51 protein-coding genes are annotated in these 57,671 nt (G+C 64.7%); 40 read left to right on the top strand and 11 right to left on the bottom strand.

Annotated features, from left to right (window positions below; genetic code table 11):
• Positions 1 to 16: 16 nt before the first annotated feature.
• On the top strand, positions 17 to 1,663 hold the full coding sequence (locus EB836_RS08345; RefSeq protein ID WP_135539665.1) for a ribonuclease J: 1,647 nt from the start codon (positions 17 to 19) through the stop codon (positions 1,661 to 1,663).
• 478 nt (positions 1,664 to 2,141) lie between these two features.
• On the opposite strand, the gene EB836_RS08340 is transcribed toward EB836_RS08345, so the two are convergent.
• A complete protein-coding gene (locus EB836_RS08340) occupies positions 2,142 to 4,133 on the bottom strand; it encodes an L-lactate permease (RefSeq protein ID WP_240689736.1) in 1,992 nt (663 codons plus the stop codon).
• Between EB836_RS08340 and EB836_RS08335 the strand changes: the two genes are divergently transcribed.
• The 3 genes from EB836_RS08335 to EB836_RS08325 all read left to right on the top strand — a co-directional run bounded on the left by EB836_RS08335 (position 4,126) and on the right by EB836_RS08325 (position 7,449).
• The gene (locus tag EB836_RS08335; protein WP_135539355.1) at positions 4,126 to 4,332 is read left to right on the top strand and encodes a hypothetical protein; all 207 of its coding nucleotides are present in this window, start codon (positions 4,126 to 4,128) and stop codon (positions 4,330 to 4,332) included. The two genes, EB836_RS08340 and EB836_RS08335, sit on opposite strands and share 8 nt — an antisense overlap.
• Before the next feature lie 163 nt (positions 4,333 to 4,495).
• Positions 4,496 to 6,100, top strand: a complete 1,605-nt coding sequence (gene aceB, locus EB836_RS08330) for a malate synthase A (RefSeq protein WP_135539353.1) — start codon at positions 4,496 to 4,498, stop codon at positions 6,098 to 6,100.
• Between the two features lie 188 nt (positions 6,101 to 6,288).
• The gene (locus EB836_RS08325; protein WP_167854402.1) at positions 6,289 to 7,449 is read left to right on the top strand and encodes an FAD-binding oxidoreductase; all 1,161 of its coding nucleotides are present in this window, start codon (positions 6,289 to 6,291) and stop codon (positions 7,447 to 7,449) included.
• 11 nt (positions 7,450 to 7,460) lie between these two features.
• Here the strand turns inward: EB836_RS08325 and EB836_RS08320 are convergent, their stop codons facing one another.
• Both EB836_RS08320 and EB836_RS08315 read right to left on the bottom strand, forming a co-directional pair.
• Complete coding sequence (locus tag EB836_RS08320) at positions 7,461 to 7,922, bottom strand: universal stress protein (protein WP_135539349.1); 462 nt, start codon at positions 7,920 to 7,922, stop codon at positions 7,461 to 7,463.
• 11 nt (positions 7,923 to 7,933) lie between these two features.
• Positions 7,934 to 9,463, bottom strand: coding sequence for a CitMHS family transporter (locus EB836_RS08315; protein WP_135539348.1), 1,530 nt, complete (start codon positions 9,461 to 9,463; stop codon positions 7,934 to 7,936).
• A 145-nt stretch (positions 9,464 to 9,608) separates the two neighbouring features.
• On the opposite strand from EB836_RS08315, the gene EB836_RS08310 reads away from it, so the two are divergent.
• The 12 genes from EB836_RS08310 to miaA all read left to right on the top strand — a co-directional run bounded on the left by EB836_RS08310 (position 9,609) and on the right by miaA (position 22,947).
• On the top strand, positions 9,609 to 11,387 hold the full coding sequence (locus tag EB836_RS08310; RefSeq protein ID WP_135539346.1) for an ATP-binding protein: 1,779 nt from the start codon (positions 9,609 to 9,611) through the stop codon (positions 11,385 to 11,387).
• Positions 11,384 to 12,043: a response regulator gene (locus tag EB836_RS08305; RefSeq protein ID WP_240689735.1), complete on the top strand. Its 660-nt coding sequence runs from the start codon at positions 11,384 to 11,386 to the stop codon at positions 12,041 to 12,043. The genes EB836_RS08310 and EB836_RS08305 overlap by 4 nt, the downstream gene beginning before the upstream one ends.
• 714 nt (positions 12,044 to 12,757) lie before the next feature.
• Entirely contained in the window at positions 12,758 to 15,514 is a 2,757-nt protein-coding gene (locus EB836_RS08300; RefSeq protein WP_135539344.1) for a DNA translocase FtsK, read from the top strand.
• A 107-nt stretch (positions 15,515 to 15,621) separates the two neighbouring features.
• The gene (gene pgsA, locus EB836_RS08295; RefSeq protein ID WP_135539342.1) at positions 15,622 to 16,287 is read left to right on the top strand and encodes a CDP-diacylglycerol--glycerol-3-phosphate 3-phosphatidyltransferase; all 666 of its coding nucleotides are present in this window, start codon (positions 15,622 to 15,624) and stop codon (positions 16,285 to 16,287) included.
• Positions 16,280 to 16,849, top strand: a complete 570-nt coding sequence (locus EB836_RS08290; protein ID WP_205683339.1) for a CinA family protein — start codon at positions 16,280 to 16,282, stop codon at positions 16,847 to 16,849. The genes pgsA and EB836_RS08290 overlap by 8 nt, the downstream gene beginning before the upstream one ends.
• A gap of 177 nt (positions 16,850 to 17,026) precedes the next feature.
• A complete protein-coding gene (locus EB836_RS08285; RefSeq protein WP_135539340.1) occupies positions 17,027 to 17,356 on the top strand; it encodes a helix-turn-helix transcriptional regulator in 330 nt (109 codons plus the stop codon).
• Entirely contained in the window at positions 17,356 to 17,583 is a 228-nt protein-coding gene (locus EB836_RS08280; RefSeq protein WP_135539338.1) for a DUF3046 domain-containing protein, read from the top strand. The genes EB836_RS08285 and EB836_RS08280 overlap by 1 nt, the downstream gene beginning before the upstream one ends.
• Before the next feature lie 224 nt (positions 17,584 to 17,807).
• Positions 17,808 to 18,899, top strand: a complete 1,092-nt coding sequence (recA, locus tag EB836_RS08275) for a recombinase RecA (protein WP_135539336.1) — start codon at positions 17,808 to 17,810, stop codon at positions 18,897 to 18,899.
• The gene (locus tag EB836_RS08270; protein WP_240689733.1) at positions 18,880 to 19,782 is read left to right on the top strand and encodes a regulatory protein RecX; all 903 of its coding nucleotides are present in this window, start codon (positions 18,880 to 18,882) and stop codon (positions 19,780 to 19,782) included. Before recA ends, EB836_RS08270 begins: the two co-directional genes overlap by 20 nt.
• Positions 19,783 to 19,816: 34 nt before the next feature.
• A complete protein-coding gene (miaB, locus tag EB836_RS08265; protein WP_135539334.1) occupies positions 19,817 to 21,313 on the top strand; it encodes a tRNA (N6-isopentenyl adenosine(37)-C2)-methylthiotransferase MiaB in 1,497 nt (498 codons plus the stop codon).
• Position 21,314: 1 nt separating this feature from the next.
• Entirely contained in the window at positions 21,315 to 22,028 is a 714-nt protein-coding gene (locus EB836_RS08260) for a hypothetical protein (protein WP_135539332.1), read from the top strand.
• Positions 22,015 to 22,947 (top strand): tRNA (adenosine(37)-N6)-dimethylallyltransferase MiaA, encoded by a 933-nt coding sequence (gene miaA, locus EB836_RS08255; protein WP_135539330.1) that lies wholly within the window; start codon positions 22,015 to 22,017, stop codon positions 22,945 to 22,947. The genes EB836_RS08260 and miaA overlap by 14 nt, the downstream gene beginning before the upstream one ends.
• A 123-nt stretch (positions 22,948 to 23,070) precedes the next feature.
• Here the strand turns inward: miaA and EB836_RS08250 are convergent, their stop codons facing one another.
• Positions 23,071 to 24,429 (bottom strand): MFS transporter, encoded by a 1,359-nt coding sequence (locus tag EB836_RS08250; RefSeq protein WP_135539328.1) that lies wholly within the window; start codon positions 24,427 to 24,429, stop codon positions 23,071 to 23,073.
• A 255-nt stretch (positions 24,430 to 24,684) separates the two neighbouring features.
• On the opposite strand from EB836_RS08250, the gene EB836_RS08245 reads away from it, so the two are divergent.
• The 4 genes from EB836_RS08245 (at position 24,685) to dapF (ending at position 28,735) form a co-directional block, all read left to right on the top strand.
• Positions 24,685 to 25,551 (top strand): methylenetetrahydrofolate reductase, encoded by an 867-nt coding sequence (locus EB836_RS08245; protein ID WP_240689731.1) that lies wholly within the window; start codon positions 24,685 to 24,687, stop codon positions 25,549 to 25,551.
• 89 nt (positions 25,552 to 25,640) lie between these two features.
• A complete protein-coding gene (locus EB836_RS08240; RefSeq protein ID WP_135539326.1) occupies positions 25,641 to 27,044 on the top strand; it encodes an aminomethyltransferase family protein in 1,404 nt (467 codons plus the stop codon).
• A 73-nt stretch (positions 27,045 to 27,117) separates the two neighbouring features.
• A complete protein-coding gene (locus EB836_RS08235) occupies positions 27,118 to 27,699 on the top strand; it encodes a PadR family transcriptional regulator (RefSeq protein WP_135539324.1) in 582 nt (193 codons plus the stop codon).
• Positions 27,700 to 27,745: 46 nt separating this feature from the next.
• The gene (gene dapF / locus EB836_RS08230; protein WP_135539322.1) at positions 27,746 to 28,735 is read left to right on the top strand and encodes a diaminopimelate epimerase; all 990 of its coding nucleotides are present in this window, start codon (positions 27,746 to 27,748) and stop codon (positions 28,733 to 28,735) included.
• Between the two features lie 96 nt (positions 28,736 to 28,831).
• Here the strand turns inward: dapF and EB836_RS08225 are convergent, their stop codons facing one another.
• Positions 28,832 to 29,446 (bottom strand): methyltransferase, encoded by a 615-nt coding sequence (locus EB836_RS08225; protein WP_135539320.1) that lies wholly within the window; start codon positions 29,444 to 29,446, stop codon positions 28,832 to 28,834.
• A gap of 129 nt (positions 29,447 to 29,575) precedes the next feature.
• Here EB836_RS08225 and hflX point away from each other — a divergent pair, with 129 nt between their 5' ends.
• Positions 29,576 to 31,048 (top strand): GTPase HflX, encoded by a 1,473-nt coding sequence (hflX, locus tag EB836_RS08220; protein ID WP_135539318.1) that lies wholly within the window; start codon positions 29,576 to 29,578, stop codon positions 31,046 to 31,048.
• Complete coding sequence (locus EB836_RS08215) at positions 31,045 to 33,015, top strand: ATP-dependent DNA helicase (protein ID WP_135539316.1); 1,971 nt, start codon at positions 31,045 to 31,047, stop codon at positions 33,013 to 33,015. The genes hflX and EB836_RS08215 overlap by 4 nt, the downstream gene beginning before the upstream one ends.
• 117 nt (positions 33,016 to 33,132) lie before the next feature.
• Here the strand turns inward: EB836_RS08215 and lexA are convergent, their stop codons facing one another.
• Positions 33,133 to 33,888, bottom strand: coding sequence for a transcriptional repressor LexA (gene lexA / locus EB836_RS08210; RefSeq protein WP_135539314.1), 756 nt, complete (start codon positions 33,886 to 33,888; stop codon positions 33,133 to 33,135).
• Between the two features lie 234 nt (positions 33,889 to 34,122).
• Between lexA and EB836_RS08205 the strand changes: the two genes are divergently transcribed.
• The 9 genes from EB836_RS08205 (at position 34,123) to EB836_RS08165 (ending at position 42,411) form a co-directional block, all read left to right on the top strand.
• Positions 34,123 to 34,461, top strand: coding sequence for a LysM peptidoglycan-binding domain-containing protein (locus EB836_RS08205; protein ID WP_135539312.1), 339 nt, complete (start codon positions 34,123 to 34,125; stop codon positions 34,459 to 34,461).
• A gap of 154 nt (positions 34,462 to 34,615) precedes the next feature.
• Positions 34,616 to 35,848, top strand: coding sequence for a histidinol-phosphate transaminase (locus tag EB836_RS08200; protein WP_135539310.1), 1,233 nt, complete (start codon positions 34,616 to 34,618; stop codon positions 35,846 to 35,848).
• Positions 35,845 to 36,441, top strand: coding sequence for an imidazoleglycerol-phosphate dehydratase HisB (gene hisB, locus EB836_RS08195; protein ID WP_135539308.1), 597 nt, complete (start codon positions 35,845 to 35,847; stop codon positions 36,439 to 36,441). Before EB836_RS08200 ends, hisB begins: the two co-directional genes overlap by 4 nt.
• Complete coding sequence (locus EB836_RS08190) at positions 36,438 to 37,040, top strand: hypothetical protein (RefSeq protein ID WP_135539307.1); 603 nt, start codon at positions 36,438 to 36,440, stop codon at positions 37,038 to 37,040. Before hisB ends, EB836_RS08190 begins: the two co-directional genes overlap by 4 nt.
• Complete coding sequence (gene hisH, locus EB836_RS08185) at positions 37,037 to 37,645, top strand: imidazole glycerol phosphate synthase subunit HisH (protein WP_135539305.1); 609 nt, start codon at positions 37,037 to 37,039, stop codon at positions 37,643 to 37,645. The genes EB836_RS08190 and hisH overlap by 4 nt, the downstream gene beginning before the upstream one ends.
• Positions 37,646 to 37,722: 77 nt before the next feature.
• Positions 37,723 to 38,460 carry a bifunctional 1-(5-phosphoribosyl)-5-((5-phosphoribosylamino)methylideneamino)imidazole-4-carboxamide isomerase/phosphoribosylanthranilate isomerase PriA gene (gene priA / locus EB836_RS08180; RefSeq protein ID WP_135539303.1) on the top strand — a complete coding sequence of 246 codons (738 nt, stop codon included), beginning with the start codon at positions 37,723 to 37,725 and terminating at the stop codon, positions 38,458 to 38,460.
• 4 nt (positions 38,461 to 38,464) lie between these two features.
• Positions 38,465 to 39,247, top strand: a complete 783-nt coding sequence (locus tag EB836_RS08175; RefSeq protein ID WP_135539301.1) for an SseB family protein — start codon at positions 38,465 to 38,467, stop codon at positions 39,245 to 39,247.
• 139 nt (positions 39,248 to 39,386) lie between these two features.
• Positions 39,387 to 40,733 (top strand): M20 family metallopeptidase, encoded by a 1,347-nt coding sequence (locus EB836_RS08170; protein ID WP_135539299.1) that lies wholly within the window; start codon positions 39,387 to 39,389, stop codon positions 40,731 to 40,733.
• Positions 40,734 to 40,773: 40 nt separating this feature from the next.
• Positions 40,774 to 42,411, top strand: coding sequence for an AbgT family transporter (locus EB836_RS08165; protein WP_135539297.1), 1,638 nt, complete (start codon positions 40,774 to 40,776; stop codon positions 42,409 to 42,411).
• A gap of 17 nt (positions 42,412 to 42,428) precedes the next feature.
• Here the strand turns inward: EB836_RS08165 and EB836_RS08160 are convergent, their stop codons facing one another.
• Positions 42,429 to 43,370, bottom strand: coding sequence for an NAD(P)H-binding protein (locus tag EB836_RS08160; RefSeq protein ID WP_135539295.1), 942 nt, complete (start codon positions 43,368 to 43,370; stop codon positions 42,429 to 42,431).
• 137 nt (positions 43,371 to 43,507) lie between these two features.
• On the opposite strand from EB836_RS08160, the gene EB836_RS08155 reads away from it, so the two are divergent.
• Positions 43,508 to 44,200 carry a TetR/AcrR family transcriptional regulator gene (locus EB836_RS08155; RefSeq protein ID WP_135539293.1) on the top strand — a complete coding sequence of 231 codons (693 nt, stop codon included), beginning with the start codon at positions 43,508 to 43,510 and terminating at the stop codon, positions 44,198 to 44,200.
• Positions 44,201 to 44,267: 67 nt separating this feature from the next.
• Here the strand turns inward: EB836_RS08155 and EB836_RS18165 are convergent, their stop codons facing one another.
• A complete protein-coding gene (locus EB836_RS18165; protein ID WP_167854400.1) occupies positions 44,268 to 44,639 on the bottom strand; it encodes a DUF1844 domain-containing protein in 372 nt (123 codons plus the stop codon).
• A 268-nt stretch (positions 44,640 to 44,907) separates the two neighbouring features.
• Here EB836_RS18165 and infC point away from each other — a divergent pair, with 268 nt between their 5' ends.
• The 5 genes from infC (at position 44,908) to EB836_RS08130 (ending at position 48,752) form a co-directional block, all read left to right on the top strand.
• Positions 44,908 to 45,573 carry a translation initiation factor IF-3 gene (gene infC, locus EB836_RS08150; RefSeq protein ID WP_240689728.1) on the top strand — a complete coding sequence of 222 codons (666 nt, stop codon included), beginning with the start codon at positions 44,908 to 44,910 and terminating at the stop codon, positions 45,571 to 45,573.
• A gap of 99 nt (positions 45,574 to 45,672) precedes the next feature.
• Entirely contained in the window at positions 45,673 to 45,879 is a 207-nt protein-coding gene (rpmI, locus tag EB836_RS08145; RefSeq protein ID WP_135539289.1) for a 50S ribosomal protein L35, read from the top strand.
• A gap of 128 nt (positions 45,880 to 46,007) precedes the next feature.
• Positions 46,008 to 46,397, top strand: coding sequence for a 50S ribosomal protein L20 (gene rplT / locus EB836_RS08140; RefSeq protein WP_025779787.1), 390 nt, complete (start codon positions 46,008 to 46,010; stop codon positions 46,395 to 46,397).
• Between the two features lie 226 nt (positions 46,398 to 46,623).
• The gene (locus EB836_RS08135) at positions 46,624 to 47,445 is read left to right on the top strand and encodes an RNA methyltransferase (RefSeq protein ID WP_135539287.1); all 822 of its coding nucleotides are present in this window, start codon (positions 46,624 to 46,626) and stop codon (positions 47,443 to 47,445) included.
• Between the two features lie 665 nt (positions 47,446 to 48,110).
• Positions 48,111 to 48,752: a hypothetical protein gene (locus tag EB836_RS08130; RefSeq protein ID WP_135539285.1), complete on the top strand. Its 642-nt coding sequence runs from the start codon at positions 48,111 to 48,113 to the stop codon at positions 48,750 to 48,752.
• A gap of 130 nt (positions 48,753 to 48,882) precedes the next feature.
• On the opposite strand, the gene EB836_RS08125 is transcribed toward EB836_RS08130, so the two are convergent.
• On the bottom strand, positions 48,883 to 49,236 hold the full coding sequence (locus EB836_RS08125) for an SdpI family protein (RefSeq protein WP_135539283.1): 354 nt from the start codon (positions 49,234 to 49,236) through the stop codon (positions 48,883 to 48,885).
• Positions 49,237 to 49,395: 159 nt separating this feature from the next.
• Here EB836_RS08125 and EB836_RS08120 point away from each other — a divergent pair, with 159 nt between their 5' ends.
• Positions 49,396 to 50,055: a pentapeptide repeat-containing protein gene (locus tag EB836_RS08120; RefSeq protein WP_135539281.1), complete on the top strand. Its 660-nt coding sequence runs from the start codon at positions 49,396 to 49,398 to the stop codon at positions 50,053 to 50,055.
• Between the two features lie 164 nt (positions 50,056 to 50,219).
• Here the strand turns inward: EB836_RS08120 and EB836_RS18650 are convergent, their stop codons facing one another.
• Positions 50,220 to 51,134: a LysR family transcriptional regulator gene (locus EB836_RS18650; RefSeq protein ID WP_135539280.1), complete on the bottom strand. Its 915-nt coding sequence runs from the start codon at positions 51,132 to 51,134 to the stop codon at positions 50,220 to 50,222.
• Positions 51,135 to 51,266: 132 nt separating this feature from the next.
• Here EB836_RS18650 and EB836_RS08110 point away from each other — a divergent pair, with 132 nt between their 5' ends.
• Positions 51,267 to 54,350 carry a cytochrome P450 gene (locus EB836_RS08110; protein WP_135539655.1) on the top strand — a complete coding sequence of 1,028 codons (3,084 nt, stop codon included), beginning with the start codon at positions 51,267 to 51,269 and terminating at the stop codon, positions 54,348 to 54,350.
• A gap of 134 nt (positions 54,351 to 54,484) precedes the next feature.
• Positions 54,485 to 55,855, top strand: coding sequence for an MFS transporter (locus EB836_RS08105; protein WP_135539278.1), 1,371 nt, complete (start codon positions 54,485 to 54,487; stop codon positions 55,853 to 55,855).
• 88 nt (positions 55,856 to 55,943) lie between these two features.
• On the opposite strand, the gene EB836_RS08100 is transcribed toward EB836_RS08105, so the two are convergent.
• The gene (locus EB836_RS08100) at positions 55,944 to 57,575 is read right to left on the bottom strand and encodes an acetolactate synthase large subunit (RefSeq protein WP_135539276.1); all 1,632 of its coding nucleotides are present in this window, start codon (positions 57,573 to 57,575) and stop codon (positions 55,944 to 55,946) included.
• Positions 57,576 to 57,671 lie beyond the last annotated feature (96 nt).

The following is a 57,671-nucleotide window of genomic DNA, read 5'->3' as shown; positions in this document are numbered from 1 at the left end:
GTCCCGTCCGCCGAGGATGGACAAGGAAGCCGTCCGCATCGTCGCACTCGGCGGCCTCGGCGAAGTCGGGCGCAACATGACCGTGTTCGAGTACCACGGCAAACTCCTCATCGTCGACTGCGGCGTGCTCTTCCCCGAAGAGGACCAGCCCGGCGTCGACCTTATCCTCCCCGACTTCTCGTACCTCGATGACCGCCTCGACGACATCGTCGGCCTCGTCCTCACCCACGGCCACGAGGACCACATCGGCGCGGTTCCCTACCTGCTGCGCCGCAAGGGAGACATCCCGATCCTCGGCTCGAAGCTGACGATCGCGCTCATCGAAGCCAAGCTCAAAGAACACCGGATCAAGCCGATCACCCGCGTGGTCAAAGAAGACGATGTCGATCAGCTCGGTCCCTTCGACCTCGAGTTCGTCGCCGTCAACCACTCGATCCCCGATGCCCTGGCCGTGTTCATCCGCACCGGGGCCGGCAACATCCTCCACACCGGTGACTTCAAGATGGACCAGCTGCCGCTCGACGGCAGGATCACCGACCTGCGTGCCTTCGCCCGCCTCGGCGAAGAGGGCGTCGACCTGTTCATGACGGACTCGACGAACGCTGAGGTCCCCGGCTTCACCGCGCTGGAGAAGGACATCGGGCCCGTGCTCGAAAACCTCTTCGGCACCGCCGAGCGCCGGATCATCGTCGCCTCCTTCTCCTCCCACGTCCACCGTGTGCAGCAGGTGCTCAACGCTGCGACCGCCCACGGACGCAAGGTCGCACTGGTCGGCCGGTCGATGGTGCGCAACATGAAGATCGCCGCCGACCTCGGGTACCTCGACGTGCCGGACGGCACGCTCATCGACATCAAGAAGGTCGATGACTACCCGGAGGACCAGATCGTCCTCATGTGCACCGGATCTCAGGGTGAGCCGATGGCGGCACTGTCGCGCATGGCCAACCGCAGCCACCGCGTCGACGTGGGCGACGGCGACACCGTCATCCTCGCCTCCTCGCTCATCCCCGGCAACGAGAACTCCGTGTTCAAGGTCATCAACGGCCTGATGAAGCTCGGTGCTCGCGTGATCTCGAAGGCCGATGCGAAGATCCACGTTTCCGGCCACGCCTCCGGCGGCGAGCTGCTCTACTGCTACAACATCGTCAAGCCCCGCGGCGTCATGCCCGTCCACGGAGAATGGCGCCACCTGCTGGCCAATGCGCGCCACGCCGAGGCGACGGGAGTCGACCCGAACAACATCGTCCTCGCCGACGACGGCTGGGTCGTCGACCTCAAGGACGGCCACGCCGAGGTGGTCGGGGCTGTCGACTGCAACTACGTCTTCGTCGACGGCTCGTCGGTCGGCGAGATCACCGAGGCCGACCTCAAGGATCGTCTCGTCCTGTCCGGTGAGGGCTTCGTGACGATCTTCATGGCCGTGAACTCGCAGACGAAGTCGCTCATCGCCGGCCCCGAGATCCATGCCCGCGGTGTGGCCGAGTCCGACGATGTCTTCGACTCGATCATGCCGAAGGTCCAGAAGGCCGTCGAGGATGCTCTGCGCGACGGCACCACCGACCAGTACCAGCTGCAGCAGGTCGTGCGCCGCACGGTCGGCCGCTGGGTGTCGTCGAAGCTGCGTCGCAAGCCGATGATCGTCCCCATGGTCGTCATCGTCTGAGTCGGCTCTGTCGGCAGGCGCGCTCATGAGGGCCGCCTGCCGTCAGCAGCGCGCATCGCCGAGCAGCAGCGCGCGCATCAGCGCGCAGAGCAGCACCTTTGCCAGACCGCCGAGCAGCACCGTTGCCAGCGCGACGAGCAGCACCTTTGCCAGCGCGCGCATTGCCGAGCAACATTGGCAGCGCGCCTACGAGTTCCTGCGCCCACGGCGTGTGCTTTTCAGCGCGGTCGTCCGGAAACAGCACGGTCTTTGCCCCGAGCTGAAGTCGGACGACCGCGCTGATGCCATTCACAGGCCTGCATGGGCGCTTCCATGCGCCTGCTCGTCTCACTAACCACTTTTCGTACAGTGCATCAGTAAAAAAGCTGATGCACGGTACGAAATGTAGTGCGACCTGCACCAAATGTGGTGATCCGCGTACCAAATGTGGTGTCAGGGCACGCCCACCCTGATGCACGCTCCGGCGCCGAAGCGGGTGTCAGGCGCGGGCGGTGGGCTCCGGCTCGTCGTCATCGGCGGCAGAGCCATCGGCGGCAGAGCCGTTGGTCTCCGCGCCGGTGCTGTGCGAATCGCCGGCGGCAGCGCCTGTGCCATTCGTGCCGCCGTTCGAACCGCCGGCGGCAGAGCCGTTGCCGTCGCCCTGAGTTGCATGGCCTCCGGCACCGACCTCGATGCCCGGCAGGGGTTTGCCCGGTGACCTGCGGGCGAGGACGACGGCCACGGCGAGGCCGACGATGAGTGCCGTGAGCACGACGGTGCCGGCATTGAACCCGAGGCCGTTGAGGCCGATGAACGCCAAGGCGCCCGCAGCCAGCGAATAGATGAGCATCGGGACCGACGTGCGGCGGATGAGCTCGCCCTCGCGGCCCACCAGACCCACCGTCGCCGAGGCGGCCACCACATTGTGCACGGCGACCATGTTGCCCGCGGCACCGCCCACGGCCTGCGCGGCTACGACCGTCTCGGGGCTGGCCGCACCGATGGCGGTGCCGGTCGAGAACTGGAACTGCGAGAACATGATGTTCGAGACCGTGTTCGAACCGGCGATGAACGCGCCGAGAGCACCGACGAACGGGGCAAGCAGCGGCCACGCGTCTCCGACGGTCGAGGCGGCCGCCTCGGCGAGGGTGACCGGCATGGATTCGAGCCCGGCCCCGTTGTAATCGGCACCGGAGTTGATGAAGACACGCACCAGCGGCAGGGAACACAGCAGGGCCACGGCGGCACCGGCGATCTGCGAACCGGCGATCTGCCAAGACCCGGCGATCTGCTTCTTCGTCATCCGATGGATGAAGTAGGTCAGCCCGCAGGCGAGGACGAAGATCGCGCCCGGGGACCACAGCAGATCCATGTTCTGATTGATCGCAGTGCCGAAGATGCCGTCGATCTTGATCACCGCGGGGCCGTTGAGGAACTCCTTGATAGCCGGAACATTGCGGGTGATGAGCAGCAGCGCGACGACGATGAGGTAGGGCGACCAGGCGCGGACCATCGACATCTTCTTCTGCAGCTGAGCCTTCTCCTTGTTCGGGTCGACGGTGCCCATCCAGAACGCCGGCCATTTCTCCCTGGGCGCGAAGTCCCAGGTCTTCTTCGGCATGAGGAAGCCCATCCGCGAAGTCGTCACGACGATCGCCAGACCGATGAGACCACCGAGCAGGGACGGGAACTCGGGTCCGAGCAGATTCGCCACGATGAGATAGGGGACGATCATCGCCAGCGCCGCATAGATCGCGAACGGAGCGACGGCCAGTCCATCGGCGAACCGACGATTGGCGCCGAAGAACCCGGTCATCATGCAGGCCAGAAGAAGCGGGATGAGGATACCGCAGATGGCGTGGATGAGAGCGACCTGTGCGGCGGTATGGGCGACGAACTCGGCCTGATTGAGACCGAGCTGCCCGGCACGTGCGGCGACATCGGCCGACATCGATCCGTCCTCCTGCGCGAGTCCGGTGCCGATGCCCAGCACCATCGGTGTGCCCACGGCGCCGAAGCTCACCGGCGTCGACTGGATGAGGAGACCGGCGAGGACCGCGGCGATCGCCGGGAAGCCGAGGGCGAGCATGAGCGGAGCGACGACGGCCGCCGGGGTGCCGAAGCCGGCAGCGCCCTCGATGAAGGAGCCGAAGAGCCACGCGACGATGATGACCTGCACACGCCTGTCCGGAGAGATCGCGATGAAGCCGGAGCGGATCGTCTCGATCGCTCCCGAGCGGGTGATCGTGGCCAGCAGCAGAAGCGCGCCGAAGACGATCCACAGCAGACCGATCGCCACGAGGAGACCTTGGACGACGGAGGCGCCGATCGTCACCCACTCGATCTTCCACGCGAAGTTCGCCACGAGCGCGGCGGCGATCAGTCCGACGGGCATCGCGTATTTGGCCGGCCAGCGAAAGCCGATGAGAAGGATTCCCGCCAACAGAATGGGGGAGAGGGCCAGTAGAGCTGCAACAGCGAGGTTGTCCACTGCGAGTCCGATCTGCGGCGTCGTTGCCGCGTCGATCCAAGGACGCAGCCTGGGCGACGCTGTCCCTTCTCCGACCGAGAACTTCGGGTGGTCGGTGCTGGTCGGCCGCCTCGGCGAATCCACGAAAGATGGTGCTCTGCACATCGTCTCCGGCCCGCGTCGCGGAGTCAACGAACACACCGTCTCGAATCCGGGATAGGGTTTGACGAGACGTGCATCACCTCATAGTCTTTCGTTGTGTGAACATACATTTTCACGATGTGAAAGTTTCGCAGGCCAAACCCCGTTGACCAGCGAGAACGACGCACCACGCGGTGCGGACAAAGACGCAGCAACTCTGTGCTGACTAAGGAGAACCATCGATGACCGCTCATATCGAAAACCTGGACATCCCCGCCGGGATGGAGATCACCGGTGAGCTGCCGGACGGGGCTGAAAAGGTCCTCACCCCCAAAGCGCTTGAGCTCATCGTCGACCTGCACCGGAAGTTCAACGGCGAGCGCCTGGCCCGTCTCGAAGCTCGCAAGGAACGTCAGGCCGAGATCGCCGCAGGCAAGGACCTCGACTTCCTGCCCGAAACCGCCGAGATCCGCAACGACCCGAGCTGGCAGGTCGCACCGCCGGCACCCGGCCTCGAGGACCGCCGGGTGGAGATGACCGGGCCGACATACAAGAAGATGACGATCAATGCCCTGAACTCGGGTGCGAAGGTGTGGCTGGCCGACCAGGAGGACGCGAACACCCCACAGTGGGATTCGGTCATCCAGGGCCAGATCAACCTGCTCGATTCGCTCAACCGCGAGATCGACTTCACCTCGCCCGAGGGCAAGTCCTACACCCTGGCCCCCGAGGAGGAGCTGCCGACCATCGTCGTCCGCCCCCGTGGCTGGCACATGCCGGAGAAGCACATCCGCATCGACGGTGAGGAGACCTCGGGCTCGCTCGTCGACTTCGCCCTCTACTTCTCCACCGCCGGGCAGATCCAGATCGAGAAGGGCAAGGGTCCCTACTTCTACCTGCCGAAGATGGAATCCCACCTCGAGGCCCGTCTGTGGAACCAGGTCTTCGAGGTCGCCGAGGATGCCTTCGGCCTGGCCCGTGGCACCATCCGCGCGACCGTGCTCATCGAGACCTACCCCGCGGCCTTCGAGATGGAGGAGATCCTCTACGAACTGCGCGAGCACTCCGCCGGTCTCAACGCTGGTCGCTGGGACTACATCTTCTCCGTGATCAAGAACTTCCGTTCGCGCGGCGACGACTACCTGCTGCCGGACCGCTCGGACGTGACGATGACCGTGCCGTTCATGCGCGCCTACACGGAACTGCTCGTGCGCACCTGCCACAAGCGCGGGGCGCACGCCATCGGCGGCATGTCCGCGTTCATCCCGTCGAAGGACGAGGCTGAGAACAAGGCCGCCTTCGACAAGGTCCGCGATGACAAATCCCGTGAGGCCGGCAACGGCTTCGACGGCTCCTGGGTCGCTCACCCCGGCATGGTCGCCCTCTGCAAGGAGGTCTTCACCGAGACCCTCGGCGACAAGCCGAACCAGATCGAGAACAAGCGCGAGGACGTCAATGTCGTCGCCGCTGATCTCCTCGATGTGAAGTCGACCCCGGGGTCGATGACCGAGCAGGGTCTGCGCACCAACGTCTCCGTGGGCATCCAGTACCTGCGCGCCTGGCTCGAGGGCAATGGCGCGGTGGCCATCAACGGTCTCATGGAGGATGCGGCGACAGCGGAGATCTCCCGTTCCCAGGTGTGGCAGTGGCTGGATGCCGGCATCACCCTCGACTCGGGGGAGAAGGTGACGAAGGAGCTCGTCGAGCGCGTCGTCGCCGAGGAGGTCGCGAAGCTGCCCGGTGACGACGCCGGTTGGAAGGACGCCACCGACACCTTCGTCTCGGTCGCGCTGGCTCCCGACTACGTCGACTTCCTCACCCTGCCGGCCTACGCCCGCATGCCGTGATCCGGATTCGGTGCTGACACCGAACGCCCCCGAAATCTGTGCCCAGAGCGCCGATTTCGGGGGCGTTCTTCGCTAAGCTCGACATACATCGGCGCGGCCCGATGACCGCACAGAGGAACGGTCGGAGGAACGACCGCAACGACGAAGAGCGACCAGCAGTGCCACCACCAGCAGGAACCGAGACAGGGATGACCCGGACCACTGACGAACTGCCCCGACTGGCCAGCCCCGGCAGCATCGCCGAGCTCTCCGAACTCCTCTCGCGCGCCCATGCCGAATCCCGCACCGTCGCCGTCTTCGGCGGCGGCACCGCCTTCGACGACCATCCACCCGCGCCCACGCCGGGGCTGCTGCTCGACCTGTCCGGACTCGCCGAGGTGGCCGGACACTCCCGCGACGACAAGACCCTTCGTGCCGGTGCGGGAGCGAAGATCAGCGCACTCAATCGGCAGCTTGAGAACGCAGGGCAGGAGATCCTCGCCGACCTGCCCGCCGATCGCATCGATGCCGGGTCCAGCTTCGGCGGGATGATCGCCACGGCCGCGACCGGCCCGGCCCACCTCAACCGTCCCCGACTGCCCGAGACGGTGCTGGCCGTGACCACGGTCGGCGCCGACGGGACCATCGCCCGCACCACCGAAGGGCTCTCGCCGGAGTTGGCCGGCTGCGAGCTGCCCGGACTCGTCACGGGCTCGTGGGGAAGCAGGGCGATCATCGTCGAGGCCGAAATCCGTGTCAGAGCCCGACCCGAATCCCGCGGATTCGTGTGGATACCCGGCGCCGAGGCGGCCCCCGCCCTCGTGGGCGCTCGCCGTGTGCCGGATGCGGTCGTCCTCGAACGCCCGCCCGGTTCACCGGCGGCGACGGTGGTCCTCTTCGAAGGCCCAGGCGAGCTCGTCGAATCCGAGAGCGACCGCCTCGTCGAGCGAATCCCCGGCGCCACCGCCTGCGCCCGTCCGAGCTGGTGGGGCACACGGGTGCGGACTCCCGTGACGATCAGTGTGTCCGTGGCCCCCGATTTCCTGCCGAGCCTGCTCACGACGATCGACCGGCTCGAAACCGCGATCGGCTATCCGCTGCAGCTGCGGGGGAGTGCGTCGGGACGTGTCGAACTCGGAGTCGGCGCCCCGGAGACCGAACCGGGAGTGGCCACACGCGTCGTGCTCGAACACCTGCGCTCCTTCGGCCTGCACCGCATCAGCGCACGGCTGCTCCATGCTCCGGCGCCGGTCTGGGACGAACTCGACGCGTGGGGGCCGCTGCCGGGCAGTCGCGGGCTGCAGGAGATCAAGGACCTGCTCGACCCGCGCGGAATCCTCGCGCCGGGCCGTGGCCTCGGCGGGATCTGAACCCGACTGCTCTATTTCACCAACAGCACCGGGCAGTCGGCTTCGAGGATCACCTGCTGGGCACTCGACCCGAGCAGCAGCTTGACCACGGGGGAGCGGCGTTTGGCCGCCATGACGATGAGCCGTGCCGCATGCGTGGAGGCCAGGTCGAGGATCTGCTCGGCGAGGTCGGAACCGGCACGGTGGACCTCGAACTCCAGGCCCGCCTCGGCGAGGGCGGTGCCCAAACGGGAGCATTCGGCCAGAGGGGACGTCGACGGGGCGGTGGTCGTGTCCGTGCCGAACACGACCGCCCGCACGCAGGCGTTCTCACGTCGGGCCGCCGCGATCGCCTGCTCGAGCACGGCCTCCGAGGCATCCGTTCGCAGGGCCAGGACGACGGTCGCGGTCGCAGATCCGAGACCGGGTGACGCCGTCACCCGCAGGGTGGGGGCCGGGAAGCGGCGGTGCGGAGTCGAATAGAGATCAGTCATGGTTGCTCCGCTCAGCCGATTCCGATGACGCCGATGGCCACACCCACGGCGAGCATGACGAGGGCGACGATGAGTGCCCGCCACAGCACCTTCTTGTGGTGGTCGCCGAGTTCGACGCCGGACAGGGACACGAGCAGCAGGATCGCCGGCACCAGCGGTGACTGCATGTGCACGGGCTGGCCGGTGATCGAGGCGCGGGCCATGTCGGCCGCGGAGATGCCGAAGTGGGAAGCGGTCTCGGCGAGCACGGGCAGGATGCCGAAGTAGAAGGCATCGTTGCTCATGAAGAACGTCATCGGGATCGACAGCAGACCGGTGATGACGGCCATATAGGGGCCCATCGCGTTCGGGATGACGTCGACGAGCCACGCGGCCATCGCATCGACCATTCCCGTGCCGGACATGATTCCGGTGAGCACGCCCGCGGCCATGACCATGGCGACGACGGAGATGATCGCAGTCGCGTGGCTGGCGAGCTCCTCCTGCTGGTCCTTCATCTTCGGGAAGTTGACCATGAGCGCGATGACGGTGGCGATCATGAACAGGTACGGCAGCGGCAGAATGTCGGCGATGAGCAGAACCATCACGGCCACGGTGAGTGCGAGGTTGAACCAGAACAGCTTCGGCCGCAGTGTCGCGCGATGGGGATCGAGCGCGGTGTTCGCCAGGGCCGAACCCGAACCGGCGGATCCAGTTGCGGGGGCAGGGGAGTCGAGGGTCGCCTCGGTGGCGGTGCCGTCCGATCCCGTCCCCGAGGCGGCCGTGCCGTGCCCGCTCGCAGTCGCTGCCTGCCCGGTGCCTGCCGTCGCTGACTTGCCCGCGGTGGTCGTCGTCGACGATCGGCCCGCCTTGCCTCCGGCTATGGCGCCGACGAGATCCGACCGGGACCGGCCGGATCCGGACTCCTCGACCCAGGCCACACCGTTCTTCGCCAGGCGACGACGCTCGGAGAGGCCGAGCAGATATGCGAAGAGGAAGCACACGAGCAGACCCGCGACCAGCGAGGGCACCATCGGGGCGAAGATCTCGTTGGCGTCGATCTGCAGCGCCGATGACGCACGTGCGGTCGGCCCGCCCCAGGGGACGATGTTGAGCGTGCCGTTGATGAGACCGGCCACACAGGTGAGCACGACCGGGGACATCTCGAGGCGCTGGTAGATCGGCAGCATTGCGGCGGTGACGACGATGAATGTCGTCGATCCGTCGCCGTCGAGGGAGACCGCTCCGGTGAGCAGGGCGGTGCCCATGACGACCTTGACCGGGTCGTGGCCGGCGACCTTGAGGATGAATTCGACGAGCTTGTCGAAGAGGCCGACGTCGATCATGATGCCGAAGTAGATGATGGCGAAGAGCAGCAGCGCTGCCGTCGACGACATCGAGGCGATCGCGTCCATGACCATCTCTCCGATGCCCAGACCGGCTCCGGCGAAGAGGCCGAAGATCGTGGGCACGAGGATGAGTGCGAGGATCGGTGAGAGTCGCTTGGTCATGATCAGCGTCATGAAGACACCGATCATGGCGAAACCGAGGATGACGAGCACGAGAGCTTCTCCTTCGAAGGCGAATGTGAGGCTGAGAACACCGTAGGGTCCAGATCACATGCTTCGCGCGCTTGTGTGCACTGATGGCGTTTAGATCATTGACCACCTTTTGCGCATTGCGCTCAAACCGGTCTACGCTTGCCGCGTGCCAAGGCCCCGCCAATCGTTCTCCCGTCGTGTGCTGATCTCTCAGCTCGCGCTCGTCGTCGTCATCCTGGCGCTGGTGACCGGGGTGTTCGCGTGGATGGGGGCGCGCACCGTCACCGAGGTGACCGAGACCGAAGCGCTGTCCACTGCCCGCACTCTCGCGATCGACCCGGATGTCCGGGCCGCCGCGACACAGGCCTCGGCCGAGCACGCTTCTGCGCCCGATGAGCAGCTTGTGAAGTCGATGCTGAAGATCACCGACGATCTGCGTGACCGTACTGGTATCAGCTTCGCCGTCATCACCGACGACCGCGGCATTCGGCTGACTCACCCGGACCGCACGAAGATCGGGCACAAGGTCTCGACCTCACCGGATGAGGCGCTGGCCGGACGCGAGAACGTCTCCCACGAATCGGGCACGCTCGGTGAGACCGTTCGAGCGAAGGTCCCGATCTATTCGAGTGAGGATTCAAAGACGGTCGTCGGCGAAGTGTCTGTGGGTATCTACGCCTCGGTGCTCGATGCCGATGTGCGCCGGGAGATGCTGCTGCTGGGCACCGTGGCCGTGCTGGCATTGGCGCTCGGAGGTGTCGTGTCGTACCTGCTCGGGCGTCGGCTGCGTCGGGAGACTCTCGGAGTCGGGCCCGAAGAGCTCGCCGAGATGGCGCGAGACCAGGCAGCCGTGTTGCGCGGTCTCGACGACGGAGTGCTCGGCTTCGGCAACGACGGCGCGCTGACCCTGAGTAACTCGAACGCGAAGGAGCTGCTTGGGGCGGCCTCGGGGGAGGACAGGGTCGCCGGTACGGGCAGGGCCGCCTCGGCGCGGGGATTCGACGGGGATGACGAGATCGACGTGCCCGACGAAATCACCGCGATGATGGCCGAAGCCCCGGCCGAAGGAGCCCTGCGCCGGCGGATCACGATCGGTGAGCGGATCCTCCTGGCCACCGCTGTGCGGGTTCAGCGCGACGGGGTGTCCGTCGGCGGGGTCGTGACTCTGCGTGATGAGACCCAGATGCTCGCCATGGCTCGGCAGCTCGAATCCGTCACGGCCATGGCGCGGGCCCTGCGCACCCAGCGCCACGAGTTCGCCAACCGATTGCACACCGTGCTCGGCCTCGTCGACACCGGAGCCACCGACGAGGCCCACACGTATCTGTCCTCGCTGCTGGGCACCGGGCCGATCACGACCCCAGTCGAGGACATCGATCTGATCTCCGACCCGTATCTGCGTGCCGTTCTCGAGGCCAAGGGGACCACTGCCGCCGAGGCGGGAGTGACCCTGGCCGTGACCCCGGATTCCCTGGCTGTGGGTACGGTCCGCGATCCCGAGGCGGTCACACTCATCCTCGGCAACCTCATCGACAATGCCGTGCGTGCGGCCGTTGCCGGGCACCGATTCCCGGGATCGGGCGGCCGCGTCGAAGTGCAGCTCCTCAGCGCCGGCGCCGAACTCCACGCCGTCGTCACGGACACCGGCGACGGGGTCGATGCGGACCTGTCGGAGACGATCTTCGACGAGGGATTCTCCACCGTCGAGGCCGCCTCGGCGACGGACTTCGGCATAGGACTGACAACGGGAACCGGGACCGGGGACGCTCATGGGCTGGGCATCGGTCTCGCACTCAGCCGCCGCATCGCCGAGTCCGGAGGCGGCCGGGTGTGGCTCATCGACGGCCGCGATCCGGACCTCGGCGGGGCGAGCTTCGGAATGGTCCTGCCCGAGGCGCTCGACGATACGGCAGACGACAGCTCACAGCGATCTGAGGAGAGATGATGGTCAACGTTCTCGTGCTCGATGACGACTTCTTCGTCGGGCAGATCCACGCCCGCTACGTCGACGAGGTGCCCGGTTTCACCGCGCTCGAACCCGTGCGCGACCTGAAGACGGCGCGCGAGGTCATCGCCTCCGGCGGTGTCGACCTGCTGCTCGCGGACTATGTGCTGCCCGAAGGCACCGGGGTCGAGCTCGTCCGTGAGACCGATATCGATGCGATCGTGCTCTCGGCGGTGACGGATCCCCAGGTGGTGAGGGCCTCGCTGCGGGCCGGGGCGATGACGTACATCGTCAAACCCTTCGCGGCCGAGGTGCTGCAGAATTTCCTCCGTCGCTATGCCCGGTTCCGTCGGTACTGGGAGCGGGAGAAGGTCGGGCAGGCCGATCTGGAACGTCAGCTGCGCAACCTCCACGATGCGTCCGCGTCGGGCGGATCCGGGGCGAGTCCGGCCGGGTCGTCGACGACGAGTCGGATCCTTGAAGCCCTCGAGGAGGCGAGCGGTCCGATGACGGCCCTCGAAGTCGCCGAGGCGGTCGGGGCCTCCCGCGCGACCGCGCAGCGGCATCTGGCGAAGCTCGCCGAAGCGCGCACGATCACCGTCTCCCTGCAGTACGGGTCGACGGGCAGGCCCGAACACCTCTACGCCACCCGCTGAACCTGCACGGGCGAGTGGGGCCGCCTGCGCTGAGTGGGCGAAAAGGGCGGACGCGGCGCGGGAACAACGGCCCAGAACGACCGGCGAGGTGTACTTCTGCGAGATTCGTGCAGGACGACCGCTTCAGGCGACTCGGTTCTGAGATTCATCGGTCGCACGCGAGGCGGCATCACCGGCGAGGAGATCGTGTTCGCAGGGCAGCTCGCGCATCCGCAGCAGCGGCTTCGGGCAAATATAGGTCGGTAATGGATACTTTTTCGCGAAATTTCTCTCCGAAGGTGACCTACGTTTGGGGTGCAGACGGGTTTGCCGGCGGATCCACGGCGAAATTCGCTCGGGAAGCCACGAGGGATCGACCAGACAACCCAGGCGAGACGGTGCCCGGGATGAGGTTCCTTCGAATTCGGCGAACTTCAGGGGTGGAACATCCGGCTGATCGGGCCTCCGACACCCCAGCTGACGTCGATACTTGTCCGGCACGGCTCGTCCACCACACGCCACACCACCCGCCTCGCCACACGCCGAAACCTGCGGATTTGCTGGGCAGGAGCGCAATATCGTCCTAAGATGAGAGACATGGCAACCAGAACGACTTCCCCCGCTTCTGGTTCCGGGAAACGCACAGCGCGCAAAAACGCTGGTCGGTCCGGTCAAGCGGGGACCGAAGAACCCGGGACAAACGTTGTCACCGGTGCATGGAGGGGAGTGGCCCACATGGCCGGAAACCGTGCGCGAAAGACTCTCAGCGACGAACCGACCGATCAGTCACCGACGAAGCGGGACGGCACAGCCTTCTTCCTCATCGGCCTCTCGATCGTCATCGCCGCCTTCGAATGGTGGAATATCCCCGGCGCGATCAGCGACGGCGTCCGCGGCATCGTCGAAGGCACCTTCGGGCGAGTGGCTCTGGCCCTGCCCGTGATCTTCACCTGCTACGCGATCCGCCTGTTCCTGCGCGGCGACGACAATCGCGGCAACAACCGCATCCTCATCGGGATGATCTTCGGCCTGCTCGCCGCCTCCGGCCTGGCACACATCGCCGCCGGCAACCCGTCCTTCACGAACTCCCGCGAAGCCATGGCCAACGGGGGAGGAGCCCTCGGCTTCGTCGTGTCCTCGCCCCTGGTCGTCGCGACCACCGTCTACGTGGCGGTGCCGCTGCTCGTCCTGCTCGGACTGTTCTCCCTGCTCGTGGTCACCGCGACCCCGGTGCGCGCGATTCCGAAGCGTCTCACCGACCTGTACTACCGACTCACCGGCGGTGCCCGACCCGGCCGGACCGCCGAGGTGGACTCCGAGGGCAACCCCGTCGACCTCGTCGCCGACAACAGCCGCACCTCCGACCTCAAGCCCGTGATGGGCGCGAAGCGCCGGAGCCGGAAGAAGAAGACCGACATCCCGGACTCCGACAAGAAGTCCGACGACGACGCTGTCACCAAGGCCTACGACAAGGCCTACATCCACGAAGACGATGTCAGCGACGAAGAGGCCGACACCACGGTCATCGACACCGAACCGAAGCTCAAGCCCGGCCAGCGCCGTCCGACCAAGGCCGAACGCGAGGTCGCCGAGCTCAAGAAAACCATCGGCATGGACGACGACGCGAACCAGGCGAAGAAGTCCGAGTCTGCAGCCGCCTCGACGCCGGTGCCGGTGACGAATGCACCCCCGCCGCCGCCCACGGAGCAGCTGCCCGAACGCGTCGAACAGCTCACGCTGGCCGGCGACGTCACCTACACCCTGCCCGCCTCGGACAACCTCCAGCCCGGACCTCCCGCGAAGGAACGCTCCGAGGCCAACGACCGCGTCGTCGAAGCCCTGCGCGATGTGCTCGAGCAGTTCAAGATCGACGCCGAGGTCACCGGATTCTCCCGTGGCCCCACGGTCACCCGCTACGAGGTGGAGCTGGGCGCCGGCACAAAGGTCGAGAAGGTCACGGCGCTGTCGAAGAACATCTCCTACGCGGTGGCCAGCGCCGACGTCCGCATCCTCTCGCCGATCCCGGGCAAGAAGGCCATCGGCATCGAGATCCCGAACTCCGACCGTGAGAACGTCGCCCTCGGCGATGTGCTGCGTTCGAAGGCCGCCCGCAAGACCGACCACCCCATGGTCATGGGCGTGGGCAAGGACGTCGAGGGCGGATTCGTCGTCGCCGACCTGTCGAAGATGCCCCACCTGCTCGTCGCCGGTGCCACCGGTGCCGGTAAGTCGAGCTTCGTCAACTCGATGATCACCTCGATCATGATGCGCGCGACACCCGACGAGGTGCGCATGATCCTCGTCGACCCCAAGCGCGTGGAGCTGACGATCTACGAGGGCATCCCGCATCTGATCACCCCGATCATCACGAACCCGAAGAAGGCCGCCGAGGCGCTCGAGTGGGTCGTGCGCGAAATGGACGCCCGCTACGACGACCTCGCCCAGTACGGGTTCAAACACGTCAAGGAGTTCAACAAGGCCGTCCGCGAGGGCCGCATCCATCCGCCGGCCGGATCCGAACGCGTCCTCCAGCCCTACCCCTACCTGCTGGTCGTCGTCGACGAGCTCGCCGACCTGATGATGGTCGCCCCGCGCGACGTCGAAGCCTCGATCCAGCGCATCACGCAGCTGGCCCGTGCCGCCGGCATCCACCTGGTGCTCGCCACCCAGCGTCCCAGCGTCGACGTTGTCACCGGCCTCATCAAGGCCAATGTGCCCTCACGACTGGCCTTCGCAACCTCCTCGCTGGCCGACTCACGAGTCGTGCTCGACCAGCCCGGTGCGGAGAAGCTCATCGGCCAGGGTGACGCCCTGTTCCTGCCCATGGGCGCGGCGAAGCCGATGCGTGTCCAGGGCGCCTGGGTCAACGAGTCCGAGATCGAGAAGGTCGTCGACCACGTCAAGGGCCAACTCAAGCCCAACTACCGCGAAGACGTCGCCGTCGAGGCGCCCAAGAAGGTCATCGACGAGGAGATCGGCGACGATCTCGACCTCCTGCTCCAGGCCGTCGAACAGGTCGTGACCACCCAGTTCGGTTCGACGTCGATGCTCCAGCGCAAGCTGCGTGTCGGCTTCGCCAAGGCCGGCCGGCTCATGGACCTCATGGAGTCCCGCGGCATCGTCGGGCCCTCCGAGGGGTCGAAGGCCCGCGATGTGCTCGTACGCCCCGACGACCTGCCGGGAACCCTGGCCATCATCAAGGGCGATACTCCTCCGCCCGAAGATGACTCCTCCGGGGCCGCGGCCGAACCCGAAGGACAGGACCATGGCCAGTCCGGGCATGCCTCGGCGGCGGGAGACTACGACGAGGAGTTCGAGGACTACGGACAGTCGTCGAACCCCGGTTCGCAGTCGTCGGACCACGGACGCGACCGCTACGCCCACGGTGTCGGCCACGCCGAAGACTTCAGCGTCGGCGATATCGACCCGGAGACCGGGCTCGAAGTCGTCGAAGCCAGCGGAGACGACGCCTGGCAGCTCACCGGGCGGTGAGTCTCGAACCCACCCCTTCGCCGAGGCGGCCGTCCGTGACCACGGACGGCCGCCTCGGCGATTGTGGCTGCGATGATCTGTCCAGCTCACTCCGATAGGGTGGAGTCGTGAACGATCGAGTCGAGGCCGGAGCCTCTCAGCAGCCCGCCGCAGAACCGAGCCCATGGAACATTCCGAATGCGCTCACGGTGCTGCGCATCCTCATGGTGCCCGTCTTCCTGGTCCTCCTCCTGGCCCAGGGAGGCGACGATGTCACCACCCGCTGGTGGGCCCTCGTCGTGTTCCTCCTGGCGATGCTCACCGACAAGATCGACGGTGATCTGGCCCGCAGATACAACCTCGTGACGAACTTCGGCAAGATCGCCGATCCGATCGCCGACAAATCGCTCATGGCCGCCGCCCTCATCGGGCTCGCGATCATCGTCGAACTGCCCTGGTGGGTGCCGGTGATCATCCTCGTGCGCGAACTCGGCATCACCGTGCTGCGGTTCTTCATGATCCGCATCGCCGTCATGCCCGCCTCACGCGGCGGGAAGATCAAGACGGTGCTGCAGACCGTCGCCATCGGACTCTTCCTGCTCATCTTCCCGTTGGCGCACCTGGTCCCGCCCGTCGTCTACGTCGTCCTGCTCGTCTTCGCGTGGGTCGTCATGACCGGGGCCATCGTCGTCACCCTCGTCACCGGCATCGACTACTGCGTGCAGGCGGCGAAGCTCTACAAGGAGGCGAAGGCCGGCGGTTCGAGTGCGGCAGGGGACGGGGCCCGTGACTGAGACCGAGCTGTTCGAATCCAACCGGCGGATCATCGCCACCTGCACACGACTGGGTCTGTCACTGGCCTCGGCGGAATCCCTGACCGGAGGGCGCTTCGTCGCCTCACTCGTCGACGTTCCCGGTGCCTCAGCCGTTGTGCGCGGGGGACTGGTCACCTACGCCACGGACCTCAAAGCCAGCCTCGCCGGAGTCGATGCCGACCACCTCGAGGAGACCGGGCCGATCGACCCGGTCGTCGCCGCACAGATGGCCGTCGGCACCGCTCAGAGATGCGTGGCCGACATCGGGATCTCATGCACCGGGGTGGCCGGGCCCGACCCGCAGGACGACAAGCCGGTGGGGCTCGCCTACACGGCGATCGCCTTCGGCGGCAAAGCCACAATCTTCGAACACGAGTTCAGCGGCGACCGCAACGCCATCCGCAATCAGACGGTGCAGGCGATGGCGGTCAACCTCGACGAATTCGTCACCGCACTTGCCTTCGGCCCGGCCCCCGAACAGTCGCAGCCTGCCCCTGCCGAGAGCACCGAGCCCGGGGCGGTCGGGCCGTCAGGGGAATAACTTCGATGCTTAAGAGGTTGACCGAGTGATGACCATCGGACGTAATCTCTCCAAAGTCTTCGAGTGGACTGGCAAAACCATCCGCTCGGGGAACCAGGTTGGTGCTGTGTCACGGCCAGGTTGTAAGGTTATTGGAACCACCACGACGGAACGCGCTGACAAAGGGAGGGCCGCGTTATGTTATTGAGAGTCGAAATCGGCGACGCGCTACGCTCCGCCCGCCGTCGTCAAGGACGCACCCTTCGCGATGTCTCCACCGGTGCCAGCGTTTCGCTCGGCTACCTGAGCGAGATCGAACGCGGACAGAAGGAAGCCTCCTCGGAGCTGCTGTCGGCCATCTGCGAGGCACTCGATCTGCCGCTGTCAGCGCTGCTGTCCTCGGTTTCCGATCGCTTCGCCCTCGAAGAGGGAGTGCAGATCCCCGACACCATCCCGCAGGAACTGTCGGACAAGATCCTCGGCCATCCCGAGAGCTACTCCGGGCCACGCCTGGCCGCCAAGCCCTGATGCGGCACACGCTCTACTGGATCCTCATGAACGAGGAATTCGGTGAGGCGCGTGCTGCCTCCCTGCACACCGACCTCACCCTCAGCTCGCTCGGCTCACGCACCGCCGCAGAGGCGTTCTCGGCAGGAGTCGAACCCCGCGACATCTGGATCGCAGTCTGCGATTCCATGGGCGTGCCCGAATCCCGCCGCCTCGGCAAAGAGAAACCGCGCGCCACCCCGTTCTGATTCGTGCTGATTCCCGCCGACCGCAGACGTCGCGCTCGAACGAAATGCGCGACACACCCCAATATATAGAACACCTGTTCCCATGTCGGTTATGCTGGTAGGGAATCACGGGACCTGTGACCATGAGTGGCTGGTTATCCACGGGGGAAATCCTTCCTCTGTCGTTATGTCAGTGCCATCTTCTAGCCTTGGTCTCAACGGAAAAGCAACGAAGAGGAGACGTCATGGCACGTACACCCAAGAACCTTCAGGTCCCCACCGGCGGCGACAAGTCGAAGGCGCTCGAAGCGGCGATGGGACAGATCGATCGCAACTATGGCAAGGGCGCGATCATGCGTCTCGGCGATGGAGTCCGGGAGCCGATCGCCTCGATCCCGAGCGGTTCGATCGCCCTCGACATCGCTCTGGGCATCGGCGGTCTGCCGCGCGGCCGCGTCGTGGAGATCTACGGCCCGGAATCCTCCGGTAAGACGACCGTGGCCCTCCACGCTGTAGCCAATGCTCAGAAGGCGGGCGGAATCGCCGGCTTCATCGATGCCGAGCACGCGCTCGACCCGGAGTACGCGAAGAAGCTCGGCGTCGACACCGATCAGCTGCTCGTGTCCCAGCCGGACACCGGTGAGCAGGCGCTCGAGATCGCCGATATGCTCATCCGCTCGGGAGCCCTCGACGTCATCGTCATCGACTCCGTGGCCGCGCTTGTGCCGAAGGCGGAGATCGAAGGCGAGATGGGTGACAGCCACGTCGGCCTGCAGGCACGTCTGATGTCGCAGGCGCTGCGTAAGATCACCGGCGCCCTGGCCCAGTCGAAGACCACCGCGATCTTCATCAACCAGCTGCGTGAGAAGGTCGGCGTCTTCTTCGGTTCGCCGGAGACCACTTCGGGCGGTAAGGCGCTGAAGTTCTACGCCTCCGTACGCATCGACGTCCGCCGCATCGAAACCCTCAAGGAGGGCCAGGACGCGGTCGGCAACCGGACGCGCGCGAAGATCGTGAAGAATAAGGTCGCCCCGCCGTTCAAGCAGGCCGAATTCGACATCCTCTACGGCCACGGCATCTCTCGCGAAGGCAGCCTCATCGATATGGGCGTCGACAACGGCATCATCCGCAAGTCCGGTTCCTGGTTCACCTACGACGGCGATCAGCTCGGCCAGGGCAAGGAGAACGTCCGCAACTTCCTCCGGGACAACCCCGGACTGGCGGAGGAGATCGAACTGAAGATCAAGCACAAGCTGGGTCTCATCAAGGTCGACGAACCCGAGGAAGACGCCGAAGCGGCCGGAGAAGCACAGACGGATGACGTCGAAGTCTCCTGACACCCCGATGCCTGACGACGAGTTCACCGCACCGGCCGCCCAGGTCGGTGCGGGAGACTCCGGTCAGGCGACGACGCTTTCCCAGCTGCGCAGTGCGATCACCGAGATCGACCAGCGCCATGCCGAAGGCGACGGCGGGTTCTTCGCCGGGCTCTCTGGTATCGACGCGGACCCTGCTCCGAGGAATGCGCCGCGAAAGAAGAAAAAGGCGTCCCGCAGCCCACGTCCGCAGAAGGACGCAGGAAACGGCTGGGTCGAAGGTGGGACCGACGCGCTTCCCGACTTCGTCGCTGTTCCGGACTCTGCGCAGACACTCGATGGCACACACGCCCCTGACTTCGCATCTGAGGACAATGACACCGGTGCCGGCACCGACGTCGAAGGCGGCCTGCGCTTCGACGACGAAGACGATGCCCCCGACTTCGAGGCCGACTATGCGCAGGCGAAGAAGACAGCAATGAACATGCTCGCCATGCGCGATCATGCCAGCGACGAGCTGCGCAAGAAGCTGCTCAAACGCGACCTCATGCCCGAGGCCGTCGACGAACTCATTGAGAAGCTGCAGAATTCCCGTCTGCTCAACGACGAAGAATTCGCCCACCGCTTCGTCCGGGCGCAGAGAGAGAACCGGAAACTCTCTCGCTCCGTACTCAAACGCGAACTGAGCAAGAAGGGCATCAGCCCCGAACTCGCCGACGATGCCGTCGCCGAAGTCGATGGCGAGGAAGAACTCGCACGCGAAGTCGCGGCGAAGAAAGCGGCCTCGACCCGCCGTCTCGAATACCACGTGCGAGAGCGCCGAATCCTCGGCATGCTCGCCCGCCGCGGTTTCCCCTCGGCGATCTGCATCAAGGTCACCCGCGAGGTCCTCGCCGAAGACTGAACCGAGTCCGGGGAAGGGCTAGAATAGGTGCGCCATGACTGAACTGATTGAATCCCCGGCGACATCCGAGACCGCACCTCGCAGCTACGAGGTCAAGACCTATGGATGTCAGATGAACGTCCACGACTCCGAACGTCTCTCCGGACTCCTCGACGACGCCGGCTATGTTCAGGCCGACACCGACGACCAAGCCGATGTTGTGGTCTTCAATACCTGCGCCGTGCGCGAGAACGCCGACAACCGGCTCTACGGCAACCTCGGTCAACTCGCGAAGGTCAAGGAGAACCACCCGGGCCTGCAGATCGCCGTGGGCGGATGCATGGCACAGAAGGACCGCGACACCATCGTCAAGAAGGCCCCCTGGGTCGATGTCGTCTTCGGCACCCACAACATGGGGTCCCTGCCGGCGCTGCTCGAACGCGCCCGACACAATGAGGAAGCCCAGGTCGAGATCCTCGAGAGCCTCGACGTCTTCCCTTCGACCCTGCCCAGCCGCCGCGAATCCCAGCATTCCGGATGGGTCTCGATCTCGGTTGGCTGCAACAACACCTGCACCTTCTGCATCGTCCCCAGCCTGCGTGGCAAAGAGAAGGACCGTCGCCCCGGCGACATCCTCGCCGAGGTCGAAGCACTCGTGGCCGACGGAGTCGTCGAAGTCACCCTGCTGGGACAGAACGTCAACTCCTACGGTGCCGAATTCCGTGACAAAGGCGCGTTCGCGAAACTGCTGCGGGCTGTCGGCAACATCGACGGAATCGAACGCGTCCGCTTCACCAGCCCGCACCCGGCCGCCTTCTCCGACGACGTCATCGAAGCGATGGCCGAGACCCCCACCGTCATGCCGCAGCTGCACATGCCGCTGCAGTCCGGTTCGGACACCATCCTCAAGTCCATGCGCCGGTCCTACCGGACGAAGCGATTCATGAACATCCTCGACAGCGTGCGCGAACGTATCCCGCACGCGGCCATCACCACCGACATCATCGTCGGCTTCCCCGGTGAGACCGAGGAGGACTTCCAAGGCACCATGGACATCGTCCGCCGCGCCCGCTTCTCTCAGGCCTTCACCTTCCAGTACTCGATCCGGCCCGGCACCCCGGCCGCGACCATGGACAACCAGATCCCGAAGGACGTCGTCCAGGAACGCTTCGAACGCCTCACGGCACTCCAGGACGAGATCGCCTGGGACGAGAACAAGAAGCAGATCGGCCGCGAGGTCGAGGTGCTCGTGACCAAGCTTCCGCACGATGATTCCCCACGACTGAGCGGTCGCGCCGCGGACAACCGACTCGTCCACGTCGGCATCCCCGAAGGCGCAGAGCCTCCTCGCCCCGGCGACTTCGTCACCGCCACCGTCACCGAGGCGAAACCCTACTTCCTGCTCGCCGATTCCGGATATTCGCTGCGCCCGTCCCGCGCCGGCGACGCCTACGACCGTGCGCAGGCCGACAGCTGCGGCGCTCCTGCGCCCGGACAGGGCGCGGGCGGGGCGACGAACCTCGGCATGCCGACCATCCGCCCCCGCGACTGAGATGAGCGGCTTCGCCATCATCCCGGCAGCCCCCGTGCTGCTCGACGACATCGACCGGACCGAAACGGTCCGCACCGCCGGACTGCGCGCCAAGATCCGCGAGATCCTGGGCACCCACTCGAACTGGGCACTGCCTATCGACACCCTGCCTCCCGTGGCCGGGCTCGGCGGCTGGGGCATCGATCGCGGCCTCGACCTCCGCACCGACCGACTCCACACCGGTGGTGCCTGGGTCGAGCTCGTCGAATCTTTGACCGAGACCGAACGGTCCCTCGCCGAGGCGGTCGATTCCGCCATCATCGTCGCCCTCCTTCATGCTCATGCCACCGGAGTCGAGGTCGGAGCGCTCGGGTCGAGTGCGAATCTGCTGCTGCCCGTCGACCTGTCCGGAGCCGCGGCCGAAGAAGCTCCTCTGGCCCCGGTCGACGGAGCCGCAGAATTCGACACCGCGGTCGTCGCGGCACTCACCGCCGGCGCGACCCTTGAGGCGGCCGCCGTTGTCGACCTCTGTGCCCAGGGGGAGTCCATGCATGCGAATCTCTCCGTCCTTGAGGCCGGGATCCAACACCTCATCGAACAGGGCGCTGAGATCTCGTCAGTCGACGTGAGGTTCGACGAGCGCGTCCACGATGTGCGGTCACTGTGCGGTACAGGTTCCTGGACGGCAGCGGAGACTGGCGCTCTCCAACACCCGGGCGTGAATGACCGTGACTGAGCACCACGATCCGCCGCCGATCATCGCCGTCGTCGGAGCCACCGCCACCGGCAAGTCCGAGCTCGCCCTCGATCTGGCCGAGCGCCTCGGCGGGGAGATCATCAACACGGACTCGATGCAGTTCTACCGGGGGATGGACATCGGCACCGCGAAGCTGCCGGTCACGGAGCGCCGAGGCATCGTCCACCATCTCATCGACATCCTCGACGTCACGGAAGAGGCGAACGTCCAGGACTTCCAAGCGCGTGCGCGGGCCGCCATCGCGCAGGTGCGTGAACATGGGCACCGACCGATCCTCGTCGGCGGGTCCGGGCTCTACGTCCGCGCCGCCGTCGATCATATGGAATTCCCCGGCACCGATCCGGCTGTCCGTGCCCGTCTCGAAGCAGAAGCCTCAGCCGATCGCTGGAGCCTGCACAAGAAGCTGCGGGAACTCGACCCGACCGCAGCCGCGAAGATCACCGTGAACGATCAGCGGCGCATCGCCCGGGCCCTCGAAGTCATCGAACTCACCGGACGCCCCTTCAGCGCCCAGCTGCCCGACTACCAGGAGATCGAACCGACGATCCACCTCGGGCTGAGCATGGACCGGACCGTCCTCCACGAACGCATTGCGACCCGTGTCGGACTCATGTGGGACCACGGCTGGGTCGACGAGGTCCGTGACCTCCTCGACCACGGACTGGCGGAGGGCAAGACCGCGTCCCGAGCCATCGGCTATGCCCAGATCCGGCGCCACCTCGCCGGGGAGCTCACCGTCGCCGAGGCGCAGGAGGAAACCACGATCAGGACCCGTCAGTTCGCCCGACGGCAGGACACCTGGTTCCGCCGGGACCCGCGCATCCACTGGATCGACGGCAGCGCCGCCGACACCGAACAGAACCTGGCAGCAGCGCTCAAGGTGCTCACTGAGCCCTGATCGGCGTCCGCCGACGCAGGTTCGACTGACGGTACGCCACTTCGCTCCGGCCTCTGTCCGGCTCGCCACTTCGCTCCGGCATGTGCTCGGCTCGCCACTTCGCTCCGGCCTCTGCTCGGCTCGTCACTCCGCTCCCGCATGTGCCCGGTTCTCGGTCTGCGGTCGCTTGTTCGCTTCGACGTCGATGCCGCGCATCCCCATGAGCACAAGCGATGCCAGGAGCAGCACCGCTCCGACGAACACATAGATCAGCTGCGGACTCCATCCTCCGTCGAGCAGGGCACCGGTGGCCGTCGGAGCGATGATGGCGCCGAATCGCCCGATTCCGATGCCCCATCCTGCGCCCGTCGACCGCAGCGTCGACGGGTACGATTGCGGCGTCAGCACGTAGAGTCCGGCGATGCAGCCGTTGATCGACATGCCGACAAGCACACCGAAGACCACGACGACTGCGATCCACTGCGCCATGAAAATGAAGATCGCCATGAGCACGGCAGCCACCACCGAGAACGTCATGAGTACGGTTCGCGTGGACCAGCGTGAGGTGAAGAGGCCGAAGACCACAGAACCGATGGCCCCGCCCAAGGTGAGACCGACGGTGACGATCATCGACAGGGTGTCTGTCAGACCGGTTTCGTGCATGAGCCGTGGAGTCCACGAATTCACGAAGTAGAACCCGAACATGATGATGAAGAACGTCGTCCAGACGACGAAGGTGACGCGGCGGTTCTGGCGATTGAACAGAGCCATGATTCCCGTCCCGGAGTCCGCTCCTCCAGCAGATGCGGCCGGCCTGGCATCGATATCGACGGGCTCGTCGAAACCGAGCCTGCGGGCGATGACTTCGAGCTTGGCCTGCGAATTGTGCGGCTTCCTGTTGTAGAGGAACGACGGGGACTCCGGTACCAAGAAGATGACCAGCAGGAGTGAGAAGACGGCCAGCGCACCGCCGAGGACGAACACCGATCGCCAGCCGGAGCTCGCGATGAGCGCGACCATCACGGATCCGCCGATCGCCGCACCGATTCCGTACCCCGCTGCATAGATGCTGATGACCAGGCCGCGACGCTTGCGTGAGGAGTATTCGGCTGAGATGACGTTGGTGGCAACCAGAATGCCTCCGATGCCCAAGCCGGTGACGATCCGCCACAGACCGAGCTGATTCGCCGAGGTTGCGGTTGCGGACATGAAGAGACCGATCGCATTGATGATGATGGCGATCACGATCATGTTCCTGCGCCCGATTCGGTCTGCCACCGGGCCGAGCACCAGGGCTCCGACGGCCATGCCGAAGAGCGCCGCGCTCATGACGAGTCCGAGAGCAGTCCCGGTAAGTCCGAATTCTTCGGTCACCTGATTGGAGGAGAAGGAGATGGCCAGGACGTCATAGCCGTCCAAGGCGTTGAGAAGTGTGCAGATCGCGACGATCAGCCATTGGTAGAAGGACATCGGCGAGTTGTCGATGCGAGTGCGTAGATCCACGAGAAGTCTCCGTCATTGTGAGGTCTGGTGAAGAGCAGGAACGTCGCCCCGATGCGACTTCCCTATACAGAGTCCCTATGATGATAGTGAAAATGAGATGCCAGTCACGCTAGCATCGCCCGAGCCGCAGGGCAATGGTTCGCGGCCAGGGCTCACTCCGGGGAGGCGATGCGCAAAGTACCTATGGACTGAGGCAAATACCTATGCGTATAGTGACTCACGGAACCCATTGAAGTGTTCGTGAAAGGCGGCCTCGTGGTCACAGCAACCGGAACTCAGCTCGTTGACGACTACTCACTCGAAATGACGGGCAAGGACGTCGAGAAGCTGCGTGAAGCGGCTCCTGCCATACCACCAGGCACTCGCGTCAACGTCACCTTCCTCGGCAACGAGGAGCTCGCGATGCGAGTCAACGCTGCGAAGGTGGTCCGCGAGCTGGGCTTCGTTCCGGTTCCGCACATCTCCGCGCGCAGACTGAAATCGCCAGCTGAGCTTGAAGACTTCCTCGGCGAACTTCAGCAGGTGGGGGCTTCGGAGCGCGTATTCGTCGTCGCCGGAGACCCGAAGGAACCGGAAGGACCCTACGCCGATTCGCTGTCGGTCATCGATACCGGAATTCTGCCGAACTACGGCGTGACCGAGGTCGGCATCGCCGGATACCCGGAAGGTCACCCCGATATCGCAACGAACGACCTGTGGTCTCATATGGAGGCAAAGACCCAGTCCCTGAAAGCCCAAGGGCTGGACCGTGTGGTCCTCACCCAGTTCGCCTTCGATGCCGACCGGGTCTGTACGTGGATCCGGGAGACCCGGGAGCACGGAATCGACTCCCTCATCCGCATCGGAACGCCCGGCCCAGCCGGAATCAAGCGGCTGCTCGGATATGCGGGCCGATTCGGGGTCGGGACAAGCGCCTCGATCGTCAAGAAGTACGGATTCTCCCTCACCAATCTTCTCGGCACGGCAGGCCCCGACAGGTTCCTCACCGAGCTGGCAGGCGAAATCGACGACCCGAGCAGGAACGACGGCCCGCACAGGAGCAACATCAAGGTGCACTTCTACACCTTCGGCGGCCTGCTCAACACGGCCCAATGGGTCAGCGACTTCTCGCCCGGACTCTAGGGGGCCCACGCCGAACGAGAAGTGCTGTCAGCGACCACCAGCAAGAACGCGACCATCAGCAAGAATCAGAACAGAGAGGTTCACATCCCATGACCGACAATCTCCAGCAGCTCCTCGAGACCACGAACCCGGTCGACCTGCTCCGCAATTCCCAGATCGGGTCATACATCTATCCGGTCGTCCCCGCTGACTTCAGCAACTGGATCAAGGAACAGCGGGCATGGCGGGAGACCGCAGTCCTCTACGACCAATCACATCACATGGACAACGTGTTCCTGCGCGGCTCCGACGCCATCAAGCTCATCTCCGACACCGCCATCAACTCAACGGCGAAGTTCGCGGTGAACAAGGCCAAGCAGTACGTTCCGACGACGGCCTCGGGCCATGTCATCGGCGACGGCATCCTCTTCCACGAGGCCGAAGACGAGTACGTCTACGTCGGACGCGCCCCGGCGTCGAACTGGCTGCTCTACCACGGCGAGACCGGCGGCTACTCGAACCTCGACATCGAGATCGATCGTCGTTCGCCCTCGCGCCCGTATGGCGACGCGGTCTCACGGCAGTACTGCCGATTCCAGATTCAGGGTCCGAACGCGTGGAGCATCATTGAGAAGCTCAACGGCGGCCCGCTCGAGAAGCTCGGCTTCTTCAACATGTCGACGATGTCGATCGCCGGCAAGCAGGTCCGCACGCTGCGGCACGGAATGGCCGGCGCTCCGGGCCTCGAGGTCTGGGGCCCCTACGAAGACCACCACCTGATCCGCGATGCCATCGTCGAGGCGGGAGCCGAGTTCGGCCTCCTGCCGGTCGGGGCTCGCGCCTACCCGTCGAACACCCTCGAATCCGGCTGGATCCCTTCGCCGCTGCCGGCGATCTACACCGGCGAGGAAGAGCGCGGTTTCCGCGAATGGCTCGGTGTCGACAGCTACGAAGCGACAGGAACGCTGGCCGGATCGTTCGTCTCGGAGAACATCGAAGACTACTACCTGACCCCGTGGGAGCTCGGCTATGGCTCCTTCGTCAAGTTCGACCACGACTTCATCGGCCGCAGCGCCCTGGAGAAGATGGATCCGGCGAAGCAGCGTCGGAAGGTCACCCTCGCCTGGGACGCCGACGACCTCGGCCAGGTGCTGTCCTCGCCGCTCAATGTCGACGGTCCGAACTACAAGTACTTCGATCTGCCGCTGGCGAACTACGGTTCGGCGAACTACGACTCGGTCATCGACGCCGAGGGCAACACAGTCGGCTTCTCGATGTTCACCGGATACTCGGCCAACGAACGTCGCGGACTGTCACTGGCCGTGATCGATCCAGAAGTTCCCGAAGGCGCGGAGCTCAAGGTCGTGTGGGGCGAGCCGAACGGAGGCACCTCGAAGGCATCGGTCGAGCCGCACGAGCAGACCGAGGTTCGTGCTGTTGTCAGCCCGGTCCCGTATTCGACGGTCGCACGTCAGACGTATAAGGGCGGTTGGCGGACCGGCTACACGAACTGACACCGCTATCCTGAGAGGGCCCGGACTTCGGTTCGGGCCCTCAATGCGTTCGACTACAGGGAGATTCAGACCTATGAGCCTACGCAGTGCCCTCCTCGTGCTCCTGCGGATAGCACCCATGTCCGGCTACGAGCTGCAGAAGCAGTTCTCGCAGTCCGTCGGATACGTCTGGCACGCTCCGGACTCGCAGATCTATCCCGAGCTGAGGAAGATGGCCAAGGAAGGACTCGTCGAGCCCGAAGAGCAGACCCGGGGGAGCGTGGCCACCCGGCGGGTGTATCACGTCACGGATGCCGGTGAGGACAACTTCGCCGAATGGATGCGCACTCCGCTGAAGTATCAGCGCACGCGTGACGCTGCGCATCTCAAAGCCGCGTATCTGGAATCAGCCGATCATGAGACCCGAACAGCCTTCCTCAACGATCACATCGCCCATTGGACTTCTGAACTGAAGTGTTGGGAAGACGAGATCGACAAGATCGACACACTGACCACACCTATGCTCCAGCGGCGACTGGAAGTGACCCGCCCCGAAGACCGCGAGAAGACGATCGCGTTCAAGCGATTCGCCTATGAAGGACTGGCCGAGAAGGCACGAACCGAGATCGCGTGGGCGCAGAGGGGCCTCGAGCTGGCGAAGAGATTCGGTCCCTGATCGGAGACTGTATCGAGCCGCCGAGGTCCACCGATAGGATGGTGCCATGAGCACTCCGGATACCCCGTTCGCCGCCTGGACCGATGTCTCCTTCCTCAAGGGACACGGCACGCAGAATGACTTCGTCCTGCTGTCCGACGATGACAGCGAACTCGAGATGCATCCGGAAACCGTGGCCACACTGGCCGACCGGCGAGCCGGGCTCGGCGCCGACGGCATCATCCGCATCGTCCGGTCCGCCGCCAGCGGCATCCCCGGCGCAGCCGAGCAGGCCGCAGCCGGCGCCGAATGGTTCATGGACTACTACAACAACGACGGCAGCCTGTCCGAGATGTGCGGCAACGGTGTGCGTGTCTTCGCCCACGTGCTCGTGACCAGCGGTCGCGTTCCGGCCGATACCCGCGACATCCTCGTCGGCACCCGCGACGGAATCAAAACCGTGCGCACCACCCTCAACCCGGCACTCGGCGTCCAGACCGGCGACGACGTCGTCGGCACGGGAGCGTCGGGACCCGGCTCGGCCAGCGACGCCTGGTACACGATCGACATGGGCGACTGGTCACTCGACCCGTCGAGCTCGGTGCTCGTGACCACCGGCGGCGTCGAAGTCGCTCGACCCGGACTGCGCGTGTCCACCGGCAATCCGCATACGGTCGTCGCGCTGGCCGAACACTCCGAACTCTCTGCCGCCGATCTGCGTGACGCCCCGGTCCTCGACCCGGTGCCCGCGGACGGTTCGAACGTCGAATACATCGTCATGGAGCCCGCTCGCTCCGACGTTGCCGGAGGAGAGGGCGCACTGCGCATGCGGGTGTTCGAACGCGGAGTCGGCGAGACCCGCTCCTGCGGCACCGGCGCATGCGCCGCAGCGATCGCCGCCCACCACTGGGCGGGGGAGACCTCGCCGCTGCAGTGGCGCGTCGACGTGCCCGGCGGACAGCTGCGCATCGAGATCGACCCGAACCCCGAGGGCACGAGCGGACGTGTCAGCCTCGCGGGCCCCGCGACCCTCGTCGCCAGCGGCACCATCAGCTGAGGCGCGAGCGGACCGCACTTCGTACGCGCAGCCGAGCCCGACCTCGGCGAGGGAAGACCTCAGCCTCGGCGCGGAATGACGTGTCGAACCGAAGACTCAGCCGCGGTGGACGGTGAGGACGCGAAAGCCCTTCGACGAACCCGTGCGTTCGATCGTGAACCCGTCCCCGAGCATCTGCGCGATCCATTTCTGCAGGGAATCGGCCCCGAGGTTCTTCGACACGACGAGATCGGCCCGACCGCCCGGCGCCAGTCGCGGCAGCCAGGTCTCAAGCAGTTCGTGGAGGGCGGCCTTGCCGATGCGGATCGGGGGATTGGACCGGATGGCGGAGAACTGGAGGTCCGCGGGGATCTGCTCGGCGGTGACGGGAGCAATCGAATCGAGTCCGAGCCGGCGCGCGTTCGCCGCTGTCGTCTCCAGGGACCGGGAGTTCACGTCGAGTGCCCACACTCGCAGGGCCACCTCGGCGTCCTTGGCCTCCAATGCGGTGTGCAGGGCGATCGGCCCCCACCCGCAGCCGAGGTCGAGGACATCACCGGTCGGCGGTTCGGGCAGATGCCGCAGCAGCACGGCGGTGCCGAGATCGAGGCGAGTCGGTGAGAACGTGCCTGATACGGTTTCGACGGTGACCTCGCGGCCGGCCAATTCGAGGCGCAGTTCGCGGGTCTTGGCCTCACTGCTCGGAGATTCGGTGAAATAGTGCTCTGACACCACTTCAGTCTAGACGGCTGTGGGAGAATTGATGGACACCATCGTCGGTGCGATGCGCCACCGTCGGTGCGCAGCAGGACCACGCCCACACGATCAGTCCCGTGCGGGCGGCAGAGAACAAAGGAATGAATGACGTCTGAAGACAAGGAGCGTCGCAACGCGATGCTCGACCGTGTGCTCTCCCGAGGCGCCCAGGCCCTGGACGATCACGACACCACCCGCGAGGACGACCAGTTCGACCTCGCCGAGCGTGCCGCACTCACCCGTGTGGCCGGACTCTCCACCGAACTCGAAGACATCACCGAGGTCGAATACCGCCAGGTCCGACTCGAACGCGTCGTGCTCGCCGGCATCTGGAACACCACTCAGGCCGAAGCCGAGAACTCGATCCGTGAGCTCGCGGCGCTGGCCGAAACCGCCGGTTCGGACGTCCTCGACGCGCTCATCCAACGCCGTGACAAACCGGACCCCGGCACCTACCTCGGCAAAGGCAAGGCGAACGAACTCGCCGAGATCGTCGCCTCCGTCGGCGCCGACACCGTGATCATCGACTCCGAGCTCGCCCCCAGCCAGCGTCGCGGCCTCGAGGACGTCATCAAGGTCAAGGTCGTCGACCGTGTCGCCCTCATCCTCGACATCTTCGCCCAGCATGCGAAATCCCGTGAAGGCAAGGCCCAGGTCGAACTCGCCCAACTCGAATACCTCCTGCCGCGCCTGCGCGGTTGGGGCGAGTCGCTGTCCCGGCAGGCCGGCGGTCGTGTCGCCGGCGGTGCCGGAATCGGCTCCCGCGGACCCGGTGAGACGAAGATCGAACTCGACCGCCGCCGCATCCGCACCCGCATGTCCAAACTGCGCCGTGAGATCGCCGCAATGGCCCCGTCACGGGAGACGAAGCGGAAGAACCGCGCCCGCCACCATGTGCCCTCGGCCGCGATCGTCGGATACACGAACGCGGGCAAGTCCTCCCTGCTCAACCGGCTCACCGATGCCGAGGTGATGGTGCAGAACGCGCTGTTCGCCACCCTCGACCCGACCGTCCGACAGGCGAAGACCGCCGACGGCATCGTCTTCACCTACACCGACACCGTCGGTTTCGTCCGCAACCTGCCCCACCAGCTCGTCGAAGCCTTCCGCTCGACGCTCGAGGAGGCCGCCGGTTCGGATCTGCTCCTCCACGTCGTCGACGCCTCCCACCCGGACCCGCACGGGCAGATCCACGCCGTGCGCGAAGTCCTCAAAGACGTCGAGACCGGGGACATCCCCGAACTCCTCGTGTTCAACAAGTCCGATCTCGCCGAGGAGGCCGTGATCACCGGTCTGCGCGCGGAATATCCGAAGGCGCAGTTCGTCTCGGCCGTGACGAGGGAAGGCATCGACGCCCTCGTCGAGGCCATCGAGAGTCGGCTTCCCGCCCCGGACATCGACATGACGCTGCTCGTCCCCTATGAACGCGGCGACCTCGTGTCGAAGATCTACGCCCTGGGCACCGTCGAACACGAATCCCACGGGTCCGAAGGCACGAGCCTGCAGGTGAAGGTGCCGGCCGAAATCGTCGACGAGCTGCGTGAGTTCCAGCGTCCGGACCTGGTCATCGACGAGTGAAGGCTGTCGACGACCTCCTCGAATCCGCCGTTGGGGCCATCGGCGGATCGCCCAGGCAGGGTCAGCAGGATATGGCTCAAGCGGTCGCCTCGGCGGTCGACAAAGGCATCCACCTGCTCGTGCAGGCCGGCACCGGCACGGGCAAGTCCCTGGCCTACCTCGTGCCGGCGGCCGAATACGTCAATCGCACCGGCGGGAAGGTCGTCGTATCGACAGCGACCCTGGCGCTGCAGACGCAGATCATCCACCGTGACCTGCCGCGTCTGTTCAAAGCCGTGAAGAAGGACCTCGACCCGCTGCCGAGGGCCGCTCTGCTCAAGGGCCGACGGAACTATGTATGCAAGCACAAGCTCTCCGGCGGGTACCCCGACGAAGGCGAAGGAATGCTCTTCGACCTCGGTGCTGACGCCGAGGCGGGACGCAAACCGGCCGAACGCTCCGGCCTGGGCGAGGAGATCCAGAGGATCCGCACCTGGGAGAAGACCACAGACACCGGTGACCGTGATGACCTCATGCCCGGTGTCAGCGACCGCGCCTGGTCGCAGGTGTCCGTCAACGCCTTCGACTGCCTCGGATCGAACTGCCCCCTGTTCACCGAATGCTTCGCTGAGATCGCCCGGAACAAGGCCGCCGAGGCGGACATCGTCGTGACCAACCATGCGCTGCTGGCCATCGACGCCTTCGGCGAATCGAACGTGCTGCCCGAACACGATGTCATCATCATCGACGAGGCCCACGAGCTCAAGGACCGGGTGACCAACGCCCTGTCCGGGCAGATCAACACGAGCATGCTCTCGGCCGCGACGAGTTCGGTGCGCAAACACACCACCGTCCAGGACGGGGTCGTCTCCCTTCTCGACTCCGCTGCGGCGGCACTCGAACGCGCACAGTCCTCGGTGCCCGAAGGACTCATCCTCCATATGAGCGAAGCCCTCGGGCTGGCATTGACGCAGATCCGCGACTCCGCCCGACAGATCATCAACGACATCGGAGGCAAGACCGAAGACGCCGATGCCGGCCGGCAGATGGCCAAGGCCCGGTGTCAGGAGATCTTCGAACTCGCCGAACGCTTCTGCGATCCGGGCAAGAACGACGTCATCTGGCTCTCGCGGTCGACATTCCGGGAGAAGGAGACGACGAACCTCGTCGTCGCACCCCTGAGTGTGGCCGGGACCATGCGCTCGGGCATCTTCGAAGAGTCCACCGTCGTGGCCACCTCGGCGACTCTGTCCTTGGGCGGGAACTTCGACGCGGTCGCCGCATCCTTGGGACTCTTCGGCCCCGACGCCCCGAAATGGGACAGCCTCGACGTCGGCTCGCCCTTCGACTACGGCAGACAGGGCATCCTCTACGTCGCCTCCCACCTGCCCAAACCCGGACGCAGCGGCCTGAGCGACGAAGCGCTCACCGAACTCGAAGAGCTCGTCAGAGCCTCGAACGGCGGGGCACTGGGACTGTTCTCCTCTCGGGCGGCGGCCAATGCCGCAGCCGAACACCTGCGGGAGAAATTCGATTTTCCGATCCTGCTCCAAGGAGATGACGGCCTGCCCGCACTCGTCTCCCAATTCACCGCCGATGACCAGACCTGCCTGTTCGGCACCATGTCACTCTGGCAGGGAGTCGACGTGCCGGGCCGGACGAACCGGCTGGTCATCATCGACCGGCTGCCGTTCCCGCGCCCCGACGACCCGCTCATGCAGGCCCGCGCGCGGGATGCCGATCAGCGGGGTGTCAACGGCTTCATGGCCGTCTCCGCCACACATGCCGCGCTGCGTCTGGCACAGGGAGCGGGTCGGCTCATCCGCTCGACCAAGGACAGGGGAGTGGTGGCCGTGCTCGATTCGCGGCTGCGTTCGGCCCGGTACTCCGGCTTCCTCGTCAACTCGATGCCGCGGATGTGGCCGACGACGAACGCTCAGCTCGTGCGCACGAGCCTGGCCCGCCTCGCCGAGTCCGAAACGGAATGACTAGGCACTGCGCCTCGACGACCGATCGCTCCGCCTGAATGGCAGAACGCCTGCGACCGATCCGGTCGCAGGCGTTCTGTGTTCGAGCGTTGAGTGCCGGGGCCGCCGGCAGTGTGCTCAGAGGCGGCGGATGACAGCGACGACGAGCCCCATGATCTGGGCGTAGGTGCCGTCGATCGGCTCATAGTTCTCGTTCTGCGGCATCAGCCACTGCTCACCCGCCTTGCGCTTGAGCGTCTTCACGGTCGCCTCGCCGTCGAGCAGCGCCGCAACGATCTGGCCGTTGTCCGCGGTGTGCTGCTTGCGCACGACCACCCAGTCGTCGTGGCAGATGGCGGCTTCGATCATCGAATCGCCGACGACCTTGAGCAGGAACATCTCACCGGAGCCGACGACCTGCGTCGGCAGCGAGAAGATGTCATCGACTTCCTGTTCGGCGAGGATCGGGCCACCGGCGGCGATCCGTCCGACGACCGGCACCTGCACGGTGTTGTTGGCAAGCTCTTCGAACTTCGCCCGCTCCGCCTCTTCCTCTTCGAACGGATTGACGACCTCGATGGCGCGCGGGCGCTTCGGATCGCGGCGGACATAACCGAGACGTTCGAGCTGGGAGAGCTGGTGGGCCACGCTCGAGAGCGAAGCGAGTCCGGCGGCCTTGCCGATCTCGCGCATGCTCGGCGGGTAGCCGTTGGTCACGACAGCGCGTTCGATGGTTTCGAGCACGAGACGCTGACGTGGGGTGAGGCGGAAGTCGTCTTCGCCGGTCGAACCCTCAGGGATCTGAATCTCGTCGTCATCGCTGCGAGCGGCAGCGATCTCACTGGCAACATCTTCGTTGCGAGGCCGGCCTCTGCCTCGTTTGTTCTGAACCATTGCTCGTTCCCCTTCGTTCTATTCCCTGCCGCTGGACGCCGTGATCTCCGCTTCGAAGATACTCGTGTCAGTGCCGGCTGAGATGGTTCTGACAGATCAATCAACAACGCTGGTTCCCTCTCATTGTCGCATAGATGTTCGAGTTGGACTGGACATTTGTTCGATTGGCATGTTGAATAGAACAGACGTTCTACCGATTGCTGGTGGAATCGTACGAATGAAAGAGGTAATGCGATGTCTGCACAGAACACCGGGCTGCGCCTGACCACTCGTGGACGCCAGGCGGTTCGCCTTCTCCGGACCCTGCTCATTGCTCTCGTCGTCATCGGCGGAGCGCTCCTCCTCGCCACCCAGTCGTTCTCGGCCGCAGCGGTCGCCGAACCGGAATCCGAGAGCATCGGCATCGAAGCCGACGCGGTCGTCGTCGGTGAAGGCGAGTCGCTGTGGACCGTGGCCTCGAGCCTCGGACTTGATCGCGATACCCGCGATGTCGTGGCCGATATCGTCGACATCAACCATCTGACGACTCCGACCGTCCACCCTGGCCAGACCCTCGACGTCCCCGTCCGCTGAGGGCCGGCCGGGTGAGACCGGCAGCCGCGCAGCGTGGCAACGTGCGAGGTCGCCGGGGAGCTGCTTTCGGCCGCATCGGGCCGGAGCTCCGATGTCGGATCTCGAGGCTCGACCCGCCGCCGGAGCGGTGGGAGTCTCTCGGTAGACTGATCGCGTGGGAAACATCGAATCTTTGCCAGTGCGTGCCGACCTCGTCGGGCTCAAGCCCTACGGGGCTCCGCACCTCGACGTGCCGGTCCAGCTCAACGTCAATGAGAACGCCTATCCGCTCCCGGACGTCGTCGTCGACAGCATGCGTGCCGCCGTCAACAATCACTTCTCCGGGCTCAACCGCTACCCGGACCGGGAATTCACTGCGCTGCGCGAACACCTCGTCACCTATCTCAACGGTGTCAACGAACGCGCAGGAGACACAGTCGCACTCGAACCCGGCATGATCTGGGCAGCCAACGGTTCGAACGAAGTCCTCAGCCACATCGTCCAGGCCTTCGGCGGCCCGGGCCGCACCGTCCTCGGCTTCACCCCGTCCTACTCCATGCATCCGCTCATCACGACCGGGACCGGAGCCGAATGGAGGCACGTCGACCGCAGGGACGACTTCACCCTCGACGCTGAGACCGTCGCCGCCGAGGTCGCACGGGTCGACCCCGATATCGTCTTCCTCTGCACCCCGAACAACCCGACAGGCACCTCGATCGGCCTCGACGTCATCGACGCCGCCTACGAGAACTGTTCGGGCATCGTCATCGTCGATGAGGCCTACGCGGAATTCTCCCGCCCGGCCGCATCCTCGGCGATGACCCTGCTCGACGGCCGTCCGCGCCTCGTCGTGTCCCGCACCATGAGCAAGGCCTTCGCCTGTGCCGGGCTGCGCTTGGGCTATGCCATCGCCGCCCCCGAACTCATCGACACCCTCCGCCTTGTCCGTCTGCCCTACCACCTGTCCGAGGTCACACAGGTCCTTGCCTGCACCGCCCTCGAACACGCCGACGTGCTGCTCGGCAACGTCGACCGGCTCATCGACTCCCGCAACCGCATGTCGGAGCATCTCGCTGAAGTCGGCTTCACCGTCCACGACAGCGATTCGAACTTCGTGCTCTTCGGCAACATCTCCTCACCGGCACGACTGTGGCAGGAGCTGCTCGACCGCGGCGTGCTCATCCGCGACATCGGCATCGCCGGCCACGCCCGCGTCAACGCCGGCACCGAGGATGAGACCGACGCGTTCCTTCGCGCCATCGATGAGATCCTCGCCGAGTCCCCGGACATCCTCGCCGAACGACCGACGTCTCCGCCCAGCTCAACGGCTCCCAGCTCAACGACTTCCAGCTCGGCTCCCTCCGGCTCAGCTCCGTCATCCTCCGCCCCGACGAAAGGCACACCATGAGGCAGGCCCAGAACTCACGCACCACCTCCGAGTCCACGGTGTCCGTGTCCGTCGACCTCGACGGCACCGGCACCTCGAACATCTCGACCAGCGTGCCGTTCTTCGACCATATGCTCACCGCCCTGGCGAAGCACTCGATGATCGACCTCGACGTGACCGCCACCGGCGACACCCACATCGATGTCCACCACACCGTCGAAGACACGTCGATCGTGCTCGGCCAGACCCTGCGCGAAGCCCTCGGCGACAAGATCGGCATCCGTCGCTACGGCTTCGCCGCGGTTCCACTCGACGAAGCCCTGGCCCAGTGTGTCGTCGACGTCTCCGGTCGCCCCTACTTCGTCCACGCAGGCGAACCCGACGGTCAGCAGTACCACCTCATCGGCGGTCACTTCACCGGTTCGATGACCTCCCACTCGCTCGAATCCATCGCCTTCCACGGCGGACTGACCGTCCACCTCGACCTCGTGCGCGGTCGCGACCCGCACCACATCGTCGAAGCCCAGTTCAAGGCCTTCGCCCGTGCCCTGCGCGAAGCCGTGGAAGAAGACCCCCGCAGCAATTCCGTTCCCAGCACCAAGGGAGTCCTGTGAGCACGACCGTTCTCGTGACCCCCTTCGGGGTCGCCCAGCAGCTGGCCGCAGCCTGCGTGCTGTCGAACATCCACGGCACCATCGTTCCGATCGGGGAGTTCACCGGAATCGTCCTCGCCGACACCGATGTGCAGGCCGGCAACGAGGCGGCTGCCGCGATCTCGAAGCTCGCCGGCAAACATGAGGTCCTCCTCCTCGTCCGCAGTGAAGAGCAGATCGATGCCGGACATTACCGTCACGGCAACCGCGAATCCGATGTTCCCGCCGGGCTGGCTCTGAAGAACCTGCCCGATGTGCTCGAAGGTCTCCTGCTCGAAACCGTCGCCGCCGAAGACGTCGACGGCAATATCCCGACGAGTTCGATGACGAAGCTGCAGGCCAGCGCCGCCACCATGACGCCGGGACGTGCCGCGGTGGCCCGCACCGCGCTGCTGTGGATCGTCGCCGCGGTCCTCGCCGGTCTCGTCGCTGCCTTCGGCGTCGCATTGGGCCTCGGCGGCAACACCGTCGCCTGGGTCGTCGCCGTCTTCGGTTCCATCGTCCTCGGATTCTCCCTGTGGCGGATCTGGTCGGTGCTGAGTAAGGGCGCGAAGCAATGACGACGGTCGCGGTCCTCGACTACGGCGCCGGAAACGTCCGCTCCGCTGTGCGCGCGGCCGCTGCCGCCGGCGCCGAGGTGACACTGACGGCCGACCACGACGTCATCAACGACTCCGATGGTCTCCTCGTCCCCGGCGTCGGTGCCTTCTCCGCCGTCATGACGGGACTGCAGAACGTCGGGGGAGTCGAACTCATCCGGACCCGCCATGCACAGGGCCGTCCGCTGCTGGGCATCTGCGTGGGCCTGCAGGTGTTCTTCGCCCGAGGCGAGGAGCACGGCGTGCAGACCGACGGCATCGGCCTGTGGCCGGGAGCCGTCACCGGCCTCAGGGCCCCGGTCGTTCCCCACATGGGCTGGTCGCAGGTCTCCGCGCCGGAGGATTCGCAGATGTTCGCCGGCATCCGCGAGGAGCGCTTCTACTTCGTCCACTCCTATGCCGCGACCCAGCCGCCTCCCGGCACCAAGGTGACCACGGCCCGACACGGCAGCGACTTCATCGCCGCCGTCGAAGACGACACCACCTGGGCGGCCCAATTCCATCCGGAGAAATCCGCCGAAGCGGGAGCGCAGCTGCTGCGCAACTGGATCGGCACGTTCTCGTAGAGCCCCGCTCAGTTCCTGACCGAGCGCACCGACTAGCATTGCCCGAAACCCCTGGCACCCTTCGCAGAAAGGTCACAATGACAGAGACCCCGAACAAGCTCGTCCTCCTTCCCGCAGTCGACGTCGCCGACGGCAAAGCCGTCCGCCTCGTCCAGGGTGAAGCCGGCACCGAAACCGACTACGGCTCACCCATCGACGCGGCTCAGGACTTCGAGAGCAGGGGAGCCGAGTGGATCCACCTCGTCGACCTCGATGCCGCCTTCGGCCGCGGTTCGAACTCGGACCTGCTCAACCAGGTCGTCAAAGCCGTGGGGATCAAGGTCGAACTCTCCGGCGGAATCCGCGACACCGAAAGCCTCGAGCGCGCACTCGACACCGGTGCCGAACGCGTGAACATCGGCACCGCGGCACTGGAGAACCCGGAGTGGACGGCTGAGATGATCTCCCGCTTCGGCGACCAGGTCGCCATCGGACTCGACGTCCGCGGCACGACGCTGGCCGCCCGCGGCTGGACGCAGGACGGCGGAGACCTCTACGAAGTCCTGGAGACCCTCGAAGCGGCCGGCTGCTCTCGCTACGTCGTCACCGATGTCCGCAAGGACGGCACCCTGCAGGGCCCCAACGTCGAACTGCTCAAGTCCCTGGCCGAGAAGACCGAGACCCCGATCGTCGCCTCCGGCGGTGTCTCCAGCCTCGACGATCTGCGCGCCCTGCGTGAGCTCGTGCCCTTCGGCGTCGACTCGGCGATCGTGGGCAAGGCACTCTACGCCGGCAAGTTCACTCTGGAAGAGGCCCTCGACGTCGCAGGACGATGAACCGGTGAGCACACACTCGCACGGTCCAGAGGACTCCCATCAGCCCACGGACTCGGCCGGACAGGCCTGGGCCGGGCGGGAACTCAAACCCAACCCGTTCTCCGGGGACTCCGGACTGGCCGACACCGCACTGCTGGAAGCGTTGAACCAGGTCGCACAAACGCCCCTGGAACCCGCCGCACACCAGCAGGTCGTCACGGCACTGTCCGGGGCCCGACTCTACGCCCCGATCGTGCCGATGGTCGTCGACCAGGAGGTCGGAGAGAACGGGCTCATGGCCGACAACTCTTCGGAGATGGCGATGGTCCGCCTCCAGGCCGAGGACGGACGCGAGTGCACGCCCGGCTTCTCCGGCATTCCGCCGCTGACCGCCTGGCATCCGGATGCCCGCCCCGTGCCGATCGAATCCGAACGGCTCGTGCTCGGTGCGATCGAGGCCGAATCCCAGCTCGTCGTCCTCGACCCGGGAGCCGAGCCCTCCTTCCTGCTGCGCCGGCCGGCCATGTTCGCCTTCGTCCAGTCCCAGCCCTGGACCCCATCCTGGGCCGACGCCGAGGTGGCCCGGCGTCTGCGTGCCATCGCCGAGTCGTTTCCGTGGCTGGCTCGGCTGGGCGTCAGCCCCGGCAGCAACTCCGTCCACCTCGCAGGACCGGAGCTCGGCATCACCCTCGGCGTCGAATCCGAGGTGCCGCAGGAAGAGGTGCGCCGGTTCCAGGAGACCGTCGCCGCCGACGAGGAACTCGTCGCGAAGATCGACTCCCTCGCCATCCGCATCATCGAAGCCTGAGACTCACTGAACCCCGGCACCGACGAGGCCCCGACGGCCACCGGATCATGCGGTGCCGCCTCGGCGGATTCGGACATGACGGGATCGGAAATGACGGAATCGGGTGTGCCACAACGGCAAGACACCTATGCTTACAGCCATGAGTGGATTCCGTGATCTCAATCACCCGACCGCACCGGACGAGAGCTACCTCGACCAGATGGCCCACCAGACCCGGATTCGGGCCGAAGCGGCCGCCGACTGGGACTCGGACTTCGCCGGTGCCCCGGAGACGAGCCGCACCGGAATCGCCGCAGGCCTCGACGCCGCACAGAGCGAGCTGACGGACCTGCTCCACACGATCCATACGCTGGCCGAGACCGCCTTCGTCGAATTCGAATCCGTCGCCGCAATCGCCTCGGTGCTGGACAAGCACGGCATCGACGTCGAGACGGGACTGTACGGGGTCGAGACGACGCTGCGGGCCACGACCGGTTCCGGGCAGGGGCGGACCATTGCGATCCTCGCCGAATACGATGCCCTGCCCGAGATCGGACACGCCTGCGGACACAACATCATCGCCACCGCGGGGGTCGGCGCCTTCCTCGCACTCCACGCACTGTATGAGAAGGATCCCGAGGCTGTGCCGGGCACCGTCGTGCTGCTGGGCACCCCGGCAGAAGAGGGGCACTCGGGCAAGGAGGTCATGGCCCGGGCCGGTGCCTTCGACGGTCTCGATGCGGCGATCATGGTCCACGGCTACGGTTACGACTGCGCCGACCAGGTGTGGTTGGGACGGCGACTGCTCACCGTCACCTACTCCGGCATCGCAGCCCACGCCTCGGCGCAGCCGTTCATGGGCCGCAACGCCCTCGACGCGGCGAACCTCTTCTACCAGGGACTCGGCCTGCTGCGGCAGCAGATGCCCCCGATCTCGCGCCTGCACGCCGTGATCACCGACGGCGGCACCCGACCGTCGATCATCACCGAGGCCGCCACGGTCCAGTGCTACGTCCGGTCGAAGTTCCCAGAAACGCTCAAGGAGCTCTCGGACCGGGTCGAAGACGCCGCGCAGGGTGCTGCACTGATGACCGGCACCGGAGTCGACGTCGCCTGGGACGAACACCCGCCGTCGCTGCCCGTGCGCGCGAACTCGGCGCTGACCCGACGTTGGGCAGAGCACGAACAGGCCCGCGGGCGGTCTCCGCTTCCCCGCGGTGTCCTCGACGAGTCGATCGCCGCATCCACAGACTTCGGCAACGTCTCCTACCGGATCCCCGGCATTCACCCGCTCATCAAGACCGCCGACGCCGAGGTGGCCCTGCACACCCGTGAATTCGCCGAAGCCGCGAAGACCCCGGCCGCAGAGTCAGCAGCGAGCGACGCGGCCTATGGACTGGCGTGTACGGCCCTGGACTTCCTCGTCGACGACGACCTGGCCGCCGAAGTCGCCGAAGAGTTCGCCCGAGATGGGGGAGCCATCGACGTCGAGAACTACTTCGCCTGATCGCCTGAGGACTCTGACCACCGCAAGAAAGAGAGCATCCATGTCAACGACGACACAGGGCAAGGTCGGCATCGGGCAGCGACTGCTGGACTGGGTCGAGAACGTCGGCAACAAGCTGCCGGAGCCCTTCACCCTCTTCCTCGGTCTGTTCATCATCACCGGGCTGGTCTCGACGGCGATGGCGATGGCCGGGGTCTCGGTCACCATCCCCGGCGATGACGAGACCATCGCGATCAAAGGACTGTTCACCGGTGAGGGGCTGTCGTGGCTGACGACGACGATGGGGGAGAACTACCTCGGATTCCCGCCGCTGGCCACCGTGCTGCCGATCCTCTTGGCCGTCGGTGTCGCTGAGAAGTCGGGAATGCTCGCCGCGGCCGTGCGCATCGCCTTCGGCAGGAGTCCACGCTGGCTGCTGCCCTATGCCGTCGGGTTCGTCGGAGTCACCGGGTCGATCATGTCCGACTCTGCGTTCATCATCATCCCGCCCTTGGCCGCGCTCGTGTTCAAAGCCGCCGGTCGCCACCCGATGGCCGGGCTCATCGGCGGATTCGCCGCCACCGGTGCCGGATATTCGACGTCGATCGTGCCGACGAGCCTCGATGCGCTGTTCGCCGGCATCACCACCTCGGTGATGGACACCCTGCCGAACACCGACTTCACGGCCGTCAACCCCGTGTCGAACTACTACTTCAACATCGCGTCGTCGATCGTGCTGGCCATCGTCGCCGGATTCATCATCGACCGTCTCATCGAACCGAACATGATCCGCCGAGGCGTCCCCCGCGAATACGCGAATGCAGGAGCTCAGGGGCTGGCGAAAGAGTATCGAGCGGACAACCCGTACGGCGAATCCGGGAGTGCAGGCGGTGGCGGAGCCGAAGACGAAGATTCCGAGATCAGGGCCGAACTCGAACCGCAGGAGAAGCGGGGTCTGATCTGGGCTGTTCTCGCAGCGCTGCTGCTGACCGCGCTGATCCTGTTCTCCGTGCTCATCCCGAACTCGCCGTGGCGCAACGAGGACGGCGGATTCCTGCCGGAGTCACCGCTGCTGTCATCGATCGTGTTCATCGTCTTCGCCTACTTCATGCTCATGGGAGTCGTCTACGGATTCGCCGTGCGCACCGTGCGGTCGATGAACGATCTGGTGAGGATGATGAGTCAGTCGATTATCGACATGATGTCATTCCTCATCCTTGCGTTCATCCTCGGCCAGTTCATCGCTCTGTTCAATTGGACGGGCATCGGTTCGTGGATCGCTGTGGCCGGTGCCTCGGGGCTCGAGGCGATCGGGCTGACAGGGTTTGCCGCGGTCATCGGCTTCATGCTCCTGGCCAGCGTGCTCAACCTGTTCATCATCTCCGGCTCATCCATGTGGACTCTCATGGCCGCGGTGTTCGTGCCCCTGTTCACCCTGCTCGGATACGAACCCGCGTTCATCCAGGCCGGCTTCCGCGTCGGAGATTCAGCCACTCAGGTCATCACCCCGCTCAACCCGTACATGATCGTCCTCCTCGGCCTCGTCCGCCGCTACGAGCCGAGCGCGGGGCTGGGCACCGTGATCTCGCGAATGTTCCCATTCGTCATCCCGTTCTGGCTCGCGTGGGCTGCGCTGTTGGCCATCTGGTACTTCTTCGACCTGCCGCTGGGACCGGGCAATGGGATCTTCCTCAACTAGGGCGCACCGGGTAGTGCTCACAGCATCTGCCGCACGCCGTCGCGCCAATCGGTGATCGGGACCGCGTCGGCCAAGGTGCCCGGTTCGATGACGCAGGGTTCGTACCAGATGGGGGCCAGCTGGTTGAGCTCATAGAAGGAGCGTTCGAACGCACCGACGGCCCTGGTCACCCAGCGCGGCACCGGGACCGGACGCTTGTGCTTCTGCCCCAGAACGTCCGCGGTGAAATCAGCGATCTCAGTGAGAGTCGGATTCGAGGCCGGTGCGATGCGCAGCTGATGCGTCCCCGCGGGGACGGTCGTCAGATCCTCTGCCGCCTGGATCATTGCGGCCGCGTGATCGGCGATGACGGTGATTCCATGAGGGACATCTGTCCGTGCCGGGACCAGGGCGCGGCGCCCCTTGGAGATCGGCTCGGTGATGCACATCCGCACGACCGATGACCACTTCTCTGCGGTTCTGCCGAGCAGATCCCCGGCGATGACACTGGCAGACGTCGCAGAATGAGCGGAGCGAGCCTCGAGGAGCCGCTGCCGGATTCGGCCTTTGTCTTCGACAGGAGCGAAGGGTGAGGTCTCGGTGATCGGTCGGGTGAGGCCGGTGAAGGCGTATACCGATTCGGGGAAGACGACGGGGATGCTCAGTTCGGCGGCGGTGTCGAGGACCGCCTGATCCAGCCGCGGGAGGACCTGTTCCCATTTCCGGCTGTCATAGGGGGCATGAGCGCAGGCGAAGATCACATCGACGCCCTCCGCAGCCTGAGCCAGCTGCGAACGGTCCGTGGCGTCGGCCCTGATATGCGCGGGAGCGGGACTGGGTGCCGGTGCCCCAACGGTCACGGCCTGCTGTGCACGGCCACCCGAGCGCGTGGCGATGCGCACGGTGACCCCTGAGCCGATGAGTTGGGCGGCGATCTCCGAACCGATCTGGCCGTTGCCGATGACGAGTGCTTGCTTCATGACGGGTCCTTTCCGATGACCTCGAATCAAATTGAGAGAGCGGTGATCTCGAAAAATCAGCGTAGACCTCAAGGCGGTTCAATTCAAGAGCAGTGCTCACAATTGTTATCTCTGTTCTCGGATCGTAGAGTGGATCCATGACTGAGACGACCCCACGCCAGCGCGCTCGCGTCGAGACCGAAGCGCAGATCACACGCATCGGCAACCGGATGATCGACGAAGACGGGGTCGACGGCCTGTCTCTGAGGGCGATCGCCCGCGAGCTCGGTGTCGTCTCGAGCGCGGTCTACCGCTATGTGAAGAGCCGCGATGAGCTGCTGACGATCCTCATCCGTGACGCTTTCACCCAGATCGCCGACACCGTCGATGAGGCTCTGGCAGAGCAGCGGAACGTGGAGACTCTGGCGCTGTCGATGCTCGCCTGGGCGCGGAGGTATCCGAACCGCTGGGCGCTCATCTACGGCACTCCGATCGCCGACTATGAGGCCCCACGGGAAGAGACCGTGGTGCCGGGAACACGAATCATGGTCGCCCTGGCATCCCTGGTGGCGGAATCCCGCAATGATTTCGAGGTTGCCAGCCGGGCCGGACAGGTGCAGGGCACCTCGGGTGTCGAAGTGCGGAAACCGAGCGCGACGCTCAAGCCGCTGCGACAAGGGTTCGAAGAGCTCGGGCTCGGCTACGACGATTCCGTCATTCTGGAGACCGTCACGATCTGGGTCGGCATCGTCGGGCTCATCAATGCCTTGCGGTTCGGTCAGTTCGGGCCGGGATTCGATGACGTCGAAGACAACCTCATGTCCGCGGTGGTCGGCCGCCTCGGCGAGTGAGGATGCGACAGCGGCCCCCGATCGATGATCGAGGGCCGCTGGATCAGCTATTGGCGGGGGAGTGGGGTCAGCGGACGGGGCCGGTGAACTTCTCTCCGGGGCCTTCGCCGGGGGCGTCGGGAATCTCCGAGGCCTCACGGAAGGCCAGCTGCAGACTGCGCAGTCCATCGCGCAGCGGGCGGGCGTGGTGATCGCCGATCACCGTGGCGGCGCCGGTGATGAAGCCGGCCAGCGCCGTGATGAGCTTACGGGCCTCATCGAGGTCCTTGAGGTCGGACCCGGGGCCGTCCGGTCCGTCGTCGGCGAGGCCGCACTTGATGGCGGCGGCGGACATGAGATGGACGGCGCTGGAGGTGATGACCTCGACGGCGGGAACCTCGGCGATATCGCGGGTGACTTCGGCGACCGCCTCGGCGGGAACGGATTCTTCAGAACTCATGCCATAAGCTTGACATATAAATCAACGCGGCGATCACACCAGGGTCTCGATGTGCGAAGAGTCATGAAGCGTAGTACACTGGTAGCTGGTGCGAAGCGGAGTCTGACTCCCACCTTGATCGCGAAGAGCGATCGGGTCCAAAGATCTCTCCCGCGGACGACTGTCCGCATGGGTTGCAGATCGAGGTGTATTCACCGAAGACGTACGGTTGACCGTACTGCTCGTGTGTGCAGGCTCCCTTGGCATGTGTCAACGGGAGCCTTTTTCGTTGCCACGACCACATTTGAGCAAAAGGAGTGAACACATCAGCGAGACGCGCATCAATGACCGGATTCGGGTTCCCGAGGTCCGGTTGGTCGGACCCAATGGTGAACAGGTCGGTATCGTTGCCATTCGCAAGGCACTCGATCTCGCCCGTGAGGCGGATCTCGATCTCGTCGAGGTAGCCCCGCAGGCGAAGCCACCCGTAGCCAAGCTCATGGACTACGGAAAATTCAAGTACGAATCTGCTCAGAAGGCCAGGGAAGCTCGGAAGAACCAGGCAAACACTGCGCTGAAGGAGATCCGCTTCCGTCTCAAGATCGACGAACACGATTACGAGACGAAGAAGGGCCACGTCACCCGCTTCCTCGAAGGCGGCGACAAGGTCAAGGTCATGATCATGTTCCGCGGACGTGAGCAGTCCCGCCCGGAAATGGGCATCAAGCTGCTCAACCGCTTGGCCGAAGATGTGTCGGACCTCGGCACCGTCGAATCCTCCCCGCGAGTCGACGGACGCAACATGGTGATGGTCATCGCCCCGCACAAATCAAAGTCTGACGCCAAGGCGGAGGCTCGCAAGGCATCGGCAGGTGCCAAGGGCAAGTCCGCTGAGGTGAAGTCCCGTCGCGATCGGGTTGCTGCAGAGAAGAACTCAGCTCAACCCGAGGCGTGAGCAAACAGGTAACGTCGCGTTCCAGGCCCCCTGGTCTGTGCGTGTGAAGTAGTTGCCGGCGGCCACCGCCGACAACGAATTGCAAAGGAGAACGGCACTATGCCGAAGCAGAAGACGAACAGCAGCGCCAAGAAGCGCATGCGCGTGACTGGCACTGGCAAGATCATGCGTGAAGGCGTGAACAACCAGCACAAGTTCGAGGGCAAGTCCTCGGGCCGCAAGCGCCGGGTGTCCACCGACCAGGTCATCACCGGTGGAGACCGCGCCATGGCCCGCAAGCTTCTGGGCAAGCTCAAGGGCAGGTGAGACCCCTTTCGGGTCTTCTTTCTCGGACGAGTCTCCGGGATCTCCCCGGGCAGCCGATCACCGGCTCCCACAGCTTGAACCAGAGTCCGGCACCGCCGGAAGATACGAACTTTTCAAAGGAGTAACACGTGGCACGTGTGAAGAGGGCGGTCAACGCCCACAAGAAGCGCCGGGTCATCCTCGACCGGGCAAGCGGCTACCGCGGACAGCGCTCGCGCCTGTACCGCAAGGCCAAAGAGCAGGTCATTCATTCGCTGGTCTACAGCTACCGTGACCGTCGCAAGCGCAAGGGGGACTTCCGTCGCCTCTGGATCCAGCGCATCAACGCCGGCGCCCGCGCCAACGGCATGACCTACAACCGTTTCATCCAGGGCCTCAAGGCCGCTGGAGTCGAGGTCGACCGTCGCATGCTCGCTGAACTCGCCGTCAACGACTCGGCCACCTTCGCGCACCTGGTCAAGGTCGCCAAGGACGCTCTTCCTGCTGACGTCAACGCAGCGAAGACCGACGCCGCCTGAGCAGCGTCACCTGAATACTCCAGTCACACTCGTGACTGATTGGTCACCTCGGTGACCGTCGACGGCCCCGAACTGACATGGTTCGGGGCCGTCGAGTCTGTTCGGGCCATCGCTCGCGCTCTAGGTCGGTTCGTGCCGGCCGCGGCACCGACCCGGCCTGGCTCCCTCCCGGCAAAGTTCTCGTATTCCAGCAGCTCCCTCCATCGACTCTTAGGACCACGCACGCATGAAGCTCCCTGACGTCATCTCCTCGCCGCAGTCGAAGCGGATCAAGAACGCCGCGAAGCTGCTCAAGCGTCGTGACCGCAAGGCCACGGGGCAGTTCCTCGTCGAGGGTCCGCAGGCCGTGCGTGAGGCATTGGCGCTGGCGGGCTCCGTGGTCGAGCTGTTCATCACCGAGGAAGCCGCCGAGGAGCATCCCGAATTCATGGCCTCGGCCAAACATGGGCGTCTGCAGTGCAGCATCGTCACCCCCGAGGTGCTCACCGAGCTGGCGACGACCGTGAACTCGCAGGGGGTCGTCGCCGTGTGCAAGACTCTCGATGTCGAGCTGACCTCGGTACTGAACAAGGAAGCGCAGCTTGTCGTCGTCCTCTCCCAGGTCCGCGACCCGGGCAACGCCGGTACGATCATCCGACTGGCCGATGCCGCCGGCGCCGACGCTGTGGTGCTGACATCGTCGTCCGTTGATGCCTACAACGACAAAGTGGTGCGTTCAACTGCCGGCTCTCTCTTCCACATCCCCGTCGTCACCGGAGTCGGACTGTCCGAGGTCACTGAACTTGCGCGAGCCCGCGGCCTGCAGGTCCTCGCGGCCGACGCGAACGACGAGGCGCACGATCTTCACCACCCGTGGGATACCGGGCTTGACCTGACGGCGCGAACCACGTGGGTCTTCGGCAACGAAGCATGGGGGATGAGTGCCGACGATCTGGAGCTGTGCGATTCGTCTGTTGCCGTGCCGATCTACGGCTCGGCCGAGAGCCTCAATCTCGCGACCGCTGCGAGCGTGTGCATCTACGAGAGTGCGCGCAACCAACGGATGTGAGGTTTCGTGGGCGCGGCCATCTTTGCTGAGCCAGCGGCACTGTGGAACAGATAATTGAGCCTGGCTCAACGGCCGCACGGTTTTGAGCGCCTCGTTCAACGGTGAATCAGGTTTTCGATACGAGCTAGCATCGAAAACCTGATTCGTGGTTGAACGAGCCCGGTCGTCCCGTCCGCAGCTTGCCGGGGAGGAAGCGCATATTCGGCCACGTTGGGCGACGAAGGCGCCTGATTTTCTGACCCTGTGCGCACGAGTCGGGGGTTGTCCACAGCCCCTTGCGCCGCCCTTGCCTGTCTGCTGTGGCACGGCACATGCTGGTGAGCATGTTCATCTGCTTGAGTACCGCAGAACTCCAAGACGCCGGGTGGTCAACGCATCAGATCACCCACGCCTTGCGATGCTGTCTTCGACGTGTGCGCCACGGCATCTACGTTGTGTCAAAAGAGTGCAGGCACCCTGACCACGGTTACGTGGCAACTTTTGCCGCAGCGGCGGATGTCAATCTTCCAGTCGAAGAATCTGGGATGCGGAAGCGGGATGAGGACTTGCGCATCTTGGTCCGATCCTACGCTGGCCGTATGCCGCCCCGCTGCGTCTTATCTCATCGCAGCGCGTTGATCGTCCACGGGTTGCCCATCCCGTATCTCGACAAGGACAGCAGTCCGATGGCCGAAGCAATTCATCCGAAGTACGGAGTGCGCCATGCGACGATGCTGGTTCGGCGTCGAGACTTGGCGGAGTCGGACATCGTCGAGGTAGCTGGGATTCCGGTGACGTCAGTGTTGAGGACTCTCTCTGACATTGCACGAGACTACCCGTTGGCTTTTGCCGTGGCAGTCCTTGATGCCGCGGTGCATCGCGGGTTCACATCGGAACAAGCCATCATCAGGTATTGCGAGGCACATCCTCCGCGGACCTTGGCACGGAGAGTCGCTGACGCAGTGCACCTTATGAATGGCGGTCGCGAGTCGGTGTCGGAATCGATCTGTGCTGTCCGATTTGTTGAGTATTCGGTTCCGGGGTTCGAACCGCAAGTGGAGTTCTACGATGAGCAGGACCGTTTCATCGGCCGCACGGATTTCGCGAACAAGAAGGCAAGAGTCATCGCTGAGTTCGACGGCGAGGGGAAATACCATTTGCCGGGGAAGAACCCTCGGGATGAGATGGAGAAGGAACGTCGCCGAGAAAACAAGTTGCGGAATCTCGGTTACGCGGTTTTTCGCCTTCGCTGGCAGGATCTTTTCTCTGCGGACGTCTTTCTCAGGATCAAAGAGAGCGTCGAGCGGCGCAGCGCTCGCACCGGCTGATGTCGGAAGCGACCGATTCGGCGTCGTGGATCAACAGCCATTCAGACTATCGATGGTGCCTCGTATCGAAAACCTGAAAAGCTGTTGAACGAGACACTGCGAGCGTGCGCATCTGCGGGAGTGCTCGGAATCAGCGGGTGAGAGGTTCTGGGGGTGTGGCCTTTGCCGCTGAATTGGCGGCGCGCCAGATGAAAACGCAGCAGGCCAGGATGATGATCCACCCCGAAATGGCGAGCAGATGTCCCACGGTTCGCGGGAGCTCGAATGCTTCCACAGCGGCCAGAGCCGCCACGTGGCCGATCGCGACCACGGCCACGCCGTAGACATAAGGAGCAGCCGCCCGTTGGCCGCGTTCCCACGACTCGTCTGAGCTGAGAGTGTGCTTCGTCCGAATCCCGATTATCCGATTGCGACCGATCATTCTCCGAGCGATTCCCAGTTGCATAAGGACGCAGACAGCGGCAATGACCAGATAGCCGATCATCGGAGGGTAGAACACCTATCGATCACCTCCTGGAACGAAGCCGATTCGAAGCGGCGCATGCTGAGAGCACTCCTCCTGCAGTGTATCGGTCACGCAGCTGCAACGTCGGCCGAACAGGTGAGAACGCCCCGTGTCCGGCGAGCCAGATACGGTGAGCACATGACGACCGAACCTCCCCGCGCACCCAAGATCACCCTCGGCTCACTGACTCCCGGCTACCTCGGAGACCTTGGCGCAGAAGAATTCCTCGAAGGTATGGAATTCAACGATCTCGACCTCACCGAGGTTGACTCGGCACAGGCGACGTTCCTCGACTGCACGCTGACGCGAGTGAACTTCGGCCTAGCAGAGGCGCCGGCGAACCTGACGGGCGGGCGTTTCTCCGGAACACGGGTCGACGACTGTCGGGCCGACACGTGGACGATGCCACGAGGCAGCCTTCTGCACACGGAGATCCGAGGCACACGGATCGGCGCGGGGGTGACTCATGACAGCGTGTGGGAGAAGGTGCGATTTGAGAACTGTCGCATCTCGTATCTCAACCTGCGCGGGGCCACACTCACCGATGTCGAATTCCGGGACTGCGTCATCGACGAGATCGACCTGGACCGCGCCAAAGTCAATCGGGTCGCGTTTCCAGGGAGCAGTGTCGGTGCATTCCAATGCGAGGGAGCGACTCTCGGCAGTGTCGATATCCGTGGGCTGCAGCCGCACAAGATCTCCGGGGTGCACTCGCTGCGCGGAGCGACGATCGACGACACCCAGCTCATGCTCTTTGCCGACCTCTTCGCTCGGGAGCTCGGCATCACCGTGGAATGAGCATCCTGAGTATTCGTCCATGCGCGTCGTCCACGCTCGGACATGGGAATCGGTCTTGATTCAAAAAGAACACGCGAGCGTACAACAGCATTGCGTCGGACGTCCGAGGGCCGGAAGGCGGTCGCTGACCCTGCGTCCGAGTCTTGCAGCCATCAGCTGCTTCATCATGTCCATTGCTGGTTCTTGGCGAACTCGACCAGAGCCTGTGCGCGCTTCGGCGACGCGTGGTCAGAGGGCCAGATCACTTCGACGCCGACTGGCTCAACTGCCGGCTTGATCTCCTTGACGACCAGAGGATACCCCTCATAACTGGCAGTATTCGTCAGCCTCTGAACCAAGACGCCGTAGCCCAGTCCGCGACCGACAAGTGTTCTCACAACTTCGTAGCTGGTCGTTCGGTGACGGATCCTCGGCGCCAAACCTCGGTCGTGGAACATTCCCAGCGTGTGTTGGCTCGAAGGAGGAGAGTCGAGGAGGATCATGTCACGTTCGACGAGATCCTCCAGACGCACGGCCTCTCGAGCAGCGAAGGGATCATCTGCTGCCAGGATCACATGGGCAGGCTGTGCGAAGAGCCTCGCGTGGTTCGGCGTCCCCGGAATGAGCGTCTCGTAGACAAAAGCAACGTCGATCTCTCCAGACTCCAGAGTTCCGGTCAAGCGGTCCTGTGTGGTCTCGACTATTTCGAGACTTACTCGTGGGTGCTGCTTGCCGAAATCGTCGAGCAGTACGGGCAGAATCACCGGTGCCAGAGTCGGATAGCAACCGATGGTGATCGGACCGGCCAGTTCGCCATCGTGTGATCTGAGTTCACGCTCGAGTTCGTTCGCCTCGGAGATCAGGCGCGTGGCTCGGGCGGCCACCTGTCTTCCGGCGGCAGTGAGCACCAGTCCCTGAGCCTTCCTCCTCACGCACAGCTGTGCATCCATCTGATGTTCGAGCGCGGTGATCGAATCGGAGATTGCCGAGGAGGAGACATGCAGTTCCGCCGCCGCAGCCGAGATCGTACCCAGCCGGGCTGCGGTGAGGAGATAAGACAGTTGCCTCAGTGAATAGTTCGGGGCGTGATCAGAATGCATCTTCGTATTTCCGGATTAGTTCTCAGATTAATTCCGCTTTTCCTTTCATAGTACCCATCGCAGACTGGACTGTGAACACGATCACAGAGTGATCGCACCGACATAAGCTGTCGCAACGATGAGGAGATGATGATGACGTCAGGTCTTCACGAACACACCCGCAGGGCAGTCACCTCGGCACCGGTGGCGGACTGGGTGAAGATCCCGGAACTCTACGAGAATCCGTTTCCGATCTATGAACGGCTCCGTGCCGAAGGCGGAGTGCACTGGGTTCCTGCGGTCAACCGCTATCTGATCACCAGATATGAGGCCGTCAGCGCAACCGAACATGACCAGGACATCTTCTCCGCGAACGAAGAGGGCTCCCTGCAGATCCGCGCGATGGGCCATTCCATGCTCCGACGCGATGATCCCGAACATTATGAGCAGCGCCGAGCCTGGCAACCGGTGCTCAAGCCCGGTTACGTCAAACGCGTGTGGACATCTATGTACCGCGAAGTTGCCGAGGATCGTTTGGATCAACTCGTCGAAAAAGGCACTGATATCGACCTCATCTGGGACTTCGCCGCGCCCTTCGCAGCGGAGACCCTGCGTCGCATGCTCGGGCTGTACAACGCCGATCAGCTCGACCTGCAGCGCTGGTCGCAGACGATGATCGACGCCACTGGCAACTACGCGGACGACCCCGAAGTCTGGGCCAAAGGGGAGCGGTCGTTCAACGAGGTCGACGCGGCACTCGACGAAATGCTCGACTACCATCTCACCCACCGTGATGATTCGCTCATCTCGGGGCTCCTATCGATGCCGGGCGAAACCATGCCGATCGAGCAGATCCGGGCGAACATCAAGATGACCATCGGCGGGGGACTCAACGAGCCCCGCGATGCTCTCGGAGTTGCGGCGTTTGCCCTGTTCAACCACCCCGATCAGCGTGAGGCCGTCATGGCCAACCCGCAGCTGTGGCCAACTGTGTTCGAGGAGACCATTCGGTGGATCGCCCCCATCGGCATGTATTCCCGCCAAACCACCCAGGACACCGTCCTCGCGGGCACCCACCTGCCTGCAGGAGCGAAGCTCGGAATCTGCGTGCTCTCGGCCAATCGCGACGAAACCGTATGGGAACACGCCGATCGGTTCGACATCCATCGGGAAGCGAAACCGCATCTGGCCTTCAGCAAAGGAGTGCACGTGTGCCTGGGCAACTGGGCCGCAAGAGCCGAGATCGCCGAAGTGGCTCTTCCGCTCCTCTTCAACAGTCTTGAGGGATTGCGCGTCGATGAATCTCGTGAAACTGCGGTCGGAGGCTGGGTGTTCCGCGGCATGCTCAAACTCCCCGTGGCGTGGTCGAGCGCGCGGACAGAGCCCGACTACGGAAAGTCCGCCTATGGCCGAGCGGCCGCGACGAGTGACGATGCGGCTGGCCGGTCGCACGGACCCACGATCGCGATCATCGGTGCCGGACCGTCAGGCTGCTTCAGTGCGAAGGAGATACTGCGGCAGGTGCCCGGAGGCCGCGTCGACATCTTCGACAAGCTCCCTGTGCCATACGGGCTGCTGCGCTATGGAGTCGCGGCTGATCACCAGGGCACCAAATCCGTGACGAGTCAGTTCGACCGACTCTTCACCGATCCCCGAGTGAGATTCATCGGCAACACCGAACTGGGCATCGACGTGTCGATGGATGAGCTCAAGGAGAACTATGACAGCGTGGTCCTCGCCAGCGGGCTCTCCCTCGACCGTACCCTCGGCATCCCCGGAGACGACCTGCCCCAGGTGCACCGGGCAGGCAGGATCACCCGCCTGCTCAATGGGCACCCCGATGAGGAGCGGTCGGCGGTCGAACTGGGTAGGAGAATTGCCGTTGTCGGTCAGGGCAATGTCGCCATCGACATCGTCCGGCTGCTCACCTGTGCACGTGAGTCCCTGGTCGGCAGCGACATCGACGACACCATACATGGGCCGATGAGAGAATCGATCGCTCGCATCGACATCATCGGTCGTTCAGCATCGCGAACTGCGAAATTCGATCCGGTCATGATCCGTGAACTGGCTCGAGTTCCGGGGCTGACTCACACACTTCATGGTGTCGATCTGTCGACGGTTGCCGAGGGCAAGGACGCGAAGCTCGATGCCCTCCGTGACCTCGTCGAACCGGCAGAAAATACCCAATACCAAACAGGGCCAGCAGACGCGATCGAGATGCACTGGTGGTTCTCAAGCACACCCGATGCGATCACCGGTTCGATTTCCTCCGCTCGGCAGGTCGATGGGATCGACATCACCCATGACGGTGCGGCCGTTCACCTCGACGTGGATTCTGTCATCACCGCCATCGGCTTTGTCGGAGACCCGATGTCGATGGCGAAACAGGGCATCTGCCCGGCGACGCCGATCCCCGCAGACGGCAGGATCGACGAGAACCTTTTCGCCATCGGCTGGCTCAAGGGTGCCGGCCGCGGAACCATCCCCGACCAGCGCACAGACGCCAGGATCCTTGCTGCGACCATCGCCGCTGAGGTGAGCACCGGGTCGATCGCCACCGGTGCTCCAGGGCTCGACCCGGGGGAGACCGCCATCGATTTCGACGGTTGGCGCCGGATCGACCTCAAGGAGCGCCTCGGCGCCGGTGAAGGTCGCTGCCGAGCGAAGATCACCTCTCGTGAGGACCTGATGGCCACAGCTGAGGACACCGACCTCGACGACTATCTGCCGGACGCTGCGGCGAGCACGGTTGAGGGCCTGTCTCCCGGGATGCCGGTGACGATCCTGTTCGGCACGGAGTCCGGCAACGCTGAACTCGTCGCCGAGGAACTCGGCACGGTCCTGCGAGAGCTTCCCGAGGTGGAGGTCTCGGACCTGTCCGCGGTGTCACCGTCGGACCTGCAGCCGGAGAGATTCTATTTGCTCGTGTGCTCGACGTACGGCGACGGTGATGTCCCGAGCTCGGCCGCGCAATTCTACGATGAACTGCGCGACCTGCCCGTTGAGCTCGACGGCGTCAGATTCGCCGTGTTCGGGATGGGCGACGCCAGCTACACGAAGACATATTCGCGGGGCAGCGAACTGATGACAGAAGCGCTCGAGGCTCAGGGAGCGACTCGGCTTGGCGAATACGGTCGCCACGATGCCGGAGGGCCGGTACCGGCAACCGAAGCGGCCTGTGAGTGGGCAGAAGGAGTTCTGACGAATCTGTCCGAGACGCTCTCACCGGTCTGACCGGCTGTTCCAGCCCGGCGGCGGATGCCCCGACCGGATTTCAGTGTCTCGCCTGGGTGCCGATGTCGCACCACGGCTGTCGGTGACTCTGGACTGACAATTTCTAACCACCACGACAGAACAAGGACGTTCTCATGACTGCCACACACGCACTGACGCCGACGGCGCAGAAAGCGAATCAGCGGAGGGTCGCGTTCGCCTCCATCATCGGTACGACGATCGAATGGTACGACTATTTCACGTATTCGACCGCGGCCGCGCTCGTCTTCGCCCACCTCTATTTCGCGCCGGCGGGTGAGGGCGTCGACCAGCTGCTCGCCTTCGCGACGATCGGCATCTCCTTCCTCTTCCGGCCGCTCGGTGCCTTCCTCTCCGGCCACTTCGGCGACAAGCTCGGCAGACGCTTCATCCTCGTCGTCACATTGGTCACGATGGGTGTGGCCACTGCCCTCATCGGTCTCATTCCCACGTACGAGACCATCGGGGTGACAGCACCGGTCCTTCTCATTCTCCTGCGCATCATCCAGGGCCTCTCGGCCGGAGGGGAGTGGGGCGGCGCGGCCCTGCTGGCCGTCGAACACGCCGATGTGGACAAGCGCGGTCGGGCCGGATCCTACCCGCAGCTCGGAGTTCCGTTGGGCATGTTGCTGTCGTCAGGCGTTATTGCACTCATGACCGGAGTCATCTCACCGGGAGACGCATTCATGGAATGGGGATGGAGAGTGCCGTTCCTGCTCTCGGTCGTGCTCATCGGCGTCGGCTATTGGGTACGGAGGGCCGTCGAGGACACTCCGGTGTTCAAAGAGATCCAGGTCGAGTCGGCCAAGCGCAAGGCACCGATCCTCGTGCTGTTGAAGAAGCATCTGCCTCTTGTATTCGTCGCCGCACTCATCTTCGCCGGTAACAATGCCAGCGGGTATATGACCACTGGCGGGTTCGTGACGAAATATGCGACGACCGATGCAGTGGGCTTCTCGCAGACCGATGTGCTGCTGGCCATCACCTTCGGGTCATTCGTCTGGCTGGTCTCGACCGCGGTCTCAGGTTACCTGTCCGATGCCATCGGCCGGGTGCGCACCTATGTCATCGGATTCGTCATCCTCATCGTCACTGCTTTCCCGCTGTTCTGGCTCATCGACACCGGATCATTGGGCCTGCTCTATTTGTCTCTGGGTGTCTTCTCCATCGGACTCGGCCTCTCTTATGGGCCACAGGCCGCGCTCTATGTCGAACTCTTCCCGGCCTCGATCCGATTCAGCGGAGTCGCGATCTCCTATGCCCTGGGAGCTGTCATCGGCGGTGCGTTCGCCCCGACGATCGCCCAGGCACTCCTGCAGGCGACGGGCACGACAGCCTCGGTCTCGCTCTATCTGGTGATAATGGCGGTGATATCTCTTATCGCCGTGTCATTGCTCAGGGACCGCAAAGGCATCGATCTCTCTGTCGGCAACGAAGAGGAGCAGAGCGCGGGAATGTGGCGGGTGGGGAACTCACGCGTGCGCTGAAAGAGCTGAAAGACGGGTCCCGCCTTGGCCCCGTGCGAGTCGCCGAGGCGGGACCTCACCGGAGTCAGACCTCACCGATCGAGCAGGCTCAGTGCTTGCCCAGCTCGTCGATGAGCACCCGCTTGTTCTCCGAATAGTCGACGGGCGCGACGACGATGTGCACACCACCGGCTTCGAAAGCCGACGACAACACCGAATTCATCTCGGACACGTCGGTGAGCCGATGACCGGAGGCTCCATAGGATTCCGCGTACTTCACGAAGTCCGGATTGCCGAAGGTCAGACCGTAGTCGGGCATGCCGTCGGATTCCTGCTTCCACCGGATCATGCCGTAGGCATCGTCTTCGAGGATGAGCACGACGAGGTCCAAGCCCAACCGCACCGCCGTCTCCATCTCCTGACTGTTCATCATGAATCCGCCGTCGCCGACGACGGCCATGACCCGACGTTCCGGATACGTCAGCTTCGCTCCGATCGCCGAGGGCAGCCCGGCTCCCATGGTCGCCAGCGCGTTGTCGAGCAGCAGAGTGTTCGCCCGAGTCGTCCGATAGTTGCGGGCGAACCAGATCTTGTACATCCCGTTGTCGAGAGCAACGATCCCGTCGACGGGCATGACGTCGCGGACCTCCTGCACGATCCGTTGGGGGATGAACCGATCCTCGTCGGCACCTTCGTGGATCTTGACGAGGATGTCCTCACGCATCGGCAGCAGCGCCTCGGCGGTGGAGGTGGGGCTGTCGACCACCTCGGCGAGCCGCTGCAGGGTCGGACCCAGGTCACCGATGACCTCGAACTGCGGAAAATACACCTGCTCGACCACGGCCGCGCGGTAGCCGATGTGGACGACGGTGGGTCCGTTCTCATCCATCATGAACGGCGGCTTCTCCGTCGTGTCGTGACCGATCGTGACGATGACGTCGGCGGCCTCGATCGCGTCATGGACGAAATCGCGGGACGTCAGCGCCGCCGTGCCCAGGTACAGGTCGGAGGACCCGGACACCGAACCCTTGCCCATCTGCGTGGTGAAGTAGGGGATGCGCATCTGCGCGACGAAACGGGAGAGGTCTTCGCTGCAGTCGGATCGGGAGGCATCCGCACCGAGCATGAGCAGCGGTCGCTTCGCCTCCCGGACGACGTTTGCGGCGTTCTTGATCGCCAGATCACTGGCGACGGCCCGCGAATTCGTGTGCGGTTCGATGAGTTCGTACCTGTCGACCGGCAGGCCGGCGATGTCTTCGGGCAGCTCGAGATGCACGGGTCCCGGACGTTCGGCCTGAGCGACGCGGAATGCCTCTCGGACCATGGTCGGAATCATCGCAGCCGAGGTGATCTGCTTGCTCACCTTCGTCAGCGGATCCATCGTCGCCACCGTATTCACCATCTGGAACGCCGCCTGCTCAGCCGTGCGGATGCCCTTCTGCCCGGTGATCATGATGACCGGCATGCCGCCGAGGTGGGCGTACGCGGCCCCCGTCGCAAGGTTGAGCGCCCCCGGCCCGAGCGTCGTCAGACACACCCCGGGTGTGCCCGTGAGCCGACCGTAGGTGGCCGCCATGAACGCGGCGGCCTGCTCGTGCCGAGTGAGGACGAACTCGATCGACGATCGGCGCAGGGAATCGATGAAATCGATGTTCTCCTCACCGGGTATGCCGAAGATGCGGTCGACGCCCTCGTTCTCCAAGGCTCTGATCATGACATCTGATGCACGCTGTGTCGTCATGGTCCCGACCCTACGCTTCTCACCGAACGATCCCTATGACCCACCGCACACCACCGTCACCGAGGCCTGTCTCTTATCTACATCTCCGAGCCCACG

It is taken from the genome of Brevibacterium sp. S111, assembly GCF_004745075.1.
Taxonomy (GTDB): domain Bacteria; phylum Actinomycetota; class Actinomycetes; order Actinomycetales; family Brevibacteriaceae; genus Brevibacterium.
This window is presented reverse-complemented; position numbering and strand designations above follow the sequence as displayed.

What these genes read in the sequence shown, in the direction of transcription:
- EB836_RS08345 (WP_135539665.1), top strand. Translation starts at nt 17, where the DNA reads ATGGACAAGGAAGCCGTCCGCATCGTCGCACTCGGCGGCCTCGGCGAA.
- aceB (WP_135539353.1), top strand. Translation starts at nt 4,496, where the DNA reads ATGACCGCTCATATCGAAAACCTGGACATCCCCGCCGGGATGGAGATC.
- EB836_RS08325 (WP_167854402.1), top strand. Translation starts at nt 6,289, where the DNA reads ATGACCCGGACCACTGACGAACTGCCCCGACTGGCCAGCCCCGGCAGC.
- EB836_RS08320 (WP_135539349.1), bottom strand. Translation starts at nt 7,922, where the DNA reads ATGACTGATCTCTATTCGACTCCGCACCGCCGCTTCCCGGCCCCCACC.
- EB836_RS08305 (WP_240689735.1), top strand. Translation starts at nt 11,384, where the DNA reads ATGATGGTCAACGTTCTCGTGCTCGATGACGACTTCTTCGTCGGGCAG.
- EB836_RS08300 (WP_135539344.1), top strand. Translation starts at nt 12,758, where the DNA reads ATGGCCGGAAACCGTGCGCGAAAGACTCTCAGCGACGAACCGACCGAT.
- EB836_RS08285 (WP_135539340.1), top strand. Translation starts at nt 17,027, where the DNA reads ATGTTATTGAGAGTCGAAATCGGCGACGCGCTACGCTCCGCCCGCCGT.
- EB836_RS08280 (WP_135539338.1), top strand. Translation starts at nt 17,356, where the DNA reads ATGCGGCACACGCTCTACTGGATCCTCATGAACGAGGAATTCGGTGAG.
- recA (WP_135539336.1), top strand. Translation starts at nt 17,808, where the DNA reads ATGGCACGTACACCCAAGAACCTTCAGGTCCCCACCGGCGGCGACAAG.
- EB836_RS08270 (WP_240689733.1), top strand. Translation starts at nt 18,880, where the DNA reads ATGACGTCGAAGTCTCCTGACACCCCGATGCCTGACGACGAGTTCACC.
- miaB (WP_135539334.1), top strand. Translation starts at nt 19,817, where the DNA reads ATGACTGAACTGATTGAATCCCCGGCGACATCCGAGACCGCACCTCGC.
- EB836_RS08260 (WP_135539332.1), top strand. Translation starts at nt 21,315, where the DNA reads ATGAGCGGCTTCGCCATCATCCCGGCAGCCCCCGTGCTGCTCGACGAC.
- miaA (WP_135539330.1), top strand. Translation starts at nt 22,015, where the DNA reads ATGACCGTGACTGAGCACCACGATCCGCCGCCGATCATCGCCGTCGTC.
- EB836_RS08240 (WP_135539326.1), top strand. Translation starts at nt 25,641, where the DNA reads ATGACCGACAATCTCCAGCAGCTCCTCGAGACCACGAACCCGGTCGAC.
- EB836_RS08235 (WP_135539324.1), top strand. Translation starts at nt 27,118, where the DNA reads ATGAGCCTACGCAGTGCCCTCCTCGTGCTCCTGCGGATAGCACCCATG.
- dapF (WP_135539322.1), top strand. Translation starts at nt 27,746, where the DNA reads ATGAGCACTCCGGATACCCCGTTCGCCGCCTGGACCGATGTCTCCTTC.
- hflX (WP_135539318.1), top strand. Translation starts at nt 29,576, where the DNA reads ATGACGTCTGAAGACAAGGAGCGTCGCAACGCGATGCTCGACCGTGTG.
- lexA (WP_135539314.1), bottom strand. Translation starts at nt 33,888, where the DNA reads ATGGTTCAGAACAAACGAGGCAGAGGCCGGCCTCGCAACGAAGATGTT.
- EB836_RS08205 (WP_135539312.1), top strand. Translation starts at nt 34,123, where the DNA reads ATGTCTGCACAGAACACCGGGCTGCGCCTGACCACTCGTGGACGCCAG.
- hisB (WP_135539308.1), top strand. Translation starts at nt 35,845, where the DNA reads ATGAGGCAGGCCCAGAACTCACGCACCACCTCCGAGTCCACGGTGTCC.
- hisH (WP_135539305.1), top strand. Translation starts at nt 37,037, where the DNA reads ATGACGACGGTCGCGGTCCTCGACTACGGCGCCGGAAACGTCCGCTCC.
- priA (WP_135539303.1), top strand. Translation starts at nt 37,723, where the DNA reads ATGACAGAGACCCCGAACAAGCTCGTCCTCCTTCCCGCAGTCGACGTC.
- EB836_RS08170 (WP_135539299.1), top strand. Translation starts at nt 39,387, where the DNA reads ATGAGTGGATTCCGTGATCTCAATCACCCGACCGCACCGGACGAGAGC.
- EB836_RS08165 (WP_135539297.1), top strand. Translation starts at nt 40,774, where the DNA reads ATGTCAACGACGACACAGGGCAAGGTCGGCATCGGGCAGCGACTGCTG.
- EB836_RS08160 (WP_135539295.1), bottom strand. Translation starts at nt 43,370, where the DNA reads ATGAAGCAAGCACTCGTCATCGGCAACGGCCAGATCGGTTCGGAGATC.
- EB836_RS08155 (WP_135539293.1), top strand. Translation starts at nt 43,508, where the DNA reads ATGACTGAGACGACCCCACGCCAGCGCGCTCGCGTCGAGACCGAAGCG.
- EB836_RS18165 (WP_167854400.1), bottom strand. Translation starts at nt 44,639, where the DNA reads ATGAGTTCTGAAGAATCCGTTCCCGCCGAGGCGGTCGCCGAAGTCACC.
- rpmI (WP_135539289.1), top strand. Translation starts at nt 45,673, where the DNA reads ATGCCGAAGCAGAAGACGAACAGCAGCGCCAAGAAGCGCATGCGCGTG.
- EB836_RS08135 (WP_135539287.1), top strand. Translation starts at nt 46,624, where the DNA reads ATGAAGCTCCCTGACGTCATCTCCTCGCCGCAGTCGAAGCGGATCAAG.
- EB836_RS08130 (WP_135539285.1), top strand. Translation starts at nt 48,111, where the DNA reads ATGGCCGAAGCAATTCATCCGAAGTACGGAGTGCGCCATGCGACGATG.
- EB836_RS08125 (WP_135539283.1), bottom strand. Translation starts at nt 49,236, where the DNA reads ATGATCGGCTATCTGGTCATTGCCGCTGTCTGCGTCCTTATGCAACTG.
- EB836_RS08120 (WP_135539281.1), top strand. Translation starts at nt 49,396, where the DNA reads ATGACGACCGAACCTCCCCGCGCACCCAAGATCACCCTCGGCTCACTG.
- EB836_RS18650 (WP_135539280.1), bottom strand. Translation starts at nt 51,134, where the DNA reads ATGCATTCTGATCACGCCCCGAACTATTCACTGAGGCAACTGTCTTAT.
- EB836_RS08110 (WP_135539655.1), top strand. Translation starts at nt 51,267, where the DNA reads ATGACGTCAGGTCTTCACGAACACACCCGCAGGGCAGTCACCTCGGCA.
- EB836_RS08105 (WP_135539278.1), top strand. Translation starts at nt 54,485, where the DNA reads ATGACTGCCACACACGCACTGACGCCGACGGCGCAGAAAGCGAATCAG.
- EB836_RS08100 (WP_135539276.1), bottom strand. Translation starts at nt 57,575, where the DNA reads ATGACGACACAGCGTGCATCAGATGTCATGATCAGAGCCTTGGAGAAC.